The sequence below is a fragment of the Limoniibacter endophyticus genome (assembly GCF_014652835.1).
Lineage (GTDB): Bacteria > Pseudomonadota > Alphaproteobacteria > Rhizobiales > Rhizobiaceae > Limoniibacter > Limoniibacter endophyticus.
The window spans coordinates 1-56,261 of record NZ_BMZO01000004.1; the positions used below are offsets into that span (position 1 = coordinate 1).

General features: G+C 56.6%; 58 protein-coding genes (1 of these 58 running past the window's edge). 23 read left to right on the plus strand and 35 right to left on the minus strand.

What is annotated here, in order from left to right; genetic code table 11:
- Positions 1-197: 197 nt before the first annotated feature.
- The 8 genes from nusB to ldtR all read right to left on the minus strand — a co-directional run bounded on the left by nusB (position 198) and on the right by ldtR (position 7,200).
- Positions 198-701, minus strand: coding sequence for a transcription antitermination factor NusB (gene nusB, locus IE151_RS06475; RefSeq protein ID WP_189489090.1), 504 nt, complete (start codon positions 699-701; stop codon positions 198-200).
- A gap of 2 nt (positions 702-703) precedes the next feature.
- The gene (gene ribH / locus IE151_RS06480; protein WP_189489092.1) at positions 704-1,159 is read right to left on the minus strand and encodes a 6,7-dimethyl-8-ribityllumazine synthase; all 456 of its coding nucleotides are present in this window, start codon (positions 1,157-1,159) and stop codon (positions 704-706) included.
- Between the two features lie 64 nt (positions 1,160-1,223).
- A complete protein-coding gene (locus IE151_RS06485) occupies positions 1,224-1,835 on the minus strand; it encodes a riboflavin synthase (protein ID WP_189489094.1) in 612 nt (203 codons plus the stop codon).
- A complete protein-coding gene (gene ribD / locus IE151_RS06490) occupies positions 1,835-2,947 on the minus strand; it encodes a bifunctional diaminohydroxyphosphoribosylaminopyrimidine deaminase/5-amino-6-(5-phosphoribosylamino)uracil reductase RibD (RefSeq protein WP_189489096.1) in 1,113 nt (370 codons plus the stop codon). Before ribD ends, IE151_RS06485 begins: the two co-directional genes overlap by 1 nt.
- A gap of 78 nt (positions 2,948-3,025) precedes the next feature.
- A complete protein-coding gene (gene nrdR / locus IE151_RS06495; RefSeq protein ID WP_189489098.1) occupies positions 3,026-3,490 on the minus strand; it encodes a transcriptional regulator NrdR in 465 nt (154 codons plus the stop codon).
- Positions 3,490-4,800, minus strand: a complete 1,311-nt coding sequence (gene glyA / locus IE151_RS06500; RefSeq protein WP_189489100.1) for a serine hydroxymethyltransferase — start codon at positions 4,798-4,800, stop codon at positions 3,490-3,492. Before glyA ends, nrdR begins: the two co-directional genes overlap by 1 nt.
- A 280-nt stretch (positions 4,801-5,080) precedes the next feature.
- On the minus strand, positions 5,081-6,340 hold the full coding sequence (locus tag IE151_RS06505; protein ID WP_189489102.1) for a L,D-transpeptidase family protein: 1,260 nt from the start codon (positions 6,338-6,340) through the stop codon (positions 5,081-5,083).
- A gap of 344 nt (positions 6,341-6,684) precedes the next feature.
- Positions 6,685-7,200 carry a transcriptional regulator LdtR gene (ldtR, locus tag IE151_RS06510; protein WP_189489104.1) on the minus strand — a complete coding sequence of 172 codons (516 nt, stop codon included), beginning with the start codon at positions 7,198-7,200 and terminating at the stop codon, positions 6,685-6,687.
- 270 nt (positions 7,201-7,470) lie between these two features.
- Between ldtR and IE151_RS06515 the strand changes: the two genes are divergently transcribed.
- From IE151_RS06515 to phnE (IE151_RS06540), 6 genes are all read left to right on the plus strand, one after another.
- Complete coding sequence (locus IE151_RS06515; protein WP_189489106.1) at positions 7,471-8,931, plus strand: alkaline phosphatase; 1,461 nt, start codon at positions 7,471-7,473, stop codon at positions 8,929-8,931.
- 381 nt (positions 8,932-9,312) lie between these two features.
- A complete protein-coding gene (locus IE151_RS06520; protein ID WP_189489108.1) occupies positions 9,313-10,875 on the plus strand; it encodes a TerC family protein in 1,563 nt (520 codons plus the stop codon).
- A 189-nt stretch (positions 10,876-11,064) separates the two neighbouring features.
- Positions 11,065-12,018, plus strand: coding sequence for a phosphate/phosphite/phosphonate ABC transporter substrate-binding protein (gene phnD / locus IE151_RS06525; protein ID WP_189489110.1), 954 nt, complete (start codon positions 11,065-11,067; stop codon positions 12,016-12,018).
- 82 nt (positions 12,019-12,100) lie between these two features.
- Entirely contained in the window at positions 12,101-12,934 is an 834-nt protein-coding gene (phnC, locus tag IE151_RS06530; RefSeq protein ID WP_189489112.1) for a phosphonate ABC transporter ATP-binding protein, read from the plus strand.
- Positions 12,934-13,743 carry a phosphonate ABC transporter, permease protein PhnE gene (gene phnE, locus IE151_RS06535; RefSeq protein WP_210310868.1) on the plus strand — a complete coding sequence of 270 codons (810 nt, stop codon included), beginning with the start codon at positions 12,934-12,936 and terminating at the stop codon, positions 13,741-13,743. The genes phnC and phnE (IE151_RS06535) overlap by 1 nt, the downstream gene beginning before the upstream one ends.
- A gap of 1 nt (position 13,744) precedes the next feature.
- Positions 13,745-14,563, plus strand: a complete 819-nt coding sequence (gene phnE / locus IE151_RS06540) for a phosphonate ABC transporter, permease protein PhnE (RefSeq protein WP_189489114.1) — start codon at positions 13,745-13,747, stop codon at positions 14,561-14,563.
- Positions 14,564-14,602: 39 nt separating this feature from the next.
- Here phnE (IE151_RS06540) and IE151_RS06545 read toward each other — a convergent pair whose 3' ends face one another.
- Positions 14,603-14,980: a DUF6163 family protein gene (locus tag IE151_RS06545; protein ID WP_189489468.1), complete on the minus strand. Its 378-nt coding sequence runs from the start codon at positions 14,978-14,980 to the stop codon at positions 14,603-14,605.
- Between the two features lie 47 nt (positions 14,981-15,027).
- On the minus strand, positions 15,028-16,068 hold the full coding sequence (locus tag IE151_RS06550; RefSeq protein ID WP_189489116.1) for an enoyl-CoA hydratase/isomerase family protein: 1,041 nt from the start codon (positions 16,066-16,068) through the stop codon (positions 15,028-15,030).
- A gap of 228 nt (positions 16,069-16,296) precedes the next feature.
- Between IE151_RS06550 and hemB the strand changes: the two genes are divergently transcribed.
- The 3 genes from hemB to IE151_RS06565 all read left to right on the plus strand — a co-directional run bounded on the left by hemB (position 16,297) and on the right by IE151_RS06565 (position 18,768).
- Entirely contained in the window at positions 16,297-17,322 is a 1,026-nt protein-coding gene (hemB, locus tag IE151_RS06555) for a porphobilinogen synthase (RefSeq protein ID WP_189489118.1), read from the plus strand.
- A gap of 102 nt (positions 17,323-17,424) precedes the next feature.
- Positions 17,425-17,907: an RDD family protein gene (locus tag IE151_RS06560; protein ID WP_189489119.1), complete on the plus strand. Its 483-nt coding sequence runs from the start codon at positions 17,425-17,427 to the stop codon at positions 17,905-17,907.
- Positions 17,908-18,018: 111 nt separating this feature from the next.
- Positions 18,019-18,768, plus strand: a complete 750-nt coding sequence (locus IE151_RS06565; protein ID WP_189489120.1) for an arginyltransferase — start codon at positions 18,019-18,021, stop codon at positions 18,766-18,768.
- Between the two features lie 107 nt (positions 18,769-18,875).
- Here IE151_RS06565 and IE151_RS06570 read toward each other — a convergent pair whose 3' ends face one another.
- From IE151_RS06570 to parC, 3 genes are all read right to left on the minus strand, one after another.
- The gene (locus IE151_RS06570; RefSeq protein ID WP_382344681.1) at positions 18,876-19,034 is read right to left on the minus strand and encodes an entericidin domain-containing protein; all 159 of its coding nucleotides are present in this window, start codon (positions 19,032-19,034) and stop codon (positions 18,876-18,878) included.
- Between the two features lie 113 nt (positions 19,035-19,147).
- Positions 19,148-19,684, minus strand: coding sequence for a putative adhesin (locus IE151_RS06575; RefSeq protein ID WP_189489122.1), 537 nt, complete (start codon positions 19,682-19,684; stop codon positions 19,148-19,150).
- A gap of 176 nt (positions 19,685-19,860) precedes the next feature.
- Entirely contained in the window at positions 19,861-22,143 is a 2,283-nt protein-coding gene (gene parC / locus IE151_RS06580; protein ID WP_189489123.1) for a DNA topoisomerase IV subunit A, read from the minus strand.
- Positions 22,144-22,374: 231 nt separating this feature from the next.
- On the opposite strand from parC, the gene IE151_RS06585 reads away from it, so the two are divergent.
- On the plus strand, positions 22,375-23,556 hold the full coding sequence (locus tag IE151_RS06585; protein ID WP_189489124.1) for a hypothetical protein: 1,182 nt from the start codon (positions 22,375-22,377) through the stop codon (positions 23,554-23,556).
- Positions 23,557-23,621: 65 nt separating this feature from the next.
- Here IE151_RS06585 and aspS read toward each other — a convergent pair whose 3' ends face one another.
- Entirely contained in the window at positions 23,622-25,412 is a 1,791-nt protein-coding gene (gene aspS / locus IE151_RS06590) for an aspartate--tRNA ligase (protein WP_189489125.1), read from the minus strand.
- A gap of 187 nt (positions 25,413-25,599) precedes the next feature.
- On the opposite strand from aspS, the gene rnd reads away from it, so the two are divergent.
- Together rnd and IE151_RS06600 are read left to right on the plus strand one after the other, a co-directional pair.
- Positions 25,600-26,754 (plus strand): ribonuclease D, encoded by a 1,155-nt coding sequence (rnd, locus tag IE151_RS06595; RefSeq protein ID WP_189489127.1) that lies wholly within the window; start codon positions 25,600-25,602, stop codon positions 26,752-26,754.
- 191 nt (positions 26,755-26,945) lie between these two features.
- Positions 26,946-28,244 carry an Nramp family divalent metal transporter gene (locus IE151_RS06600; protein WP_189489129.1) on the plus strand — a complete coding sequence of 433 codons (1,299 nt, stop codon included), beginning with the start codon at positions 26,946-26,948 and terminating at the stop codon, positions 28,242-28,244.
- A gap of 75 nt (positions 28,245-28,319) precedes the next feature.
- On the opposite strand, the gene IE151_RS06605 is transcribed toward IE151_RS06600, so the two are convergent.
- The 5 genes from IE151_RS06605 to IE151_RS06625 form a co-directional block, all read right to left on the minus strand.
- Positions 28,320-28,958, minus strand: a complete 639-nt coding sequence (locus IE151_RS06605) for an outer membrane protein (protein WP_189489131.1) — start codon at positions 28,956-28,958, stop codon at positions 28,320-28,322.
- Positions 28,959-29,547: 589 nt separating this feature from the next.
- Positions 29,548-30,051: a hypothetical protein gene (locus tag IE151_RS06610; protein ID WP_189489133.1), complete on the minus strand. Its 504-nt coding sequence runs from the start codon at positions 30,049-30,051 to the stop codon at positions 29,548-29,550.
- Positions 30,052-30,111: 60 nt separating this feature from the next.
- Positions 30,112-30,387, minus strand: coding sequence for a LysM peptidoglycan-binding domain-containing protein (locus IE151_RS06615; RefSeq protein ID WP_189489135.1), 276 nt, complete (start codon positions 30,385-30,387; stop codon positions 30,112-30,114).
- A gap of 98 nt (positions 30,388-30,485) precedes the next feature.
- A complete protein-coding gene (locus tag IE151_RS06620; RefSeq protein ID WP_189489137.1) occupies positions 30,486-31,997 on the minus strand; it encodes a Ppx/GppA family phosphatase in 1,512 nt (503 codons plus the stop codon).
- The gene (locus tag IE151_RS06625) at positions 31,994-34,207 is read right to left on the minus strand and encodes an RNA degradosome polyphosphate kinase (RefSeq protein ID WP_189489139.1); all 2,214 of its coding nucleotides are present in this window, start codon (positions 34,205-34,207) and stop codon (positions 31,994-31,996) included. The genes IE151_RS06620 and IE151_RS06625 overlap by 4 nt, the downstream gene beginning before the upstream one ends.
- Positions 34,208-34,397: 190 nt before the next feature.
- Here IE151_RS06625 and IE151_RS06630 point away from each other — a divergent pair, with 190 nt between their 5' ends.
- Positions 34,398-34,643, plus strand: a complete 246-nt coding sequence (locus IE151_RS06630; RefSeq protein WP_189489141.1) for a zinc-finger domain-containing protein — start codon at positions 34,398-34,400, stop codon at positions 34,641-34,643.
- An 11-nt stretch (positions 34,644-34,654) separates the two neighbouring features.
- Positions 34,655-35,854: an FAD-dependent monooxygenase gene (locus IE151_RS06635; RefSeq protein ID WP_189489143.1), complete on the plus strand. Its 1,200-nt coding sequence runs from the start codon at positions 34,655-34,657 to the stop codon at positions 35,852-35,854.
- Positions 35,855-35,918: 64 nt separating this feature from the next.
- On the opposite strand, the gene IE151_RS06640 is transcribed toward IE151_RS06635, so the two are convergent.
- The 4 genes from IE151_RS06640 to IE151_RS06655 form a co-directional block, all read right to left on the minus strand.
- Positions 35,919-36,722 (minus strand): amino acid ABC transporter ATP-binding protein, encoded by an 804-nt coding sequence (locus IE151_RS06640; protein WP_280517239.1) that lies wholly within the window; start codon positions 36,720-36,722, stop codon positions 35,919-35,921.
- Positions 36,723-36,738: 16 nt separating this feature from the next.
- Entirely contained in the window at positions 36,739-37,896 is a 1,158-nt protein-coding gene (locus IE151_RS06645; RefSeq protein ID WP_189489145.1) for an amino acid ABC transporter permease, read from the minus strand.
- 1 nt (position 37,897) lies between these two features.
- The gene (locus IE151_RS06650) at positions 37,898-39,088 is read right to left on the minus strand and encodes an amino acid ABC transporter permease (RefSeq protein WP_189489147.1); all 1,191 of its coding nucleotides are present in this window, start codon (positions 39,086-39,088) and stop codon (positions 37,898-37,900) included.
- Between the two features lie 96 nt (positions 39,089-39,184).
- Complete coding sequence (locus IE151_RS06655; RefSeq protein ID WP_189489470.1) at positions 39,185-40,210, minus strand: amino acid ABC transporter substrate-binding protein; 1,026 nt, start codon at positions 40,208-40,210, stop codon at positions 39,185-39,187.
- 423 nt (positions 40,211-40,633) lie between these two features.
- On the opposite strand from IE151_RS06655, the gene IE151_RS06660 reads away from it, so the two are divergent.
- Positions 40,634-41,827, plus strand: a complete 1,194-nt coding sequence (locus tag IE151_RS06660; RefSeq protein ID WP_244636641.1) for a cystathionine beta-lyase — start codon at positions 40,634-40,636, stop codon at positions 41,825-41,827.
- Positions 41,828-41,872: 45 nt separating this feature from the next.
- On the opposite strand, the gene IE151_RS06665 is transcribed toward IE151_RS06660, so the two are convergent.
- The 3 genes from IE151_RS06665 to IE151_RS06675 all read right to left on the minus strand — a co-directional run bounded on the left by IE151_RS06665 (position 41,873) and on the right by IE151_RS06675 (position 42,986).
- Positions 41,873-42,181: a DUF982 domain-containing protein gene (locus IE151_RS06665; protein ID WP_189489149.1), complete on the minus strand. Its 309-nt coding sequence runs from the start codon at positions 42,179-42,181 to the stop codon at positions 41,873-41,875.
- 130 nt (positions 42,182-42,311) lie between these two features.
- Entirely contained in the window at positions 42,312-42,662 is a 351-nt protein-coding gene (locus IE151_RS06670) for a VOC family protein (RefSeq protein WP_189489151.1), read from the minus strand.
- Between the two features lie 72 nt (positions 42,663-42,734).
- Positions 42,735-42,986: a GlsB/YeaQ/YmgE family stress response membrane protein gene (locus IE151_RS06675; protein ID WP_189489153.1), complete on the minus strand. Its 252-nt coding sequence runs from the start codon at positions 42,984-42,986 to the stop codon at positions 42,735-42,737.
- Positions 42,987-43,224: 238 nt separating this feature from the next.
- Here IE151_RS06675 and IE151_RS06680 point away from each other — a divergent pair, with 238 nt between their 5' ends.
- The 3 genes from IE151_RS06680 to IE151_RS06690 all read left to right on the plus strand — a co-directional run bounded on the left by IE151_RS06680 (position 43,225) and on the right by IE151_RS06690 (position 44,551).
- Positions 43,225-43,428: a YMGG-like glycine zipper-containing protein gene (locus IE151_RS06680; protein WP_189489155.1), complete on the plus strand. Its 204-nt coding sequence runs from the start codon at positions 43,225-43,227 to the stop codon at positions 43,426-43,428.
- Positions 43,429-43,539: 111 nt separating this feature from the next.
- Positions 43,540-44,085: a GAF domain-containing protein gene (locus IE151_RS06685; RefSeq protein ID WP_189489157.1), complete on the plus strand. Its 546-nt coding sequence runs from the start codon at positions 43,540-43,542 to the stop codon at positions 44,083-44,085.
- Positions 44,042-44,551: a GGDEF domain-containing protein gene (locus IE151_RS06690; protein WP_189489160.1), complete on the plus strand. Its 510-nt coding sequence runs from the start codon at positions 44,042-44,044 to the stop codon at positions 44,549-44,551. The genes IE151_RS06685 and IE151_RS06690 overlap by 44 nt, the downstream gene beginning before the upstream one ends.
- A gap of 69 nt (positions 44,552-44,620) precedes the next feature.
- Here IE151_RS06690 and IE151_RS06695 read toward each other — a convergent pair whose 3' ends face one another.
- The 5 genes from IE151_RS06695 to IE151_RS06715 form a co-directional block, all read right to left on the minus strand.
- Positions 44,621-44,782 (minus strand): Thivi_2564 family membrane protein, encoded by a 162-nt coding sequence (locus IE151_RS06695; RefSeq protein WP_189489162.1) that lies wholly within the window; start codon positions 44,780-44,782, stop codon positions 44,621-44,623.
- A gap of 66 nt (positions 44,783-44,848) precedes the next feature.
- Positions 44,849-45,169, minus strand: a complete 321-nt coding sequence (locus IE151_RS06700; protein ID WP_189489163.1) for a DMT family transporter — start codon at positions 45,167-45,169, stop codon at positions 44,849-44,851.
- A 12-nt stretch (positions 45,170-45,181) separates the two neighbouring features.
- Positions 45,182-45,355 (minus strand): hypothetical protein, encoded by a 174-nt coding sequence (locus tag IE151_RS06705; protein ID WP_189489164.1) that lies wholly within the window; start codon positions 45,353-45,355, stop codon positions 45,182-45,184.
- 252 nt (positions 45,356-45,607) lie between these two features.
- Positions 45,608-46,018, minus strand: coding sequence for a nucleoside diphosphate kinase regulator (gene rnk, locus IE151_RS06710; RefSeq protein ID WP_189489165.1), 411 nt, complete (start codon positions 46,016-46,018; stop codon positions 45,608-45,610).
- A 217-nt stretch (positions 46,019-46,235) separates the two neighbouring features.
- Positions 46,236-46,616, minus strand: coding sequence for a YkvA family protein (locus tag IE151_RS06715; protein ID WP_189489166.1), 381 nt, complete (start codon positions 46,614-46,616; stop codon positions 46,236-46,238).
- A 363-nt stretch (positions 46,617-46,979) separates the two neighbouring features.
- On the opposite strand from IE151_RS06715, the gene IE151_RS06720 reads away from it, so the two are divergent.
- The 3 genes from IE151_RS06720 (at position 46,980) to IE151_RS06730 (ending at position 48,036) form a co-directional block, all read left to right on the plus strand.
- On the plus strand, positions 46,980-47,285 hold the full coding sequence (locus IE151_RS06720) for a hypothetical protein (protein WP_189489167.1): 306 nt from the start codon (positions 46,980-46,982) through the stop codon (positions 47,283-47,285).
- Positions 47,286-47,300: 15 nt separating this feature from the next.
- Positions 47,301-47,474, plus strand: a complete 174-nt coding sequence (locus IE151_RS06725; RefSeq protein ID WP_189489168.1) for a hypothetical protein — start codon at positions 47,301-47,303, stop codon at positions 47,472-47,474.
- Between the two features lie 142 nt (positions 47,475-47,616).
- The gene (locus IE151_RS06730; protein WP_189489170.1) at positions 47,617-48,036 is read left to right on the plus strand and encodes a hypothetical protein; all 420 of its coding nucleotides are present in this window, start codon (positions 47,617-47,619) and stop codon (positions 48,034-48,036) included.
- A gap of 43 nt (positions 48,037-48,079) precedes the next feature.
- Here the strand turns inward: IE151_RS06730 and IE151_RS06735 are convergent, their stop codons facing one another.
- Both IE151_RS06735 and IE151_RS06740 read right to left on the minus strand, forming a co-directional pair.
- On the minus strand, positions 48,080-48,604 hold the full coding sequence (locus IE151_RS06735; RefSeq protein ID WP_189489172.1) for a GNAT family N-acetyltransferase: 525 nt from the start codon (positions 48,602-48,604) through the stop codon (positions 48,080-48,082).
- 12 nt (positions 48,605-48,616) lie between these two features.
- Positions 48,617-49,174, minus strand: coding sequence for a helix-turn-helix domain-containing protein (locus IE151_RS06740; RefSeq protein ID WP_189489174.1), 558 nt, complete (start codon positions 49,172-49,174; stop codon positions 48,617-48,619).
- Between the two features lie 177 nt (positions 49,175-49,351).
- Here IE151_RS06740 and IE151_RS06745 point away from each other — a divergent pair, with 177 nt between their 5' ends.
- Together IE151_RS06745 and IE151_RS06750 are read left to right on the plus strand one after the other, a co-directional pair.
- Positions 49,352-50,596, plus strand: a complete 1,245-nt coding sequence (locus IE151_RS06745) for a glycosyltransferase (protein ID WP_189489176.1) — start codon at positions 49,352-49,354, stop codon at positions 50,594-50,596.
- A 365-nt stretch (positions 50,597-50,961) separates the two neighbouring features.
- Positions 50,962-51,177, plus strand: coding sequence for a hypothetical protein (locus IE151_RS06750; protein ID WP_189489178.1), 216 nt, complete (start codon positions 50,962-50,964; stop codon positions 51,175-51,177).
- A 115-nt stretch (positions 51,178-51,292) separates the two neighbouring features.
- Here the strand turns inward: IE151_RS06750 and IE151_RS06755 are convergent, their stop codons facing one another.
- On the minus strand, positions 51,293-54,802 hold the full coding sequence (locus tag IE151_RS06755; protein WP_189489183.1) for an autotransporter domain-containing protein: 3,510 nt from the start codon (positions 54,800-54,802) through the stop codon (positions 51,293-51,295).
- A 912-nt stretch (positions 54,803-55,714) separates the two neighbouring features.
- On the minus strand, positions 55,715-56,261 hold the final stretch of the coding sequence (locus tag IE151_RS06760; RefSeq protein WP_189489184.1) for a glycosyltransferase family 39 protein. Its footprint extends 692 nt past the window's final position; 547 of the gene's 1,239 nt are visible here — the last part of the coding sequence; the start codon falls outside the window, past its right edge — the gene reads right to left on this strand; its stop codon occupies positions 55,715-55,717.

Below are 56,261 nucleotides of genomic sequence, written 5' to 3' on the forward strand. Positions count from 1 at the left end.
AATAAGCCAGGCTGCGGGGTGTGGGATAAATCGGCGCATGAACGACGGGATGAAGGCAGGATCTTCCGCCTTTTCCATTGAAACTATTGCGAAATATTTTCGCCCGCTCCGGCAAGGGCGAGAAATCCATCCACGGTTTTGCCAAAGAAAAACCCGGTCGCAAACCGGGTTCGGATTTACAGGGAGCACCACGAAACCTAGCGCTTCGCTGGTCCCTTCTTGTCTTCGCGCACACGACGCGCGACGCGATCGAGCACGGCATTGACCAGCTTGGGCTCGTCCTCCGTGTAGAAAGCCTTGGCAATATCGACATATTCCGAGACGATTACGGCGACTGGTACGTCCTGTCGCTTCGTCAACTCATAAGTTCCCGCACGCAAGATGGCGCGCAAGGTGGAATCCAGTCGCGACAGCGGCCAATCATCCGTCAGCGAAGTGTGAATGACGGGATCAATGGACTTCTGGTTTTCGACCACCCCCGAAAGAATCGCGCGAAACCACTGCGGATCGGCCTCCCGATAGGTGAAACCGTCGATCTCCTTGCCCAGACGGAAAGCTTCGTATTCAGCAGCCGTTTCCAACAGGCCGGCACCGCCAATATCCATCTGGTAGAGCGCCTGAACCGCGGCCAGACGCGCAGTCCCGCGCTTGTTGGCGGGGCGGATTTCAGGGTTAGGAACGCCGTTGTTCTGATCGGACATGTTCAGGCTCCCAACTTGTCGCGCAGGGCAAGCATCGTCAGGGCCGCACGCGCAGCAAAGCCGCCTTTGTCGCCTTCGGATTTCCTGGCACGCGCCCATGCCTGCGCGTCGTTTTCAGTAGTGATGATGCCGTTGCCGATCACCAGCGCTTCATTGACGGACAGATCCATCAGAGCCCGCGCGCTTTCGTTGGCAACAATATCGAAATGATAGGTCTCGCCACGAATAACGCAGCCGAGAGCTACATAGCCGTCGAAAGCCTTCTCGCGATTTGCCGCACCATCGAGCGCAAAGGAGATCGCTGCCGGAATTTCGAGCGCGCCCATCACCGTCACGACCTCATAAGTCGCGCCCGCCTCGTCGAGTGCGGCAGTCGCGCCTTCGAGAAGGGCATCGGCGAGATCGTCATAGAAGCGGGCTTCCACGATCAGAAAGTGGGGCTTGGTCGTCTCAGGCATTATTTTCTCCGGGAAAGAAGCGCTCAATTACGCACAATCTCGCCTTATCGCAAGCGATTGATGGCTACCCGCGCGGAAATTCCGCCAGACGTGCCGCGTAACGCGCCATTGTATCGATTTCCAGATTGACCTGGTCGCCGGCCTGGCGTTCGCCCCAGGTGGTGACTTGCAGCGAATGATGGATCAAAAGCACGTCGAAAATTTCGCCATCCACCTCGTTCACGGTAAGCGATGTACCATCCAGCGCGACCGAACCTTTCGGCGCGATGAAACGGGCGAATTCAACGGGCGCACGCAACCGGAAGCGCACGGCTTCGCCCTCTTCCTTGCGTTCGATGATCTGCGCCTGGCCATCGACATGGCCGGAGACAATGTGACCACCCAGTTCATCGCCGATCTTCAAGGCGCGCTCCAGATTGAGGCGTGTGCCCTTTTGCCAGGTAGACGCGGTGGTGAGACGCAACGCCTCTTCCCACGCCTCGACCTCGAACCAGCGCGCATTGGAGCCATCTTCAGGAAGCGCCGTCACCGTGAGGCAGACGCCGGCATGCGAAATCGATGCGCCTATGGCGATGGTAGCGGGATCATAGGCGGTTTCGACACGCAAACGCACCCCCTGATCCAGCGGCGTGACGCTTTCGACGCGCCCAATGTCGGTTACAATACCGGTAAACATCAGATTTTTCTCGACCATTCCAGATAGCTGTCAGGACCCAATGTCTGGTCCCTGCGAAGGATGAACCCGTCAGGAATCGTATCGGCCCGAACGGGCGCTGCAACGCCGCCCTCGCCTATAACGACCTGACCGCGATAAAGCATGATGCGGTCAACCAGCCCTTCATCGAGAAAGTGCCTGGCAGTGGCCGCACCGCCTTCGACCATGACGCGCATGAAGCCGCGCTGGCCGAGATCTTCCAGAAGTTCGGGCAAGGCGATAGAGCCTTCGAAGATTTCCGCGCCGAGGATTTCCACCCCCGCCTCCGTGAAGGTTGCACGTTTCTCGGCAGGGAGCGTATTGCCCACTGCCAGAAGAACAGGCGCCCGCTTTACGCTGCCGACGAGCTTCGAAGTGAGTGGCAGACGTCCATCCTTGTCCAGAACGATGCGGGTCGGGGAACGGCTCTCCATGCCGGGGATGCGCACAGTCAGCTCAGGATCATCGGCGAGCGCAGTGCCTATGCCCACCAGAATGCCATCGCAGCGAGCGCGGTCAAGATGCACCTGATGACGTGCCCGATCTCCGGTGATGGCAATTTGTCCAGCGCCCGACCTGCCAATCATACCATCGGCAGAAAGCGCAAGTTTCAGAATGACTTCCGGACGCTTCTTGATAGAACGAATCAGATAGCTAGCCAATTGGTCAGACGCTTCCTCGGCCATCACGCCTTCGGTGACCTCGACGCCAGCGGTGCGCAGGATTGCGTAGCCTTTTCCCGACACGCGCGGGTCCGGGTCGTGCGCGGCCCCGACCACGCGAGCGATGCCTGCCTCTACGAGTTTCTCAGCGCAGGGCGGGGTTTTTCCATGATGAGCGCAGGGTTCCAGCGTCACATAGGCGGTTGCTCCGCGCGCGCCTTCACCGGCCTCCGCCAGCGCCTGCGTTTCCGCGTGCGGGCGTCCGCCGATAGCAGTAACACCGCGCCCGATTATGCGCGGCCCCTCACCATCATCCCTGACGATGACCGTCCCGACGGAAGGATTGGTACCGGTCAGACCATCATGCTGCCTGGAGAAAGCAAGGGCCTCGGCCATGAAACGACGATCGAGTTCGTCCGCATCCCTCGTCATGCCCTGCTCTGTCCTTCACTCACTCCGACCGGCGATTCCAAACGCGAAAGCGGCATCCACTTCGCTGGCATTGCCTGATTACTGCTCGGAATCCTCGCCGCGCAATTCGCCGAGAACATCCTGGAAATCCTTCGCCTCGCGGAAATTGCGATAAACGGAAGCGAAGCGTACATAGGCAACGTCATCAATGGCCTTCAAGGCCTCCATTATCAACTTGCCGATTTCATCCGAAGAAACTTCCGACTCGCCCGAGCTTTCAAGCTGGCGAACGATGCCGGAAACGGCGCGATCCAGCCGTTCCGGCTCCACATCGCGCTTGCGCACTGCGACCTGCATGGAGCGCAGCAGTTTGTCGCGATCAAACGGCACCTTCCGTCCCGAGCGTTTTACGACAGTCAGATCACGCAATTGCACCCGCTCAAAAGTCGTGAAACGTCCGCCACAGCTTGGGCAGACGCGCCTGCGACGGATGGAGGTGCCGTCCTCCGCAGGACGCGAATCCTTCACCTGGCTGTCTTCGGACTGACAATAAGGGCAGCGCATCAGCCGAGATATTCATACATCGGGAAGCGGCTTGTCAGTTCGATTACCTTCTTCTGCACGGCAGCCTCCACGGAGGCATTGCCTTCATCGGAGTTTGCCGTTTTCAGGCCGTCCAGCACCTCGGCAATGAGATTACCGATCTCGCGGAACTCAGCCTTGCCGAAACCGCGCGTTGTGCCCGCCGGAGTGCCGAGGCGAACGCCGGACGTAACGAACGGCTTTTCCGGGTCGAACGGAATGCCGTTCTTGTTGCAGGTGATATTGGCGCGGCCGAGTGCAGCTTCCGCACGCTTGCCCGTGGCATTCTTGGGGCGCAGGTCCACCAGCATCAGATGGTTATCGGTGCCGCCTGAAACGATATCGAGACCGCTTGCCTTCAGCGTATCGGCAAGCTCGCGGGCATTGTCGACGACGTTTTTCGCATAGGTCTTGAATTCCGGCTGCAAAGCCTCTCCGAGTGCGACAGCCTTCGCCGCGATGACATGCATCAGCGGGCCGCCCTGGAGGCCGGGAAACACGGCCGAATTAATCTTCTTGGCGATCGCCTCGTCATTGGTCAGGATGATACCGCCGCGCGGACCACGCAGCGATTTGTGGGTCGTGGAGGTAACGACATGTGCATGCGGGATTGGCGACGGGTGCTGCCCTCCGGCAACCAGGCCGGCAATATGCGCCATGTCGACCATGAGATAGGCGCCGACCTCATCAGCGATCTCGCGGAAGCGCTTCCAGTCCCAGACACGGCTATAGGCGGTACCGCCAGCCAGAATGAGCTTCGGCTTGTTTTCCCTGGCGAGACGCTCGATCTCTTCCATGTCGAGGAGATGATCGTCTTCACGCACACCGTAGGATACGACGTTGAACCACTTGCCCGACATGTTGACGGGTGAACCGTGCGTCAGGTGACCGCCCGAGTTGAGATCGAGCCCCATGAAGGTGTCGCCCGGCTGCAGAAGCGCCAGGAACACGGCCTGGTTCATCTGGCTGCCGGAATTTGGCTGCACATTGACGAACGCGGCACCGAAAAGCTTCTTCGCGCGCTCGATGGCCAGTTCCTCGACGATATCGACATATTCGCAGCCACCGTAATAGCGCTTGCCCGGATAGCCTTCGGCATATTTATTGGTAAGCACCGTACCCTGCGCCTCCATGACGGCGCGCGAGACGATATTTTCAGAAGCAATCAGCTCGATCTCGTGGCGCTGGCGACCAAGCTCCTTGCGAATGGCGGAGAAAATCTCGCCATCGCGCTCTTCCAGAGCGGTTTCAAAGAAAGTCTGACGAGACTTGGCGTCGGCTGCATTCAACATGGGTTTATGGACCTCGCATGGCACGCTTGGGGCTGGAACCGCGCCTTGATGCGGCCAGTCCTTAATCGATATCCGCGCGCATTATCATATCCGGCTCCGGATTGCCATGCCGACGCACAGATTTGCACCTTGAAATGCATCGCTGGCGTCTCTCTCAGGAAGAATTATCCGAAGATAAAGTCTAGAGGGCCCGCATCCACTCAGTTTCCGCTTCAGCAAACAAAACCCGCCGTTTCCAGCGGGTTTTCTTATAAGATCCAACTCTAGTCCAGACGTTGCTTCACAGCGTCGAGATTTGTAACTCGGCTGCGCCGTCCATCGCGTAGATGTCGTCGCGGAAGTGTGTAACGCCGTTGCCGGTAGACCATGCCGAGATATACTTGAAATGCACCGGCACCGGATTGCTGACCGGGATCGGCTTGTTCTCGCCCGAATGCATCTGGCGCTCGATGTTGGCACGTTCCCAACCGGGGGTATCGCGCAGGATCCAGGTGACGAGGTCGCGCACATTCTGCACGCGTACGCACCCGGAGGAATCGAAGCGCATCAGGTTCCAGAACAGGCTTTGCTGTGGCGTGTCGTGCATATAGACCGCGTGCGAGTTCGGGAAATTGATCTTGACGGAGGCCATTGCATTAATGTCGCCCGGCTCCTGACGGAACAGGTAGCGCGCTGCTTCTTCTGTATTCCAGTCAATGGTGGACGGGTCGATTTCCTGCTGGTTCGGGCCAAACACCTTGATCTTGGAGCGCTCCAGATAGGTCGGATCCTTACGCATCAGCGGGATGATATCCTTGCGCACGATGGAGACCGGCGCGTGCCAGTAGGGATTGATGATGATCTCATTGATCTTGGAATCCAGGATCGGAGTCTGGCGATCGATCTTGCCTACAATGCCAGTGTGGCGCGAGACGACGCGCGGGCCCTCGACCGCTTCGATATTGGCAGCCGGGATATTCACCAGAACATAACGCCCGCCATAATCCTTGTTGCTTTCCTCGCGCAGCCGCTGAAGGTTGCGCTGCAGCTGCATGAGGCGCGTCTGAACGGGAATGTTCATCGCCTTGTAGCTGAACTCGCCCATGACGCCATCCTCCGGCAGTCCGTGACGGGCCTGAAAGCGTTTCACCGCGGCGTCCACATAAGTATCGAAGGCAGGGGAAATACCGGCCGACTGCGGCAGATCGCCCGAGATCATGAGGCGCTGGCGCAGCGGAACGACGTCCGGATCGGACACGCCGATCTCCAGTTTCTTCGTCGCCGGAACCAGATTCCACCCACCCTGCGCCGCCAGATCATTATGCTGGGCTATCGCCTGCTCGGTGTACATGATGGTTTCCATGCTCATGATCGGCAGCGTGGAGGCCACGCGCGCCACCTGCTGGCTGCCCCGCGCATCGAACTGATCATCCCAATTGCCGCGACGCGGCGAATTCAAGATGTTCTGCAACACGTCCTGCGCATGGGCAGATGCGGCAGTGATGGCGGTGGCTGCGACGGCACCTGTCCCGGCGATGAAGAAACGGCGATTGATCGACATTGTCGGTAAGTCCTCATTGGCATGCAAACTAGCATGATCCATTAGCTAAACCAGCCAATCTTAATATTTCGGAAACCATGCGGTTCCGGACAGATGGCGAAACACTCCTTCGCAATCCCGGAGGCAAAACCGGTTCCCACTTTTGCTGGAATTGCTATGTGAGGCTTTACTCATGGGAATATGGCTTCACCATGGCTCAATTGGGCCGGCAAGAAGCCGTTACTGGCCCGTCGCACAAATGTCACAGAAATACTCACGCGAAAAGCCGGTTGCACAGCGATCATTCCCTCGCCCATGTGCAACCGGTGAATTCGTTGCGACGTCTTACGTTGCAATCTTGCGATTTACATCCGGTAGGCGATCGTGTCGTTCCAGAAGCGGTCCAGACGCTGGAGGGCGCGGTTCATCTGCGTGAACTCATCGACATTGATGCCGCCGACCTGCTCGATCGAACCAATGTGGCGCTCATAGAGCTTGCCAACGACCTGCGCAACCTCATTGCCCTTGTCGGTCAGGCTGACACGCACCGAGCGACGATCGATGCGCGAGCGCTGATGATTGATGAAGCCTAGATCCACCAGCTTCTTGAGATTGTAGGAGACGTTGGAGCCGAGATAGTAACCGCGCGAACGCAGTTCACCTGCCGTCAACTCCGCATTACCGATATTGAAGAGCAGCAGCGCCTGGATCGCATTGATGTCGGAGCGGCCGTTCCGGTCGAACTCGTCCTTGACGACGTCGAGCAAGCGGCGATGCAGACGTTCTACGAGCTGGAGCGATTCCATGTAGAGCGTGCGAATTGCTTCGTGACCATCTGCCTGCCTGGGCGCGGTGGAAACCGCTTTGTTGGTGTTGATCATCGTATTGCCTCGTGTTTAACGCCGTGGTGCATGTTTTTATCTGGCACCTTGGACCCGAGATTAGACGCAACACCTAAAATTCGAATTAAACGCCAAGCTTAACAGGAGCTTACACTGCGTCGCTTCGAAACAGCCTTAATTTTTGGTCACCCATCTGCCGCAGTTCCCTTTGTCGAAGGCACCACGTTATTCAATTACAGCCGCAATAAAACTGTCGCGGACACAGACTAGGCTGGGTCAGGTTTCAACCGTTCACTTTTGAGAGGGATCATGACACTGACCAAGACCTTGCTCGCCGGCCTAGCCCTGAGCACCGCTTTGACCGGAGCCGCATTCGCGCAGGAAGGCAGTAATGCCAAGAATGTCATCCTGCTCATCACCGATGGCGCAGGCATCAACACGTGGCGCGCAGCCAGCTACTATCGGCGCGGCGCGCTTGGCCACGAGGTCTATGACGATTTCGACGTCAAGCTCTTCTCCTCGACCCACCCGCTGAACATGTCGAACACACCGACCAAATCCGACGAGGACAAGGTCACGTTCAACCCCGCCGAACTCTGGAAGGCCGACAAGGTGGATACCACTTTCGAGGGCAGCCTCGGAAAGTACGACGGCTTCTTCAACGGTTACGATTACAGCCGCGCCTTCTATACCGACAGTGCCGCCGCCGCGACCGCCCTCGCTTCCGGTGAAAAGACCTATAACAATGCGATCAACTGGAGCAATGACGATAAGAAGCTGAAGCATCTGGGCGAATATGTCGTTGAGAGCGGGCGTGCGCTGGGTGTCGTTTCTTCCGTTCAATGGTCACATGCTACCCCTGCCGGCTTCCTCGGCCACAACCCCAGCCGCAATGATTACGTGGGTCTTGGCAAGGAGATCATCGAGAGCGGGCTTGCCACGGTTATCATGGGCGCCGGCCACCCTCTATTTGACCAGAACGGAAAACCGGTCCAGCCGAAAGACGACAAGGCCTATCGCTATGTCGGCGGCAAGGAAGTCTGGGACAAGCTGGTTGCAGGCCAGACGGATTACCAGCTGATCGAGACACGCGCCGATTTCGAGGCGCTCGCAGCCGGAAAGCTGGCCCTAGGCGAAAGCGGCAAGGTTCTTGGCACCTTCCAGAACAGCGCAACCTCGCAGTTCAACCGCGACGGCGTCGGCTTCGGAGACAAGCTCGAAAACTCGCCGACACTCGCGACCATGACCAGGGGGGCCCTCAACGTCATCTCCAAGGAGGAGGACGGCTTCTTCCTTATGGTCGAAGGTGGTGCAGTGGACTGGGCGGCGCACGCCAACAACCTGCCACGTATCATCGAAGAGCAGATCGAGTTCAACGAAGCGGTTGAAGCGGCCGTCGAGTGGATTGAGGAAAACAGCTCCTTCGACGATACGATGATCGTCGTCACCACCGATCACGGCAACGGCCTGCTGCAGGGTCCGAATTCCGACGAGAAAGCCTATGCCGGTATCGTCAATCAGGGTGCCGGCGCGCTGCCGCTGGTTCGCTGGCACAGCGATACGCATACGCGCGAACTGGTTCCGGTCTATGCCAAAGGCAAGGGTTCTGCTTTCTTCGGAACCGTTGCAAAACAGGATGCAGGTCTTGCGGCCTACAAGGTGCCTGCCGAACAGCAATTCTACATCGACAATACCGATATCTTCCGCGCATCGATGAATGCCATGGGCATCAAGGAAGACGAAACGCTGCAGAAACAGGCGTCAAACTGATTTCGTCCAGCCCTCAAGATCGAGGGCGCGGTGAAAACCGCGCCTTCTCCCTCGTCGAGTTTCAGAAATTAATCAACTGAATCAAATCACTGGCGCATCCATTAAAGAAAAAAGAAAAAGGCTCTTTCGCGAGAGGCCCTCGATGGATTAAAAACGCCATCGGTTTCGTATAGACAAGATCATGGACCCAGACAGTAGTAGTACCAGCTCTGAACCCTCGTCTAGCTCGCCCTCCAATGAGGGCCGAGCGCGTATCTTCATGTATGAAACCGTAGCCGCAAGGCAGCTTCCGCACGTGGACGCTGCCTTTTTTCATGGCTTTTTTTCAATTTCACCATCGAAAGGAAGTCGATCCTTGCCGGGACCGACTCATGACCGACAATGATCTTTGAATGGATGTCCGACCCCGCCGCCTGGGCTGGGCTGGCGACCCTGGTGGTTCTCGAAATCGTCCTGGGTATCGACAATCTCGTTTTCATTGCCATTCTTGCCGACAAGCTGCCCCCCCATCAGCGTGAAAAGGCGCGTGTGATCGGCCTCTCGCTAGCATTGATCATGCGCCTGGGCCTGCTTGCTTCCGTGGCCTGGATCGTGACGCTGACGCAGCCGCTGTTCACCGTGTTCGGCTGGGCTTTTTCAGGCCGCGATCTCATTCTCATCTTCGGCGGCCTCTTTCTGCTTGCGAAGGGCACGATGGAGCTGCATGAGCGCCTCGAAGGCCATCAGGGGCAAGAGAACAAATCGTTGCAGCATGCGGTGTTTTGGCAGGTTCTGATTCAGATCGTCGTCCTTGACGCTGTGTTCTCGCTCGACAGCGTCATTACCGCCGTTGGCATGGTGCAACATCTGTCGATCATGATGATCGCCGTTATCATCGCCGTCGCCGTCATGCTCCTGGCCTCAAAGCCACTCATGGCCTTCGTTTCGAAGCACCCGACGGTGGTCATTCTCTGTCTTGGCTTCCTCCTGATGATCGGCTTCTCGCTTATCGTCGAAGGCCTCGGCTTCCACATTCCGAAGGGTTATCTCTACGCTGCCATCGGCTTCTCCGTTTTGATCGAAGCCTGCAACCAGGTCATGCGCCGCAACAAGGAACGCGTCGTGACCACGGGCGACCTGCGCGAACGCACCGCAGATGCGGTGCTCTCGCTGCTCGGCGGCAAGCGAAAGAGTCAGCAGCCGAATATATTGGGCGAGACGGCAGACCTTATCGCTGAAAGTGCAGAGGGCGAGCTATTTACGCCCGTCGAACACGATATGATCGAGGGCGTGCTAACGCTCGCAGACCGCCCCGCCCGCTCGATCATGACTCCACGTCTGGATATTGATTGGCTCGATCTCGATGACAGCAAGGACGAATTGCGCACCAAGCTTCTCGAGATGGGCCACTCGCGCTTCCCGATCGCCCGCGGTGGTCTCGACAACTTCCTTGGCGTGGCACTTGCGAAGGATCTGTTACGCGATCTCCTGGAAAAGGGCGAAATCGACGTGCAGCGTTCATTGCGCCAACCGCTCGTCGTCCATGAAAGCGTGAGCGCGCTACGGCTGCTGGAACAGTTGCGCCAATCGCCCTTGCAGGTCGCCATCGTCCTCGACGAGCACGGCTCGATGGAAGGTCTTGTGACGCCGACCGATATTCTCGAGGCCATTGCTGGCGAATTCGCCGATGATGATGAAGAGCAACTAACCGTCGATCGCGGCGATGACGGTTCGCTGCTCGTCGACGGCTGGATCAATATTCGCCAGATTTCCAAGCTCGTGGACGAGGATCTGGTCGACGATACCGACCGCTACTCCACCCTGGCGGGCTTCATGCTCTGGCGTCTGGGCCATCTCCCAACGATCGGCGAGATGGTCTCGTTCGGCAATCTCGTCTTCGAGGTCGAAGAGCTGGATGGCCGCAATATCGGCAAGGTGCGTATCAAACAAGCTGCTTCGGCATAAGGAGAAGCATCCCCATCAATGAACTGGTGGGGATGCTCATCCCGGTCGCGGGATGACATTTAATTTACCTTGCTTACCGGCCGGATTTCAGCATCTTCCGGCGATATATTGCAATCTGTCATAAAATTGTGATGCGCCAGCCAAATAAGTCCCCCTGTTCTTTACGTATCCACTCTGGGGGCAAAATCCATGAAAAAACTCATAGCTGCGCTGGCACTTTCTGTAGCGTTCACGCTGCCGGCAATGGCCGAATTCAAGCTGGACAGCCGTTACACCGACGCCGATGGCGATCTGGTGGCAGATATTCCGACCGATGTTTCTCAACAGGTCGATCCTGATACGCTGGTCTTCGCCTACACGCCGGTTGAAGACCCGGCAGTCTATGCCGAAGTGTGGCAAGGTTTCCTTGACCATCTGGCCGAAAAAACCGGCAAGAAGGTACAGTTCTTCCCGGTTCAGTCGAACGCGGCCCAGATCGAAGCCATGCGCGCCGGCCGTCTGCATGTTGCAGGCTTCAACACGGGCGGCAACCCGATCGCCGTTGCCTGTGCGGGCTTCCGTCCCTTCGCCATGATGGCATCGAAGGAAGGAGCGTTTGGCTATGAAATGGAAATCGTCACCTACCCGGATTCTGGCATCGAAAAGGTCGAAGATCTGAAGGGCAAGCAGCTCGCTTTCACCTCTGAGACTTCCAATTCGGGTTTCAAGGCCCCTTCGGCCATTCTGGAATCGGAATATAATCTCGTTGCCAACACCGACTTCACGCCGGTTTTCTCCGGTAAGCACGACAATTCCATCCTTGGCGTTGCCAACAAGGATTATCCGGCAGCAGCCGTCGCGAACTCCGTTCTGAATCGCATGGTCGCACGCGATGTCGTGAAGAAGGACCAGTTGGTATCGATCTACAAGTCGCAGACCTTCCCTACCACCGGCTACGGCGTTGCCCACAATCTGGCTCCTGAGCTTCAGGAAAAGATCAAGGACGCCTTCTTCACCTTCAACTGGGAAGGCTCCAAGCTGCTCGAAGAGTTCAAGACTTCCGAACCGCCGCAGGAAGCCTTCATCCCGATCACCTTCAAGGAAAACTGGGCCGTCATCCGCCAGATCGACGAGGCAACGGGCGTTTCCTACGCCTGCCAATAAGCCGTTCCAGCATATTGAACTGATTGCAGGCGGCGCCGCGTGTATCGCCTGCAATCTTCATTGAGACGAGAAGGGGAATGGAATGCTGCGCATTTCGGGACTAATCAAGACTTACCGGACAGGCGACAAAGCGCTCAAGGACGTTACATTCGAGGTGAAGGCTGGACAGGTAGTCGGGCTGATTGGCCCATCTGGCGCCGGAAAATCCAGCCTTATTCGTTGCATCAACCGACTGGTCGAACCCGACGGCGGCAAGATTCTTCTCAATGATCTCGATGTGACGGGGCTTTCGCGCGGCGAGTTACGCCAGGCGCGCCGTCGTATAGGCATGATCTTTCAGGAATACGCGCTGGTCGAGCGTCTAACGGTGATGGAAAATGTACTTTCCGGCCGCCTCGGCTACGTCTCCTTCTGGCGCAGCCTGTTCCGGCAATATCCGCCGGAATATGTCTCTAACGCCTTCGCCCTGCTAGATCGTGTCGGGCTGATGGCGCATGCGGACAAGCGTGCCGACGCGCTTTCCGGCGGACAACGCCAGCGGGTCGGCATTGCACGCGCACTCGGACAAAATCCCGAACTGCTTCTGATCGACGAGCCGACCGCATCGCTTGACCCCAAGACATCGCGGCAGATCATGCGCCTGATCGTGGAAATCTGCCGCGAACGCAATCTGCCAGCGATCATAAACATTCATGACGTTCTGCTTGCGCGGGCCTTTGTCGAACGCATCATCGGACTTCGCGCCGGGGAAGTCGTCTTTGACGGCCCTCCGCAGGCGCTCGACCATGAAGCACTTACGCGCATCTACGGCGAAGAGGACTGGGCAGCCATGCAGAAGCAGGCGGCCGACGATGCGCGCGAAGAAGATGCGGCTGTGCTGCATCATGATGACGAAAAGCTGGAGCGCGTCGTCTGATGAGCATGACTACACCCTATCCCACCAGCTGGCGCAGACCACCGCTATTCATCCAGAGTAGTCTTACCCGTTATCTCGTCTATGGGGGCCTGCTCGTCTATCTGATTGCCGCCGGATCCACGGTAGAGATCAACTGGCAGCGCGCCTATGAAGGACTAGAACGCGGCGGTCGCTTCGTGCAAGGGTTTCTCGTTCCCGATTTCACGTCCCGCTGGAAAGACATTCTGCAGGGCTTGCAGGAAAGCCTGACGATGACCTTTTGCGCCACCGTCGTCGGCATACTCATATCAATCCCGATCGGTATAGGCGCTGCGCGCAATCTCGCCCCCGCCCCGATCTATTTCGCATGTCGTTCGATCATAGCGCTGTCGCGCGCTTTTCAGGAAATCATTATCGCAATATTGCTGGTGGCAATGTTTGGTTTCGGACCGTTCGCCGGCTTCATCACGCTCGCCTTCGCTACTATCGGGTTCATCGCCAAGCTTCTCGCCGAAGACATCGAGGAAATCGACGAGGCTCAGGCGGAAGCCGTCCGCGCTACCGGCGCTTCATGGATGCAACTTGTGAATTATGCCGTACAACCGCAGGTAATGCCGCGTCTCATCGGCCTGTCACTCTATAGGTTCGATATAAACTTCCGCGAATCCGCCGTCATCGGTATCGTTGGCGCCGGCGGTATCGGCGCGACGCTGAACACGGCGATCGATCGCTACGAATATGACAGCGCGGGCGCGATCCTGATCGTCATCATCCTCATCGTCATGGGTGCCGAATATGCGTCCGGTCTCATCCGTAAAAGGATCAAGTAATATGCCGGTTTCAACAAACTCCGTGGGCGAACCGGTCTGGCGTCATCGCACACCGAAACGAGAATTTGCCAACTTCGCCTTTTGGCTCTTCATCGTCGCCTTTTTCGTCTTCTGTTGGCAAATAATGACCAAGGACACGATCTGGGTCTTCGTTCAGGATGCGCCAAGACAGGGCGGCGATATAATTTCCCGTGCCTTCCCGCCGAACTGGAGCTATGTCGCGCTCCTGATCAGGCCATTATGGGACACGCTCAACATGGCCTCTCTTGGCACACTGGGCGGTGCGCTCATTGCTGTTCCGATCGCATTCCTGGCGGCACGTAACACGACGCCAAATTCCTATATCTTGAGACCAGTGGCGCTGTTCATTATCGTGGCATCGCGGTCGATCAACTCCCTGATTTGGGCTTTGTTGCTGGTTTCGATTCTGGGCCCCGGGATGCTGGCCGGCATTATTGCCATTGCGCTGCGCTCCATCGGGTTCATCGGCAAATTGCTTTACGAAGCTATCGAGGAAATCGACGAAAAGCAGGTCGAGGCCGTGTCGGCGACAGGCGCGAGCCCTCTTCAGATCATGGATTACGCCATCGTGCCACAAATCCTGCCATCACTGCTCGGCATCACGGTGTTTCGCTGGGATATCAACATCCGTGAATCTGCCATTCTGGGCCTGGTTGGCGCCGGCGGCCTGGGCCTGGCACTGGAATCGTCACTGAATGTCCTTGCCTGGCCGCAGGTGAGCACGATTTGCATCGTCATTCTTGGCACCGTTATCGTTTCCGAATGGATATCGGCCGTGGTGCGCAAAGCAATCACGTAAGCGGCAGAGATTGTCTCCCGTCAGGTGGCGAGGGTGAAATCAAAGCCTGTTCGTCAGTGATCTGGCGCTTTCCTCGCGCCAGATCAGCACCCGCAATATGATATAGAGCATCGCGATTATCAGATGGATGAAGAGCGGCAGCATACGCTCACCGAAATAGGCCGGGAAACCGAGATACATGATCGTCTCGATGGCGGCGCAAATGAACCAGATGACCGGTCCCCAGGCAGCAAGCATCCATAAGCCCACGCCGGCCAAAGGAAACAGAACAGCAAGTGATGCCGCCGTGATCTGCCAATAGGCAGGCATCAAGTCGAAACGCCACTGGGGTCCCGGATGAATGCCAACAAGGCGTATCCAGTAGAAGATGCCGAACATGAGACAAAGCGCAGCCCCGGTACGCATCAACCAGGTCATTGCTGTTTCGTTTGCAGTCGGTAGCGGGATGCGCGGGGCCGGAATGCTCAAAAGGTCAGATCTCCATCTGCTGGCGCCTTGAAATAGGCATCAATGTCTACCGGCTGGACCTCCTCCAGTGAAGCCGGTTTCCAGTTCGGGGCATTATCCTTATCAACCAGCAAAGCGCGCACGCCCTCATAGAAATCATTGCCCTTCAGCATCTGCGCAGCGATACGATATTCCATGATCATGCACTCTTCCATTGACTTGCCGTCGCCCTCCTTGACCTGACGCAAAGCGACTTCGAGGCTGGTCGGCGAACGCGACCGCAGCATTGTCAGAATTTCCTGTGCCATCTCGCTGTTTTCGGCCTCCAGGCTCGCAAGAATTTCCCGCACACCGAGCTTGGCGAAAGCGCGCTCGATCAGTGCAAGCCTCTCTTCATCGCTCTCGGGAGCAGGATGCTGAGTAATATCTGCCAAAGCCTCATCCGGTCTGCCGTCGCGACAGAGGCGTTCAGTCAGCATCTCGAGCCGCTCGGAAGAAACGGCATGTGTCGCGAGTCCCGCCCACAATGCATCGCCTTGCTTGATACGACCGCCTGTGAGCGCAAGATAGATGCCGAAATTCCGGGTCAGCCTAGAGAGAAAATGACTGCCTCCGACATCGGGAAAAAAGCCGATGCCAGTTTCGGGCATGGCAAACATCGTCTTTTCCGTCATCACACGATGCGAGCCGTGGCAGGAAATGCCTACGCCACCACCCATGACGATCCCGTCGATTAACGCGACATAAGGCTTGGGGTAGTTTGCTATCAGCGTGTTGAGACGATATTCGTCGCGGAAGAAGTCAACGGGAGGGTTGCCCTGCCTGCCGCCATGATAGACGGCAACGATATCTCCGCCGGCGCAAAAGGCGCGTCCTTCCCCGCGCACCACGATCAGCTCCACGGCCGGATCATTGCGCCATTCGACGAGCGCCTCCGTCATCACAGCGATCATCGCATGATTAAGCGCATTCAGCGCCTTGGGGCGGGTCAGCGTTATCAGGCCGGCGCGGCCCTTCCGTTCACAAACGACATCGGGCGTTTCTTCCGTATTGGTCATGCGGTCTCCTCACCAACTTCCTTCTGACGCAATCCCGAACGGGAAACGGCCTCCACTTTCGCCAGGACAGCGTTGCTCGAAAAAATACTCCTGCCACCGTGCTTACGAAGGCAGTCCGGCTGCGTCAATGCAGCACGTTTGAATAGTTGGGATATGCCGTGAAGCCATGCTAAGGGACGGCAGGCGACACAACGTCAACCCCAATAAGAACACAGCGGACACGCATTCATGCCAGCAAAAAGCGAGCCATCTTTCCGGACGATCGACGAAATCACCAGCGGACGGCGCCTGCGACGCATGCGCAAGGCGGACTGGTCGCGGCGCATGGTGCAGGAGAACGTGCTGACGCTGAACGACCTGATCTGGCCTATCTTCCTGATCGACGGCGAGAACCGTCGCGAACAAATTCCCGCCATGCCCGGCGTGGAGCGCGTAACGGTGGATATAGCATTGCGGGACGCGGAGAACGCGGCCCGCCTCGGTATCACGGCGATCGCTCCGTTCCCCAACATCGAGCATTCCATGCGCGACGATACAGGATCGCAGATTTCCAATCCTGACAATGTGGTCAATCGCTTCACTCGGCAGATCAAGAAGGAAGTGCCCAATATCGGCATCATCACCGATGCAGCGCTCGATCCCTTTACCAGCCATGGCCATGACGGAATTCTGGAAAACGGACTTATCGTCAACGACTTGTCCGTTGCGCGCATCGTCAGTGGCGCACTCGCTCAGGCAGAAGCCGGGGCCGATATAATCGCCCCCTCCGACATGATGGACGGTCGTGTAGGCGCGATCCGCGAGGCGCTCGATGCGCATGGGTTCCAGGACGTGGCAATCATGTCCTATGCGGCAAAATTCTCTTCGGCTTTCTATGGCCCGTACCGCGAGGCAATCGGCACGGCAGGCCTGCTGAAGGGCGACAAGAAGACTTACTATGTCGATCCGGCCAATTCCGAGGAAGCGGTACGCGAGGCCGCGCAGGACCTTGAGGAAGGCGCGGACATGCTCATGGTCAAGCCCGGGATGCCTTATCTCGACGTGATCCGCCGTATCAAGGATGCATTTGGCATTCCAACCTATGCCTATCAGGTATCCGGCGAGTATTCGATGATCAAGGCCGCCGGCGCGAACGGATGGATCGACGAGGAGCGGGCGATGATGGAAAGCCTCCTCGCCTTCAAGCGCGCAGGCTGCGACGGCATCCTAACCTACTTTGCCCCAAGGGTTGCTGAAATTCTGAGCGGCCGTTGATCCAGCCGCAGTGCAGATAGGGAGCGGGGCTTGATTTTGGCTTGAATCAACCCATCTTCCTGGGTGGACAAAACATCCGCGGACAATAATTCGGAGACTTGAATGGCAAACGGCACGGTTCTCAATGGCGACGTCATCCGCTCTACACTGGATGATCCAAGAACCTATCGTGGCGTACTGACGCGCCGCATCATGGCCTTTCTGGTGGATCTCTGCATCGTCTTTCTGCTCTGCATTCCAGCGGCGATTGTCATCTTCGTACTGGGCATACTAACACTCAGTCTGGGCTGGGTGCTCTACGGCATCCTGTTTCCGCTCGTTGCCATTCCCTATGTCTGGTGGACGGTCAGCAGCCCTCATCAGGCGACGATCGGGATGCGCATGATGGACATCCGTCTGGAGCGGATCGAGGGCGGCCGCATCGATGGTGCACTCGCCATCGCCCACTCGGTTCTATTCTGGGCGGGCAATGCACTCCTGACACCGCTGGTCTTGCTGATTGCTCTGTTCACGCGGCGCAAGCAGACGTTGCACGATCTGCTGCTGCGCACTGTCGTCGTTCGCGCCACGGAACCACGCATTTAGCGCCTGCTTTTGTTCCTGCATGAGATTTTCATCTGCCATGCAGGAACTGCCATTGATTTTTTACGCTAAAGCGCGAAGCTTGAGACTAGAGCGTCGTTCCGGGTCAGGTGCATGGAACATCCAAAGCAGACACCGCAGTTCTTTCTGACAGCCCCCTCTCCTTGCCCTTATTTGCCGGGGCAAATGGAACGCAAGGTCTTCACGCATATGGTGGGGGAGCGCGCGCCCGAACTCAACGATCTGCTGACGCAGGGGGGGTTCCGTCGTTCGCAGAACATTGCGTACAGGCCAGCCTGCGAGACCTGCCGCGCCTGCATTTCCGTTCGCATCCTGGCGCACGAATTCGAACCGACGCGCACCCTGCGCCGGGTGATGAAGCGCAACGCCGATCTGGTCGGCAATATGGTGGATGCACAACCCACCAGCGAGCAATACTCCCTCTTCCGCAGCTATCTGGACGCGCGCCACCAGCAAGGCGGAATGTCGGACATGACGGCGTTGGATTTTGCCATGATGGTGGAAGACAGCCACGTGGACACGAAGCTGATCGAATATCGGCGGCGTGGTCCAGACACGATGATCAATGGCAAAGGGCAAGGCGAACTCATCGCCGTCGCGCTGACGGACATAATGAGCGACGGCCTTTCGATGGTTTATTCCTTCTTCGATCCCGAGATGAGGGACCGCTCGCTTGGCTCATTCATGATCCTCGACCATATCCAGCGCGCACGCACGGCAGGTCTGCCCCATATCTACCTGGGATATTGGGTGAGCGGTTCAAAGAAAATGGCCTACAAAACACGCTTTCAACCGCAGGAACATCTGGAACCCCAAGGTTGGAAGAAATTCGAGGATGGGTGAGCATCAGCCTCGGCCCGTCGCCTGACGGGGTTTGCCGCGATACTGCTAAATGAAAAAACGCGCCATCCTGCAATGGCGCGTTTTTTGAAAAGCCGCTTGCTCTTTGTCTAGCGGGAAGCGCGTTCTACCGAACGACCAGCTGCCTGCGTGCCTTCCACCGTACCTGCTATATCCTGACCAGCCCCGCGGATCGTATTGCCGCAGCCTGACAGCATCGCAGCCGCGATGAGAACAGCGCCAAATGTCGCATAGATTTTTTTCGTCATATTCATCCCTCACCTTGGTAAAATCTGATGATTCCGGTGAGGGAACGCATGGGCGTAAAAAAGGTTCATAGTGGCGTGATTTGTTTGGAGGGGCTTGCTCCTTCGACGCACCGTCATATGTAAACCCGGCAGAAAAGGCAATAAATCTCGTTCCACTGGAACCCACCGCCCGCTTGCGCCGCGAACACATTACCCATGTCTGTTTCCCCGGTCACCATAATGACATCGGTAAAGTCGCTTGGCTCCGTTACGGTAGGATAAGGCTGGAGCAAGTAATTCCTCATAATGCCGCCCGAGGGAACATAGTCAGAAATATAGGCGGTTTGGTGTAAGGGTATATTCCCAAGCTCATGGGTTTTCTTGGGTTTTTTCATCACAGCGCTAATCTTCTTATGGATTCTCGAAAGCGGGCTGTGCTTGTTTTGTGAGGGTTGTATTATCCACTCCTCGTTCACGATTACCCGCTCTGTCACGGGGCCGGCATAGCAGGACTGGCCTATCTTGGCTCGAAACAGGACGTCTGTCCCCACAGGCACATGGATGCTCGGCATCGCTCGGTCGAAGGTCCCGCCGTGGCAGATGAGCACAGCCCTTCTCGCTCCCTTCGAGTGTGTCTGAATTCTTACACCACCCTGAGTAAATGCTTTCATGAAACAAGCCCCATCAGACGGGTCTTTGAGCACTTTTCCCCGCAGGCGTTCTGACGTGCGTCAGTAGTCTGGAAGATAAATTTCGCTCGTAGACAAACTAAAATCGAAATGCGTTATAGTTTGTCTCGCTGAAGACTTATGTAACAATTTCAGTAAAATTCGGGGATACTGGCAATTCAGGTTCCAAACTTACCGGAACGCGGGAAACCTTTCGGCGCCATGCGACCAGCTGTTGCGCGAACCGAGATCCACTCCATCAGTTCTTCCTGAGTGCGTTGGAACTTGCGATCGGCTGAGTCTTGCCACGTGAGGCCTTCCGTCATGGTGAAGGTCTTGATATCAAGCGTTCCACCATCCTTGTAGCGCTGCAGACGCACCCCCTTGCCGCGGGTCATCTCTGGTATTTCCGCCAGCTTGAAGACCAGAAGCTTGCGGTTTTCCCCAACCATGGCCACATGATCTCCCTTGATGAAGCGGCAGAACTTCGCCTCATCCGGTGACTTGACGTTCATCACCTGCTTGCCCTTGCGGGTATTGGCCACGACCTCCGCTTCCGGAACGATGAAGCCATTGCCGATGTGCGAGGCAAGCAGCAATTTGCGCTCGGGATCGTGGACGAAAGCCGAAACGATGTCCTGGTCGTTCTCCATGTCCACCATGATGCGGATCGGCTCGCCATGGCCGCGCCCACCGGGAAGCCGGTCTGCGCCAATGGTGAAGAACTTGCCGCCAGTGGTAAAGACAAGAATCTTGTCGGTTGTCTGCGCCGGAAACGCGGTCTTGAGACTATCTCCCTCCTTGAACGAAAGAGAAGGAAGATCGGCATAGTGGCCCTTGAGCGCTCTCACCCAGCCCTTTTCAGAAATGACAACGGTGATAGGCTCCTTTTCGATCATGGCGTGATGGATATCGGTCAGATCGTGCTCCGGTGCGTCGGCGAAATGAGTACGACGTGTGCCAAGCTCGGTGTGGGCGCTGAACTTGTCGCGCAGTTTCTCGATTTCCCACTTGATCGACTTCCACTGCCTGGATTCGGACGCCAGAAGCGCCTCGATCTGACGCTTTTCTTCGGTAAGCTCCTCATGTTCCTTGCGAATCTCGATTTCTTCGAGCTTGCGCAAAGCACGCAGACGCATGTTAAGTATGGATTCGGCCTGGAGATCGGTGAGATCCCAACGCGCCATCATCACCTTTTTCGGCTCATCATCCTCACGGATAATGCGGATGACCTCGTCAATATTGAGATAGGCGATCAGATAGCCTGCGAGAACCTCGAGGCGACGCTCGATTTCGGCAAGGCGATGATTGGAACGGCGAACAAGCACTTCCTTGCGATGTTCCAACCATTCCCAAAGCGCTTCCTTCAGCGACAGAACTTTGGGCACCTTGCCGCGCGAAAGAACGTTGAGGTTGAGCGGGAACCGACTCTCAAGGTCAGTAAGCTTGAAAAGCGATTCCATCATCAATGCCGGATCGACAGAGCGGCTCTTCGGCACCAGCACGATGCGGATGTCCTCTGCGCTCTCGTCACGAATGTCATCCAGCAGCGGCAGCTTGCGGGCAATCAGCAGCTCTGCGATCTTCTCGATCAGGCGCGACTTCTGCACGCCATAGGGAATCTGGTTGATGATAATGGTCCAGGTACCGCGCCCCTGATCCTCAGTCATCCACTTTGCACGAACGCGGAAAGAGCCACGCCCCGTCTTATAGGCCTCTACAATGGTGGACCAATTATCGACAATGATGCCGCCGGTCGGGAAATCCGGACCTCGCACCATGTTTTCATCAGGGTCTTCTGCAGGAACCTGGGTCAGCAACTCCTCGACGGGCGCCTGCGGATTATCCACAAGGTGCAGCGCCGCCTTGCAAAGTTCGGCAACATTGTGCGGTGGCACGGACGTCGCCATGCCGACCGCAATACCGGAGGAGCCGTTGGCAAGAAGATTCGGGAACGCGCCGGGAAGAACGCTCGGCTCCTCGTCTTCCTCATTATAGGTCGGGCGGAAATCGACCGCATTCTCGGTGATGCCTTCGAGAAGCGCCGCACTCACCTCGGTCATACGTGCTTCGGTATAACGCATGGCAGCGGCGTTATCGCCGTCGATATTGCCGAAATTGCCCTGCCCGTCGACCAGCGGGTAGCGAACGGAAAAGTCCTGCGCGAGACGCACCAGCGCGTCGTAGATCGACTGGTCGCCGTGAGGATGGAACTTACCCATCACCTCACCCACGATACGGGCGCATTTTGCAAAGCCCTGATCGGGATTGAGACGCAGGAGACGCATGGCATGGATGATACGACGATGTACCGGCTTCATGCCGTCACGCACATCGGGAAGCGCACGATGCATGATCGTCGACAGCGCATAAGCGAGATAACGCTCTTCGAGCGCCGCCTTCAGATCAACAGGTTCGATCGAGTCGGAGCCGGAACCGTCCGGTGGCAATGCTTTTCCCATGGATCAAGGGTTAAACGACCCTGGGAGTCGCGGCAAGTCTGCAACCTTCCGGCCCGTCAAGACATTCACAGTTAATCAGCCGCTTGAGATATCATCGGCATGTCCATCATGGAAATGCAACCATTATAACCCTATATTACATTAAGAGATGCAACGCTAAGTCGAGTTACTAGGCAAGCTGCGAGACTTCGCGTAGAAAGTTCAAAATTTGTTCTGGTAGAAAGGTTCTCCATGTCACCGTTGCGCAACCGCGCTTTCGCCCTCGCCTCCAGCACATTGTTCTTCTCTGCATTTTCGACGGGAGCAATGGCGCTGGATGCAGCTATCATTGGTGCTGACATGAAAGCCGCCATGGTTTCTCAGGGTATCACCTTCGACTATACAGATGTGCGCGAAGATGGAGAGAATATCATCTTCAGTGGCGCGAAAGCCTCGCTGGCAGACGTAGAAGGTGCCTGGGAGATCGGGGAGTTGACGCTGGATGGCGTAAGCGAACGCGAGGGCGGCGGCCATTTCATCGATAGGATCACGCTGCCGGAAGTGAAGCAGGAGAAGGACGGTTCCACATTCGAACTGACCTCAGCCGTTCTGGAAAACGTATCGCTGCCAGCAAACGCCAAGAGCGGCGATTTTTTTGAAGACATGTTCTATTACGAATCGATCAACATTGATCGTATCGCCGTTAACGGCGCTGGCACTTTCGTCGCGAACGATATCAAAGCCGTTTCCTCCCCACTTGCGCCAGGGAAAGTAATCACCAGCGAAGGTTCGATCGGTGAGTTCTCCGTCGAGTTGCCTCCGGCTGGGTCCGACAAGACGCTGCAAGTCGTTCATGCGCTCGGTTACGAGACTTTCGGCGGCAACGCAACGTTCAAGAGCAGCTGGAATCCGACCGACGGCGCAAGCACACTTTCGGAAGGCAAATTTACGCTTAATGACGCGGCCTCGATCAATCTCGTGGGCGATTTTGGCGGACTCACCGTTGACGTTCTCCAGGCAATGCAGGAACTGAGCGCGAATGCAGAAAAATCCGAGCAGAACCCGGAAGCCATGCAACTGGCCATGCTTGGACTGATGCAGCAGATGACCTTCGACAAGCTGACGATCCGTCTCGAAGACAACTCCCTTATGGACAAGGTGCTTGACTATCTCGCCCAGCAGCAGGGGACTACGAAGGAAGGGCTGATCGGTCAGGCGCAGTTCCTGTTGCCCGCATTTTTAGGCTATTTCCAGAACCCGCAATTCACGCAGACAGTTTCTGCCGAGGCCGTGAAATTCCTTCGGGACCCCAAAACGCTGACGATCTCGGCACAGCCGAACGAGCCATTGCCGGTTGCCCAGTTAATGACCCTGAGCCAGACGCCTCAGATCATTCCCACGACACTCAACCTGACGATAAAAGCAAACGATTAACATAGAAAAAACGGGGCTTTGAGGCCCCGTTTTCATCTACAGATTCATCGGTTTCAGAAAGTGAATCAAGCTTTTTTCGGATCGGCTGCAACACGCAGCGACAACTCCCGCAACTGCGCATTGGTAGCTGGCGACGGTGCGCCCATGAGAAGATCCTGCGCCTGCTGGTTCATTGGGAAGAGCGAGATTTCGCGTAGGTTCTTCGCCCCGACGAGCAGCATGACGATGCGATCAATACCGGCTGCCATACCACCATGCGGCGGTGCACCATACTGGAAGGCGCGGTACAGACCGCCAAAACGCTCCTCTACATCCTGCTGGCTCAGACCAACCTTCTCGAAGGCCTTGACCATCAACTCCGGCGACTGGTTACGGATCGAACCGGAAGCGATTTCAAAACCGTTACAAACCAGATCGTATTGATAGGCCTTCAAGGTCAGCGGATCTTGCGCATCAAAGGCTTCCAGACCGCCCTGTGGCATCGAGAAGGGATTGTGGGCAAAATCGATCTTCTTGTTATCTTCGTCCCATTCATAGAACGGGAAATCGATGATCCAGGCCAGTTCGAAGCGGTCGCGATCGACGAGGTTCAGCTCTTCGCCGGCACGGGTGCGGGCATCGCCGGCAAACTTGTAGAACTTGGCAGGATCGCCTGCCACGAAGAAGCAGGCATCGCCATCGCCAAGACCGAGCTGCTCAGCGATCGCTGCCGTGCGCTCGTCGCCGATATTCTTGGCAATCGGGCCGGCGCCTTCAAGCTTGTCGCCTTCCTTGCGCCAGAAAATATAACCCAGCCCCGGCTGGCCTTCGCCTTGCGCCCAGGAATTCATGCGATCACAGAATGCGCGGGAGCCACCGGTCTTGGCGGGAATTGCCCAGACTTCGGCCTTGGGATTATTTGCAATAATATTGGCGAATACCTTGAAACCCGAACCGGCGAAATGCTCGGTCACAGCCTGCATTTCGATCGGGTTGCGGAGGTCCGGCTTGTCTGAACCATAGGTGCGGATCGCGTCGTCATATGGGATACGACGGAATTTCTGCGTCACCGGCTTACCATCAGCGAATTCCTCGAAGATCGAACGCATGACGGGTTCCATCGTTGACCAGACATCCTCCTGCTCAACGAAGCTCATTTCCAGGTCGAGTTGGTAGAATTCGCCCGGCAGGCGGTCAGCGCGCGGGTCTTCGTCACGGAAGCAGGGCGCGATCTGGAAATAACGGTCGAAGCCAGCAACCATCAGAAGCTGCTTGTACTGCTGCGGAGCCTGCGGCAGCGCGTAGAACATTCCCTCATGGATACGGCTCGGGACGAGGAAGTCGCGCGCGCCTTCCGGCGAAGAGGCAGTCAGGATCGGCGTCGTGTATTCGGTAAAACCGATGGAACCCATCTCGCGACGCATCGCACTGATGATCTGGGTCCGCTTGACGATATTTTTGTGCAGCGTCTCACGGCGCAAATCGAGGAAACGATATTTCAGACGAACATCTTCCGGATAATCGGGCTCACCGAACACCGGCAGAGGGAGTTCCTTGGCGGAAGAGAGGATCTCCAGTTCCTGCGCATAGAGCTCTATTTCACCAGTCGGCATGTTGACGTTGACCGTGTCCGCCTCGCGCGCCTTGACTTCGCCGTCGACGCGGATCACCCACTCGCCGCGTACCGCTTCAGCCGCCTTGAAAGCTGGCGAATCGGGATCGATGACGATCTGCGTCAGGCCGTAATGGTCGCGCAGATCGATGAAAAGCACCCCGCCATGATCGCGAACGCGATGAACCCAGCCCGATATACGGACCTTTTCTCCAACATTCTCCTTGCGGAGGGCGGCGCAGGTGTGGCTGCGATAGCGATGCATAACGATTTTCCGGCTCAATAAGGGATAAAAATCACAGGAACTGCGCCTGTTTTCCGGCGCGAAAAGCGCATGTACGAGGCATTTTGTCAAGCAAGCTGCGGGAAACCGAGACGATAGCGGTGAACTGCTTGCCATTTAAGACTTTCGGTGCAGACATTGCGTGAACAATCCAGTAAGAAACACCTTCATGAAACTTATTACACGTCAGGCGGACCTCGAGTCTGCAATCGAAGCTCTTTCCAGCGCCGAATTCATCACGATCGACACCGAGTTCATGCGGGAGTCGACCTTCTGGCCGCAGCTTTGCCTCATCCAGATGGCAGCACCTGATGGCCCGGAAGTGCTTGTCGATCCCATCGGGGGCGAACTTGATCTGAAGCCGTTCTTCGGGCTCATGGCCAATGAGAAGGTTCTCAAGGTCTTTCATGCGGCCCGACAGGACATAGAGATCATCCATCATCTCGGCGGCCTGATCCCCTCGCCCGTCTTCGACACGCAGATCGCCGCGATGGTTTGCGGCTTTGGCGACAGCGTTTCCTATGATCAGCTGGTGAGCCGCACGACCGGTGGACAGATCGACAAGACGTCACGCTTCACCGACTGGGCGCGCCGTCCACTTTCAGAGCAGCAGCTCGAATACGCTTTGGCCGACGTCACCCATCTGATCGGCGTATATGAGTATCTGCGCAACCAGCTGGAACGGGAGAACCGGACGCACTGGATGGCGGAAGAGCTTGGCACGCTGACGGCGATTTCAACCTACGATCAGCCACCCGAAGAGGCCTGGAAGCGGCTGAAGCTGCGGCTGAAAAAACCTCAGGAACTGGCAATTGTACGCGAGGTGGCCGCGTGGCGCGAACGCGAAGCGCGAGCGCGAGATGTGCCCCGCAGCCGCGTCATCAAGGATGATGCGATTTTTGAGATCGGGCAGCAGCAGCCAAAGACGACGGAAGCGCTCGGTCGCCTGCGCACGACACCAAGAGGATGGGAGCGATCACAGGCAGGCCAGGACATTGTTGCGGCCGTTAACGCAGCCCTCGCTATCCCTAAAGACGAGATGCCACGCTTCGCACGTCCCACGGCAACACCGGAAGGTGCAGGCGCAGCGGTGGAACTGATGAAGGTTCTTCTACGCATTATTGCCGAACAGCACAGCGTTGCACCCAAGGTGCTCGCCTCAAGCGACGATATTGAGAAGATCGCCGTTGATGGCGCGGATGCCCAGGTTCCTGCTCTTGAAGGCTGGCGGCGCGAGGTCTTCGGCGATCGGGCACTCGATCTCATCCAGGGCAGAATCGGCATCAAGTTCGAAAAGAAGAAAATCCGGCTGTTCGATATCTAGCTGCCTCAATACCCTTTCATGCAAACCCGTTCTGGCTTACCGACCGGAACGGGTTGTGGCTATTTGGCGTTTAACGTCTGGTGCTGCCATGTCGGTCCACATTTGTACACGCCGTGGGAGAGACCACTGCATGAGCCAATGAAACGCCATGTCACAGTGCCTTAAGCTCTTTACAAGCCAAGGGTTATTGCATGGCAGACGTCAGACCATCGGAAAAAACCTATCAGAACACCTTAACGGACGACAGCATACCGCCGAAGACCGGTCGGTGGAAGCTCGTCGGGCCAGGCATCGTGGCAGCAGCAACCGGCGTAGGGGCTGGCGATCTTGTCGCCACTTTGATTGCCGGCTCCCGCTTCGGCTATGCCCTTCTCTGGGCCGCCGTCATCGGCTGCATCGTCAAGATCGCCCTGGCGGAAAGCACGGCGCGCTGGCATCTTGCCACGGGACAGACCATTCTGGACGGCTGGCGCTCGCTCGGTCCCTGGACCAGCTGGTATTTCGGCATCTATATCATCATCTGGGGCTTCGTCTATGGAGCAACCGGCATGAGCGCGACTGCCTTGCCACTGGCCGCCCTTTTTCCCTTCTTGCCTTTCTGGGTCTGGGCGATGATCGCTGGCATTCTGGGGGCAATATTTGTTGCTCTCAATCGCTATCAGGTCTTCGAAGATGCAATGAAGATCTTTATCGGCATCATGTTCGTCGTCGTGATTGTCATCGCCATTATGACCTTGCCCAATCTCGGAGAAGCCGTCACCGGGCTTGTGCCAACCATCCCTGAAGGATCGCTGATTTACACTCTTGGGCTGATAGGCGGGGTCGGCGGCACAATCACCATGGCTTCCTATGGTTACTGGGTGAACGCGAAAGGTTGGCGTACACCTAGATGGATGAGCATCATGCGTCTCGATAATCGCGTGGCCTATATCATGACCGGTGTATTCGTTATCGCAATGCTGGTGATTGGCGCGGAACTGCTCTATACGGCGCAAATCACCCTCTCGTCCGGCGATCGTGGATTGCTTGATCTGGACGAGGTGCTGCGTGAGCGTTTCGGCCCGGTCGTCTCCGTGATCTTCCTGATCGGCTTCGCCGCAGCCGCCTTCTCTTCGATTCTCGGCGTCTGGCATGGCGTGTCGATCCTGTTCGCGGACTTCGTACGCAATGTTCGCAACCAGCCGCTTTCCGGAACGCGTGACGATCTGTCGAAGACGCCAGCTTTCAAGTTCTATCTGTTCTGGTTAACCATTCCGCCAATGGCGCTGCTCTGGTTCGGGCGTCCATTCCAGCTCATCATCATCTATGGCGCGCTAGGCGCCTTCTTCATGCCCTTTCTGGCTTTGACGCTGATGTGGCTTCTCAATTCGAAACGCGTCCCAGCGGAGTGGCGCAATGGCTGGCTCTCCAATACATTGCTCGGCGCTTCTGCGGCGCTCTTCATCATTCTCTGCCTCAACGAAATCTGGGGCATGATCGTCGGCGAGTGAGATCCAAAGTTAAAAAGAAGAATGCCGCGCCTGCTTGGCAACACGCGGCATTCTCCATTCTGATACTGGAGGTTATCAGAACTTGTAACCGACGCCGACGCCGACAAAGTGCTGGTCGAGGTCCATCTTGCCAACTTTCTCTTTCGTCTCGACATTAACGAGGTTGCTGCGGAAATCGCGGTACTGATAATTCAGACGTGTGAAGACGTGATCGGTGAGGGCGTAGTCGACGCCAACGCCGTAGATCAAGCCATCCGACTTGCCCTTCGAGACGGTATCGGGAATGCGCAGGTTCAGATCCTGAACGCCATAACCGACGGAGCCATAGATCAGCGCGTTGTCGAAAGCATAGCCCAGGCGGACCGAGGCATCGTAATTCCAGCTGGTAGCAAATGTGTTTCCGCCGGCGCGTGCCTTGAACTCATTTCCTCCAATACCGGCTTCAACACCAGCAATGAAGCCGTGACCAAGGTCGAAATTGTAGCCTGCGAAGCCACCATAAGCGACACCGCTATCCTTATAGATCTGGCCAGGCACGATATTGGCCTCGCCCTTTGCGTACCCGACTGTCGCGCCGACATAGGCACCTTCCCAGGAGTATACGCGTGCAACGTCCTGCGCGATCGGTGCTTCCCGACCTGTATTATAAACGACGTCTGCGGCCTGAGCCGAACCGGACGCGGCGACGAGAGCCGCGATAAGGAGTTTCTTCATTGAAAATACCATTCTGTTTAAATTGAAGACGCCTTCGCGTCGGGCAATCTATTAACAACGACCGCTGATCAGCGACACAGGAAGTGCATTCAATCTGGATGCATCCGCCCGCTATATCCGCTCATTTTGAATACATCCACGAAGCGAGGTCGGCGATGCAGGCATCGCCCGAACGGCTTGCAACTTCGCTCGCTCCCGCAGTTGCGCGATGTTTCGCCCAACTCGCCGATGATGAGAGGTTGTCGATCTCCATTTTCGGTACAGCAGGCGAATAATTAGGCGGCCCCGCGATGATATTTAACGAGGGAACCGCTATCACTATACTTATTTCAGTCGACACATATTCAACGGAAACGCAGACCAGCGTCGCGCCTGCCACGATTATCGGGTTCGGCCAGATTTCAGCCGTCAAACAGAACACACGAGTTCTGCGTCATCGTACAGAGCGACCATCGGCAGGAACGGCCCGACGTCCATATTGTTCTTGAGCAAGGCGCCTGACGCGTCCTTACCCGCACATAAACATGTCCAGTGCGGCAAGAAACCCGCCCGTTGCGGGAATGGAGGCTGGGCTGGTTTCAGAACAAAACTATCGGGAAACGAGCTGCTCAATCAGCCGTCTGGCATCATCATCGGAAGGCGTCGCGCCAGCCTCAACCGGAGGGAAACTTGTTGTGGTACATCCGGTTTCATGCGGCCCGTACTTGCCTTGCTGCAGGGCAGTAATCGGATAGAGATTATCCGACATGCCGTCACTCCCCTTGAAATCAACTGTAAGATCGAGAAGCTTCCTGTCCTCCCCGTCCTTCAGCTCAAGTTTCGAACCTAGGCCCTTTCCAGCATTTGCCGATGTGTTAACGATGCGCGCATTCTTGGCAAATTCACGCTTCTCATGCGTTTCGGTCTTCTCGTCATAGGTATCAACGCCCGTGTAGAAGACATTTCCGGACGCTGCATCATACTCGAGCGCGAAAAATGGTTCGGTAAAGTTGCAGATGAGATTATCCTGCTGGACCAGAGCATCGGACTCCTGGTTGCAAGCGGTAAGCACGGGGAGCAGAAAAATCGTCAACAGCGGTGTCATCTTGTTCATTATCTCGACTCCCAGAATTCTGCTTTCTCACGCCTATCACTAGGATGAGTTTAGGTAAATTCACAAGGTCGGAATGATAAGACGCTGCCCGGGGCAAATGCGGCTCGTGTTGATGAGCTGGGGATTGGCTGCTTGCAATTCCGGATAAAAGCTACCTTTTCCGTAGTAGGTTTTGGCGATTCCCCAGAGCGTCTCGCCTGCCTCCACGACGTGGAACCGCGTTTGCTTCTCCTCGTGCCCCGCCTCGCACTCATAAAGGCATAAAAGCAGGGTGATCTCTTCAAGCTCAGCGTAAACTGCCTGAATGAAATCATCGAGTGGATATTCTTCAGTCATAACAGCTCTCCTATTATGGAGGGCCACGCCTACTCAAAATGCTGACGGAACGTAACACGTAGATCGACGGGCTTGCGTCCATCGATCTATGTCGCGGATCAATCCTTCACGACGAGCCGAAGCTTCTGCTTCACGAGTTTCGCAAGCTGGTTCATGCGCCCCTGAAGGCGCTCACCGTCCAGATCCCCGTACTTGGCAGGTACGACGAGTTGCACCTCATCCCCTTCCCTACGCCAGCACAGCTCTGGAATGATGCCAGCCATGGATGCCGTCAAAAGATAGATAACACGAAGCAGACCGCCTAGAATCTTGGCCCGTTCAATATAGCGATCCGGAGCAAGCGACAGCAGATCGGCGGCAGCGTCATCAGACGAAAGTCCGTCGTGACGATAGAGATTGGCCAGCGCCAGATAAGCTCGTCCCGGATGATCGATGCCAACGAAAGCCGCATGCGCGATCACGTTGAGGGATTGAACGCCTCGATATTCAGGGTGGGCCCTCCAGCCAATATCGGCAAGAAGACAGGCGGCGTGACGAAGGCGCGCCTCATTCTCCGTTTCCTCCACGCCGAGAGCCGCGAAAGAAACACGCGTCCAGTCGGTCAGCTCGCGGGCATGCGTGACAGATCGCGCGCGCAGGATTGCAAGCTCTTCGCTTGCTGAGATCAGAGGATCTTCCTTCTTCTGATCGTCATTCAGCAGATGATATAGATAGCCTTCGCGCACGCCGAGCGCCGAGGTGACTATGCGACTTGGTTGCATGACCTCGATGATCTCCCGCAGCGCGGCTGCACCGTAGGGCAGCAGAGCCCGACGGCTTTTGGAGATTTCTCCAATACCCTTGATCTTGTCGGCTTCGCCCTTCATCACGCGATTGAGAAACGGCAGGATCGCCTGCGGGTTCATCTCGTAATTATGCATGACATGCAGCGGATAATTTTCCGAGGTCATATGCAGATGCGCAAGGTTCCGCCAGGTGCCGCCAACGCAGTAGAACGCCCTGCCCTTGGCAGCTTTCAGGAAATCGACATTCTTTAGCTTGTCTCTGGCTATGTTGCCTGCGCTCTGAGGATCGGCTTTCGACGTCTCCTCCAGACGAAGCCCCCCGAGCGGCAAGGTAACGCCATCCCCGATCGTCTCGCCAACAACGTCTACCAGCTCGAGCGAACCGCCGCCCTGGTCGCCAACGACCCCGTCTGGTGCATGGAAGCCAGAGATGATGCCGAGCGCTGAATAATATGCCTCTTCCTTGCCCGTAAGCACATGGATTTTCGTGCCCAGTATCTCTTGAGCCTGCTGGATAAAATTGGGGCCGTTTCTGGCCTCGCGTGCCGCTGCGGTGGCAATGACATGCAATTGTTGCGCGCCCGCCTGCTCCGACAGAGCCCGGAACCGTTTGAATTCCAGAAGCGCGCGGCGTACGCCATCAGGATCAAGCTCGCCGGAGGTAACGATGCCGCGACCCAGCCCGGCGAGCATCTTCTCGTTGAAGAGCATGGTGGGCGCACGCGCGATACCCTCGTAGATCACGAGGCGGATCGAGTTTGAGCCGATGTCGATAATCGACAAGGGCCGACGATTTTTTAGTCGGCCCTGTGAAATTTCAATCATTGCGATGAAGCTGCCTTGGCTGTCCGCTGACGCTTGAATTGAGCGATGCGCTTCGGCGCATGTGATTTCAAAGCGTCACCGCGTCCGGAGAGGCTCGGATTCGTCATGAAATACTCCTGCGCATTGAAGAGCTCCTCCCCTTCGGCGGGGACGATACGCCGCGATGTACCATCAGGCAATAGTTCGAAACTCTGCTGGTTGTCCATAATATTACCGAGCATGATCTGATTGAGTACCTGTTCATGCACAGTTGGGTTAACAATCGGCACCAGTGTTTCGACGCGACGGTCCAGATTACGCGGCATCAGGTCGGCAGAACCTATGTAGACGAGTGCTGCTTCCGACGGCAGTCCCTGACCATTGCCGAAACAATATATGCGACTATGCTCCAGGAAGCGGCCGACGATTGACTTGACGCGAATCTTTTCCGAAAGACCGGGCACTTGCGGGCGCAGGCAGCAAATGCCGCGCACAACGAGATCGATCTCGACGCCGGCAGCGCTCGCGGCATAAAGCGCGTCGATGGTCAGAGGATCGACAAGCGAATTCATCTTCATCCAGATTGCGGCCGGCCGCCCGGCCTTGGCATGTGCGATCTCTTCGGCGATGTGATAGAGGATGCGCTGGCGCAAGGTGAACGGCGAAACCGCCAGCTTCATCTTGTCGGTCGGGTCGGCATACCCGGTGATAAAATTGAAGACCTGCGCAACGTCGCGTGCAATCAGCGGGTCGGTCGTGAAATAGGACAGGTCGGTGTAGATGCGCGCGGTGCTCGGGTGATAATTCCCAGTGCCCAGGTGCACATAATTGCGCAGCTTATTATCTTCCCGACGAATTACCATCGACATCTTTGCATGCGTCTTCAGCTCGATGAAGCCGAATACGACCTGCACGCCAGCGCGCTCCAGATCGCGCGCCCAACGGATATTGGCTTCCTCATCGAAACGCGCCTTGAGCTCAACGAGTGCTGTCACCGACTTTCCGGCTTCCGCCGCGTCGATCAGCGCACGCACGATCGGGCTGTCGTTCGACGTGCGATAAAGCGTCTGCTTGATAGCGACGACATCTGGATCGGCAGCGGCCTGACGCAGAAACTGAACCACGACGTCAAAAGACTCATACGGGTGGTGGACGATGAAATCCTTCTCACGAATGGCAGCGAAACAATCGCCCGCATGCTCCCGGATACGTTCGGGAAAACGCGGATTGAACGGCTTAAACTTGAGATCATCACGCGGCAGGGACACGATTTCGGAAATCTGGTTCAAGGCCAACGGACGCTTGCGCAACGATACGCGGTTCGCCGATACACCGGTTTCGCCTGCAACGAAGGTGCGCAGCGCTTCCGGCGTCTCCTCATCGAACTCGATACGGATTACCGAGCCACGACGACGGCGCTTCAACGCGCTTTCGAACATGCGCACGAGATCTTCAGCCTCTTCCTCGACCTCGATATCGCTGTCACGGATGATGCGGAACGTGCCCCATCCTTTCAACTCATAACCGGGGAAAAGCGTGTCGATAAACATGTGCACAGCGTCTTCCAAAGGGACGAAGCGTGCAGTTTCCGTTGATTCGACCAGGCGGATATAGCGTGGCAGCGCCGTGGGCAGGCGCAGAAGCGCGTTCATTTCCTCGCGGCGGCTACGCAGGCGGCGCAGTTGCAGCGCGATGGAGAAGCCGAGATTGGGGATGAATGGGAACGGGTGTGCCGGGTCGACCGACATCGGCGTCAGGACGGGGAAGATAGCCGCATTGAAATGTTCTTCGAGCCATAATTTCTCGGCTTCCGTCAGGTCGTCCTTGCGAACGATCTCGATGCCTTCCGCACGCATCAATTCGGCCAATATCCCGAAGCTTTCTTCCTGATTATCCTGCAGCTTCTCGACTTCTTCGAGAACCTGTTCGAGCTGCTGCTCCGGCGTGCGGCCGTCAGCGCTTGCGACCTTTATATTCTCGCGCACCTGTCCAGCGAGCCCGGCAACGCGCACCATGAAAAATTCGTCCAGGTTGGCGGCGGAAATAGAGAGGAAGCGAAGACGCTCCAGAAGCGGCTGGTTCGGATTCTGCGATTCTGCCAGAACACGATGGTTGAACTGCAGCCAGGAGAACTCGCGATTAACGAAACGCTCCGGGCTATCCGTCAGCACGCCAGCGGTAGCAGCTTTTTCATTTACGAATTCGCTTTTTACCGGCTTTATCTCGTTCATAGTCATACCATCCCCAAATCAGCGCCCGAACCCTAACCCAGCACAGTGGGCGAGAATAGCTCCTGACATTGTTTTGCGACAAATTCATATCAAGATGACTTGCATTACCCTCTTTTCTGCTCCAAACGCTGTTGGCATGCGAAGCGCCGCGGTAAAGCGGAGTGAGAAACGAGACGGACGGAAAGTTTTCATGGCTGGCCATCACATTCCCCACTTTCAGAACAGTGCCGGACATTCGGCAATTGAAGTAGGCGTGAAGGAATTCATGTGCGTGGGGGCGAACGCACCCTTCGATCATCCGCACGTCTTCCTCGATATGGGCGACGACTCGGAAAAAGTCTGCCCATACTGTTCGACACTCTACCGCTACAATGCGTCCCTGCATGGCGATGAAACCAAGCCCGAGGGTTGCGCCTATCACGAAGCGGCGGCCTGACCGGCCTCACGATGGACAAGCCGACAATTCTTGTGAGCGGCGCCGGCATTGCCGGTGCCGCTTTTGCGCTTTGTCTTGCGCGGCGCGGCTTTCGCGTGCGGTTGTTCGAGCGCGCTCCCATCATCCATGAGTTCGGCGCCGGCCTCCAGCTTTCACCTAATGCCACAGCTATACTGAAGCGCGTCGGCGTGCTGGATGCGGTCGAGAAAAACGCGGTTCAGCCACAAAGTGTCGTTCTCAAAACCGCTTCTAATCTGCAACAGGTGGCCGAGGTTCCCTTAGGCAAGGCAGCCGAGCAACGATACGGCTCTCCCTACCTAGTGGCGCATCGCGGCGATCTCCAGACGGCGCTGGTCAATGCTGCCAAAGCCGATGAACGCATCGAAATCACCACAGGGTGGAGGACAACAGGCTTCGAAGTCACGCCTCGCGGCATATCGCTAGTCGGGGAATGCGGCGAAGAAAAGCGGGACGTGCAGGGCGACTTTCTTATAGCCGCAGATGGCATATGGTCTCCTCTCGCCCGCGATCTTTGCGGCGAGCGGCATCAGTGCTTCATGGGTTTTGTTGCATGGCGGCGTTCGATAGCCGAGGATGATCCTGCATGGACCGAACTGCATTCGCTGGTCGGAAACGATCGCGTCAACGCCTTCCTGCATCCGAAGGCGCATCTGATCTGCTATCCGATCCGGAGCGGTAGAGCCTTCAACCTGGTGGCTTTCGGTCCCGGTCACGCCGTACCGCCGCAATGGGACAACCCGGCGACGGCGACGGAAATGAAGGATGCGTTTGCCGGCGCACATGCCCGCCTCCTCGCCCTTTTTGAAGAGGCGGCGGCCTGGACGGCCTGGCCCGTATGGGGGGCCGTTGGCTACGAATGGCTGCACCGGGATCGCATCGCCCTGATTGGGGATGCCGCCCATGCTATGACGCCATTTGCAGCACAGGGCGCGGCGATGGGCATAGAGGACGCCTACACGCTGGCAGCAGCCCTGCAATTGCATTTCGAAGGAAATGAAGCGGCCCTTCCGCACTGGCAGGCCCAAAGGCGGAAGCGCATTATGCGGGTGAAAAAACGCGCCAAGCTCAACCGTCTTGCCTGGCATGCGACTGGCCCGATTGCCTTCGCGCGCGATCTTGTGCTGCGCATCAAAGGCCCTGACAAGCTGCTTGCCGACATGGATTGGCTTTACGGCTGGAAGCCCGACTGATTGCTGGCAAAAGAAAAACCCGGCATTGCCGGGTTTCCTTTTTGTTTTCAATATTTTGCGACAGTTAATGAAGAATCTGACTCAGGAAGAGCTTGGTGCGCTCATGCTGCGGATTGTCGAAGAACTCGGCCGGCGTGTTTTGCTCGACGATCTGGCCCTGGTCCATGAAGATCACACGATTGGCGACCTTGCGGGCAAAACCCATTTCATGGGTGACGCAGATCATCGTCATGCCTTCTTCGGCAAGGCTCACCATAGTTTCCAGCACTTCCTTGATCATTTCCGGATCAAGCGCCGAGGTCGGCTCATCGAAGAGCATGATACGCGGGTTCATGCACAGCGAGCGCGCAATCGCGACACGCTGCTGCTGACCGCCTGAGAGCTGTCCCGGATACTTATTGGCCTGGTCCGGGATCTTGACGCGCGTCAGATAGTGCATCGCGATCTCTTCGGCCTTTTTCTTCGGCATCTTGCGCACCCAGATGGGGGCGAGTGTACAATTCTCTAAAATCGTCAGATGCGGGAAGAGATTGAAGTGCTGGAAAACCATGCCTACTTCGCGGCGAACTTCATCGATCTTCTTGATATCATTGCCGAGTTCCTTTCCCTCGACAATTATCTTGCCTTTCTGATGCTCTTCCAGACGATTGATGCAGCGGATCATCGTTGACTTGCCAGATCCTGAAGGACCGCAGACGACAATGCGTTCGCCGGCCATGACCTTCAAATTAATATCCCGCAGCACGTGGAAATCACCGTACCACTTGTGCATGTTCTGAATTTCCACGGCAACCTGCGTGTCGGAGACGCGCATCTTCGAGGTGTCGGCTCGAACCTCTTCTGCCTGTATCAGATTTTCAGCGGCCATTTTTCGTTCCCTCGAATTATCGTTTGTGTCCGGTGTTCAAACGCTCTTCCATGAAGATAGAATAGCGCGACATGCCGAAGCAAAAGAGCCAGAAGATGATGCCTGCAAAGACCAGACCGCTCGTCGGCGTCTGGGGCGTTGCCCAATTGGCATCGGAGAAGTTTTGGCGCACGACGCCAAGCAGGTCGAACATCGCGATGATGTAGACGAGACTCGTGTCCTTGAACAGACCGATGAAGGAGTTAACGATTCCCGGGATCACGAGCTTGATGGCCTGCGGAAGAATGATGAGAATCATCTTTTGCCAATAGGTGAGTCCCAGCGAATCTGCACCTTCGAACTGCCCTTTCGGAATTGCCTGCAGGCCGCCGCGAATGACTTCCGCCATATAGGCGGAGGCAAATAGCGACACACCTATCAGCGCACGCAGGAACTTGTCGAAATTCGTGCCGGCGGGCAGAAAGAGCGGCAACATGATCGACGCCATGAAAAGCACCGTGACCAGAGGCACACCGCGCACGGTTTCAATGAAGATCACCGAAATCAGCTTTATGATCGGCATGTTGGACCGTCGGCCAAGGGCCAGAATGATACCCAGCGGCAAAGACACGCTCATCGCCACAAAAGACAGCACCAGGGTGACGAGCAGCCCGCCCCAGCTATCAGTGCGGACGTGCTGGAGACCGAAGGCGCCGCCGACCAACAGGTAGAACGACACGACGGGAAAGACGATGAAGAGCAGCAGGGCGTTGAGGCCCTTGCGCGGAACCCGCGGCATCATCAGGGGTACCAGCAATGCGACGAGCATGATGCCGACCAATATAGGCCGCCAACGTTCTTCCAGCGGGTAACGACCGAAGATGAACTGCCCGAATTTAGCTTCGACGAAGGCCCAGCACGCGCCTGACCAACCGTCCGGCTGCATGCCACCTTGCGCCGCCGTCAGACAGGCGGTCCGGTCAGGCCCCGTCCAGACGGCATTGATCAAGGCCCAGCTGATGATCTGGGGCACAAAATAGGCAACAAAGGCCAGGCCCAGGAATGTGAAGAGCGCATCGGCTGGCGTCGCGAACAGATTGGTGCGCAGCCAATAAACCGGCCCCGATTGACCCGCCGGTGGCTTTTGCGGATCGGCAAAACTGGTGCGCACGTACGAGATATTGTTTTCTTGCATTTTAGCGCTCCACCAGGGCCATCTTGGCGTTGAACCAGTTCATCAGCATCGAGGTCAGGAATGACAGCCCAACAAAGATCAGCATCCAGATGGCGACGACTTCGATCGCCTGTCCGCTCTGGTTGAGGATCGTACCGCCAACCGAAACGATGTCGGGGTAGCCGATGGCGATAGCCAGCGAAGAATTCTTCGTCAGATTGAGGAATTGGCTGGAAAGTGGTGGAATGACGATCCGCATCGCCTGAGGAACCACGACAAGACGCAATGCCTGACGCGGACGCAGCCCCAGCGCGTAGGAAGCTTCCGACTGTCCCTTCGGCACACCCAGAATACCTCCGCGAACGATCTCCGCGATGAAAGAGGCCGTATAGAAGGACAGAGCAAGATAGAGCGCCAGGAACTCAGGCAGGAGCTGCATGCCGCCGGTGAGATTGAACCTGCCCTGCTCCGGGTAGTTGAAGCTGATCGGCTGGCCCGACAGAAAATAAGCCAGGATCGGCAAACCGAAGATCAAAGCCAGATTGAAGCGGATGAGCGGGAAGGTCTGGCCCGTACGAGCCTGGCGGGCTCTCGACCAACGAGACAGCAGAAACGCGGCAATGAGCGCGGCAATGAAAGCTGCCCCGATAAGCCATGCACCTTCGGCGAAGATGGGCTTGGGCATGAACATGCCGCGGCTGTTGATATAGCTGGAGAACGGCAGCTCAAGACTTTCGCGCGCCGAAGGCAGAACGGCCAGCACGCCAAAATACCAGAAAAAAATGACGAGAAGCGGCGGGATATTCCGAAACACCTCGACATAAACCATCGCGATCTTGCGGATCAGCCAATTCTTCGAAAGACGAGCGATGCCAACGATGAAGCCAAGTATCGTCGCTGTGACAATGCCCATAATCGCGACGAGCAATGTGTTCAGGAATCCGACTTTCAACGCATCCCAGTAGGTCGAATTGGAACTGTATGGAACAAAAGACTGGCTGACATCGAAGCCGGCACGGCCGTTCAAGAAGGCGAAGCCGGAGGCAATATTGGCACGACGGAGGTTATCCATCGTGTTGCCCACGACCCAATAGATGAACAGGATCAAAGCGATAAGCACGACTGCTTGCACGATAACGCTACGCACTCGCGGATCGTAAAACGAAAATGAACGTTGCGGAGAGGCTCCCAACGCTACGCTTGTTGCAGACATTCGGTTCCCCCTTGGATGCCGGAGGCGCAAAAGCCTCCGGCACAAGCCATTTTCATTGAGTCCGTCATTACGAGACGGTTTCCTCGGCCGTCCGCCTTAGCGGATCGGCATTCCGTATTGCAGGCCGCCCTTGTTCCAGAGCTTGTTCAGGCCGCGATCGATCTTGAGCGGGCTACCCTGACCGACATTGCGCTCGAAGATTTCACCGTAATTACCGACGCCCTTGACGATCTTGACGACCCAATCGTTTTCGAGGCCAAGGTCGGTACCGATCTTGGAGCCTTCCTCGGTGCCAAGCACACGCTTGATTTCCGGGCTTGCGTCGGCCTTTGCAGCGATTTCCTCGACATTTGCCTGGGTGATACCGAGATCTTCAGCATTCAGCAGAGCGAAATAGGTCCATTTGACGACCGAGAACCACTGTTCGTCGCCCTTGCGAACGGCAGGGCCAAGCGGCTCCTTGGAGATCAGGTCGGGAAGAACGACGTGATCGTCGGGATTGGCGAGCTGGAGACGGGTTGAGTACAGACCCGACGCGTCGGTGGTGTAGGCGTCGCAGCGACCATCCTCATAAGCCTTGGTGGTTTCGGCAAGCGCTTCGAAAACGACCGGATTGTATTCGAGGTTATTGGCTCGGAAATAGTCGGCCATGTTCAGCTCGGTCGTGGTACCAGCCTGTACGCAAACTGTTGCCCCGCCGAGTTCAAGGGCCGAATTGACGTCGAGATCCTTGCGGACCATGAAGCCCTGACCATCATAATAAGTCACGCCTACGAAGTTGAGGCCAAGCGCCGTATCGCGGTTGATCGTCCACGTCGTGTTACGCGACAGAAGATCGACGTTGCCCGATTGCAGGGCGGTAAACCGATCCTTCGCGCTCAACGGCACGAAACGAACCTTTGCTGGATCGCCAAAGATCGCCGCAGCGACAGCGCGGCAGAAGTCGACGTCCAGACCAGTCCAGTTACCCGCATTGTCCGGTGCTGCAAAGCCTGCAAGGCCGGTATTGGTACCGCAAACCAGCTCTCCGCGTGCCTTGACGTCGTCGAGCGTTGCAGCCGATGCTCCCGAAGCAGCGACAGCCAGAACGGCCGCACCTGCCAATGTCGCGATGGATTTCATCATTCCCTCATTCCTCTTATCTGAGGATGCCCCTACCAGCACCCGCTTTTCGGCCGTGAACCGACGATTCACTAAACGAACCAATCCCGACGGAAGCTTCGCCCCGCCTCCCATTCACGTGCCGTCATCGAAATTCATTCTTCGTGTTGGGTCAAGGGCGAATGAGCAATGGGCCAGAGGCAAACAGGGATTTTCAGTTGGTTTGAGACTAAATGCTTATTCGCCGTGCAGAAAGATGATGAAAACGGCACGGAATTGCTCGTTAAAAGCGCATGGACGCAATAGTTTTTCGATTCGCGGCGCGTTCACTTTCGCGTCAAGGGATCTCACTGCTAGCGCGTTGTTATAGGCTGTATTTTGCGCTTGCGCAGACGAGTCTGGGGGGCGCATTAACATAAGGATTGAAACAACCGGGAAAGCGACATGTCACAGGTGAAGAGCAAGCCGTTAGATGCGAAGATGGAGAAGATGGGCAGGGACACGCGTCTTGGCCACATAGGCAGCGATCCATTTGACTGCCATGGCTTCGTCAATCCACCGATCGTTCGCGGTTCGACCGTCCTCTTCCCGAACGCGCAGACGATGGCGACGCAGAATCAGGCCTATACCTACGGAACCCACGGAACACCGACGACGACAGCCCTTGGCAACGCAGTGAACGCGATGGAAGGTTCGGCGGGAACGATTCTTGTGCCTTCAGGGCTGGCAGCCGTCACCATCCCGTTACTCGCCTTCGCCTCAGCCGGCGATCACGTGCTGATTGTTGATTCACTTTACGGGCCGACGCGCCGCTTTGCCGACCAGATGCTGAAGCGACTGGGAGTCGAGGTTACGTATTACGCTCCCGATATCGGTGCGGCCATCGAAGGTCTCATGCGCGAGAATACGAGCATTGTGTTCACCGAATCGCCAGGGTCCAATACATTTGAGCTGCAGGACATAGATGCCATAGCCCAAATTGCTCATAGCCGCGATGCCGTCGTGATGATGGACAATACCTGGGCAACGCCGCTTTTCTACAGACCGCTCGATCATGGCGTCGACATCAGCATCCATGCAGCAACGAAATATCCGGCTGGTCATTCGGATGTCCTCATGGGCTTTGTTTCCGCGAATGCCGCAACCTGGGAACGGCTCGATGAGGCGCAAACCTTGCTTGGCACATGCGTGACTTCGGATGATGCCTATCAGGTCCTTCGCAGCCTGCGTTCTATGGGAATTCGACTGGATCATCATCAGAAGAGCGCCCTCGACATTGCACACTGGCTCGAAACTCAACCGGCCGTCGCACAGGTGCTGCATCCGGGTCTGGAGAGTCATCCGCAACACGCGCTCTTCAAACGCGATTTCAAGGGATCTTCCGGGCTGTTTTCCATAGTTCTGAAGGGCGGCGGGCTTGCTGAAGCTCACGCGTTCCTCGACGCTTTGCAGATTTTTGGCCTGGGCTATTCCTGGGGCGGCTATGAAAGCCTCGCCGTACACGTCTCATTGGCCGATCGCACAGTAACGAAAGGCAATTATGCAGGCCCGTTAATACGGCTTCAGGTCGGCCTTGAAAATGTCGAGGACCTGAAAGACGACCTCTCGTGCGCCCTCACCGCTACGAAGCTTGGATAAAAGTACAGGAAGGCTCCCAAATTGCTGTGAGCCTTCCTTGCCAAGTCAATGTGCCATCGGCAAGTGCGGCGTACGCATCGTGCCCTGTGCCGCGACCGTATCATCGCCACCATCGATCAGGATGTTCGTGATGCGCGCAAAGCTCACGAATGAACGGCGTGCATCTTCAACCGATATGTGACCGGACATCGATCCCTGACAGCAATTCATTGCGCAATTGAAGACCGGGCCCCGCCGTTCGGCAGGCCACGCGTCCAAGAACGCCTTCATGCTGCTGATATCGTCGATTGTTCTTACGTTATTATCGACAGCACAGCGGACTTTTATGGGATGCAGAAAGTCTGCAGTCATCATTTCAGCCTCCTGTCCAGCGATTCCGGCCGTTATTGCCGGCTGGCGCTAGCCATTGGCGTCAATCGTTCTTGTCGATCGGAATCCTATGTTAACCATGAAATCGCGAATGTGTTCCCGCGCATGTAAAAATTCATAATGACCAGACCTGGCGCGGCTGTGTCAAAGCAATGAGATTTCCATCCAGATCCTCTATCTCGATCAAACGCGAGATCGTTCCTTCGGTAATTTCCGAGGCGGCGACGTTCTTCAATGCAAGTCCGGCAATTTCTACGTCGAGATCATCGACGAAGATCGTGGCTCGCCCGGTTCCAGCTCTTTGCGGCTCATCCACCAACTGAAAGAGGGCAGCAGAAAATTCCCACTCCGCCACTCCGGGCATCGGCATCGCATCAGGTGCCCGCTCAAAAAGCGCCTCGAACCAGCCAATTGCCTCTTCGAACCGCGCGGAGCAAAGTACCGCGCCGATGGTTTTGATCTTCATTGTCCTTTTCCTCCCTCAAAGCACAGCAGGCGGCTTATCGCCGCCTGTGAGTTTCTTGGATTGGGAGCTGGTTCACCGTCGTAACATTCGTCCGACGGCAATCAGGATACACGCGCCGATGAACCCGGCAATGAGATAACCAAGCCACCCGCCCAGAGCGACCCCGAATATGCCCAGGATAGCGTTGGCGATGATAGCACCAACAATACCCAGGATAATATTCATGAAGACGCCCATATTGCTCTTCATGAATTGCTCGGCGAGCCAGCCAGCGACACCGCCGATGATGATTGCTGCGATCCAGCCAATACCTGCTTCGTCCATGATCTTCTCCTTTATCGGGCAAGTGCGCCCGCCCTCTCCCGCCATCTGAAATATAGTGGCATGGTAGCAACGCGGCAGACCGTGAGCGGTTCCCGAACCTCCCCCGCCAAGTCAACGTCTTATTAACTGTAAAGGTTTTAGGGTCCCCGCAATTCAGCAGCTTCGAAGATGCAGAGCTGCACACTCCGGTCGCCCGGCTGCGGCCTTTCGAGTTGCCCAGAGTTCAGGAGACGCTCCCGTGAAAAACATCATCATCATATCCGCGTTGGCTTTTTCGGTCGCAGGTTGCGGTTCGTCGCAGGCCATGCGCACGGCATCCGGTGCCGCGATCGGTGCCGGCGGCGGTGCATTGGCAGGTGCCGCGATCGCCGGCTCAGGCGGCGCCATCGTGGGCGGTCTCGGCGGCGCCGCAACAGGCGCACTCATCGGGGCCTCGCGCTAACACCAAACGTCGCTGTCGCTTAAAAATTAATCACGCACCCGCCTTGTGATTGTCATCCAATCACGGTACCCGCGTCTGAACTTGGGTCGGTCGGCAGGAAAGGATAACGGCGTGCGTCATCAGGCAAAACTGAACGATCCCCAGGGTCGCCTCGCCGCCGTCAATCGTATCGCTGTCTGGGGAAAGACCCGAAACCCGGAATTCGGCCCTCTTTCCGATCTTATCGCTTCAGTGTTTCACGCGCCAATCGCGATCGTGTCCCTGATCGACGACAAACGGCAATGGTATGTTTCCTCCATTGGCATGGAGCAATCCGAACTGCCTAGCGAGCTGACCTTCTGCCAATACACGATCCGTCAGCAACAGGTGCTCGCGATCGAAGACACGACGCGCGACGAGCGGGTGAGGAATCATCCCCTCGTTATCGGCCATCCCCACATTCGCAGCTATCTCGGCGTACCATTGACGACAGCCGATGGTTATAATGTCGGCACCGTATGCATTTGCGATTTCGCGCCACGGCGCTTCTCGGCCCGGGATTTCAGCATATTGAGCGATATTGCGAAGGTCGCGATGGGCTATTTCGATCTGCGCCAGATAGCCATGCGATCCCTTGACCGGCGCGTGGTCGCGGCGAGCTTTTCTGGAGCAGGCTGAAAACGAGGTCGCCCGCCATAAGCGTTCCGGTAAACCGCTATCGCTTGCGCTTTACGATCTCGATCATTTCAAGAGCATCAACGATCGTCATGGGCACCCGCAGGGGGATATTGTGCTCAAGCGGACGGCAGCGACTGTGACCAGTGCAATGCGTTCCGGCGAAATTCTGGGACGCATAGGCGGCGAAGAATTTGCGATACTGCTCCCCGAAACGGACGAAGCGGCGGCGGTCGTTGCTGTTGAGCGGTACCGTCAGGCGATCGCGGCAATCGAAATGGAAAACCTGACAGGATGTCGAATTTCCGCAAGTTTCGGCATCGCAGCCTGGGATGCCAGCCATGAAACGGTTGAGGCCTGGATGGGGCGGACGGATGCTGCGCTTTACCGCGCCAAGGAGATGGGCCGGAATCGCTATGATGTCGCCCGGCAGGATAATGATAATAATGTCGGTGCTTCGCAGAGATAGGTCTTAAGCGCGAAGAAGCGGCGCAATGAAACCATCGCGCCGCTTCCTCCATATTATCTTGCTGCGTTGTCAGAAGACTGCGAGATATCGCAGCAGCGCAATGACGCCAATGATGATGACGATGACGCGTGCGATCTGCTTCACGCCGCTGTCGAGCGGCAACATGTTGATCAGATAAAGCACGAGGAAGATGACGAGAAACGTCACCAGAACGCCGATCAGCAAACTCATGAAAAGTCCCCTCTATTGAATTGCTTGAATAAACTCTTCATGAGGGAATTAAGTTCCGCAACACGATCAATGCGGACTAGACAACTTCATCAGCACGATCCCGCTAACGATCAGCGCACCCGCCAGCAGGCGCATTGGAGTGACCGCCTCGCCGAGCGCTGCGATGCCTATGGCAAAAGCCCCGACCGCTCCGATCCCCGTCCAGATAGTATAGGCAGTGCCGAGCGGCAGGGTCTTCATCGAAACGGACAGCAGCCCGAAGCTGGCAATCATGCCGATCAGTGTCAGCACCGTTGGCGCAAGCAACGTAAACCCTTCCGAACGTTTCATTTGATAGGCCCAAAAGATTTCGAGAAGCCCGGCTGCAAATAGATAAGTCCAAGCCATGACCGGCCTCCGTTACAGCCAAGGGGCGTCACGATCTTTAAGAATAAACGGAATTCGTCCCCTGCTCTCGCCCGTAACGGTCAGCACCATATAAAAGGCGGAAGTGGTAAAGGCGATCTTGTGACAGCGTAACTCGCGCGCATCAAAATCAAACTGATGGAAAAATTGTTCTACCGGACCAGCCACGCCGATCTCCTTCTGGTGGATCGGGTCGTCCCGGATAGTGGTCAAAGACGCAGGTCGTCCCGCGCGAAGTTCCTTCTAACGTCCGGGCGTATGGTGTCAAGATCAAGGGCGGCGACTGGCGCAGTAGGTTGTGCCGTGCATGGTGCAGGCAAAGATTCGTGCGCCGGAGATCATTTGAAGCATTTTCACTGCCCGCCACCTTTCCAGAAGTGGCGGGCAGTAACCAGGTTGAAATAATGCGCAACCAACCCGCTACGTCGGAGAACGTTCGGCTGGAAGTACCTTCAACGCGGTTATTTTCTTGGTGCGCCCACTCCAATCAATGACATCGATGCTCTTTCCCTCGGGGAGTCCTATAAGAGCGGCACCGATTGGCGTCATGATCGACACCCTCCCTTTGGAAATGTCGGCGTCACGCGGATAAACGAGGGTAACCGTCTGCTCGGCACCATCTGACATGGAATAGGTGACAACCGAACCCATCCTGACGATTCCCGGCTTCAATTTGCTGCTCTTCACGATCTTTGCGCGGTTAAGCTCTGAAATTATCTCCTCGGCTACTGCCAATGATTTCTCGGCTGCAGCGAGCGCGATGCGCATGATTGCGTCGAAGTCTTCTTCGCAAACGGTAATTGCCGGGCGTGCGCCCACTTTTTTGGACATAGCTATGTTCGCTGTAATCGCCGCTCTCAGCCAACAGCGAGAGCGGTCCAATTGAAAGGAAAGAAAGCGGATAACCCCGATACCTACGGCGCCTTGCGCGAACTAGGTTCGGGGCATCCATGGTTTGGCGCGCGTCACGCGGCCAGTAAGGGCGCTTCTTTCAAATCTCAACATATTCCGACGATGGTTGGCTGGTGACCTAAAGTCAAGGAGGAGATCAGCTAGGCTGATATAAGAGAAAATAGATGATTGCAGCCGATGCGAGAAGCCAGATGAGGATGACAATCGCCGCGCCAACCGTGCTGGTCGGTCTAATTTCCTGTTTCAGCGCAAGCTGTCGGAACTCGGTCATCAGAGATGGGGGAATCATTCGGACGGCGACCATGATGCCGAAGGGCACGATCAACAGGTCGTCAACATATCCCAGTACCGGGATGAAATCGGGAATAAGATCGACCGGGCTGAGCGCGTAAGCCGCCACCGCAGCTGCAAGGATTTTTGCACGGACAGGTGTGCGCGGATCGCGTGCCGCAATCCAGAGCGCCACGATATCGCGCCTCAACGCGTGTGCCCAGTTCGTAGCTTTTTCCCACGCCATCCGCTTCTCGATATTTTCGTCTGAAAAAGCATACTTTCCTTCACCAAACGCCCCACACTGCGCCATCTGTCAATTCCCCTGCGCGATTTATCGGACAAAGCGATGGTAACGTGCGATGATAATTCTGCCGCAGCGATCATGCTGGAGTGCAACAGGACAAATCACCATGGCCAAAGGTCAAAAAAAGAGTAATCGCGAAGTCAGGAAACCGAAGCAGGAGAAGCCGAAAGCCTCCGCAGCCAGCCCAAATGCCGCACCTCTGCTCGGCGAAAAGAAGACCAAGAAATAATTCCAATTCGGACATACCGGATCGATTGACCGCTGAGATTGTTGACCTTCATCTCAATGATGGAGGGACCAGCCATGAACACAGCCAATCTGCAACTTGAAGGCCTTTGTCTTGCCATCGCGTCGGTCAACAAAGCACTCGTCGAAAAAGGTCTCTTGACGACCGAAGACGTGGACACGGCCTTGCGCAAGGCTGAGGCCGCCGCACGCGGCGATGAAAGGTTTGTGGATCAGCTGTCGCCAGCGCACCGCGATGCCGTTTGCTTCCCTATCAGACTGCTTCAGATCGCCAATGAAACAAGCGATCAACGCGCGTTCGACTTCTCGCATCTCGCAAAGCGCGTAGGCGAGACAAAGGACCAGTACAATGATCAGCTCTAATGGAGGGAGAAACCGATGAAAGCGAAAATGGCAAACAGTCCTGGCGATCTGACCAGGACTGCGCCGCTCGATTCGGACAAATCGCCTCACGCTGAGCCAATCGAAGCAAACGAAGCACTGCATCGGCATAAGCAGGAGGAAGATGAACCGGCGCTTCCAGACACAAACATGCCCGGTCTGCGGGATTGACGTCGGTGGGAACGGTAAGCACTGCTCCTGGTGAGAAGGTTGCGCGGCAACCTCCCCTTTTTCAGCATTATGCGTTCCATCTCCGCGCTTGCCGGCAATGGGCGCTATTGCTACTTTCCCCGTCATTGAAGGAGTTCAAGCCTTGTATCGACTGTTCCTCTCTTCTGGACTATGCCTCGCGGCGATTTCCCCTGCCCTAAGCGATCCCGGCACATCCCTTACACCACCGCAACGAGAGATAATCTCGCGCAACATCGATCTGCTTCCCTCGCAAGAAGAGCGTAAGCTGGCTTCGGAATGGAACAATGCAAAGAAAGTTGCGGAGTTTATCTGCCGTCCGGCTGCTATTGCCGCGCTTCAAAAGTGGGATCAGCAAGCCGACCGCGTATTCCTCGGCACTGACGATCCAAAAACGCTGACGCTCGAGAATGACCGGCTACTGAAAGGTTCAGGGCAGGTACGTGCGGGCAATGACTGGACCACGTTTGCCTTCAGCTGCGAGCTTGACCCGAACTCTGGACGAGCCCTTACGTTCGAGACTGATCTTGCTCCAAGAACCTGATACATTTTCAGGATTGATCGGCCCCCAAGGGGCAATAGGCTCCTTAGAGGCGTCTGAACATATAGGTGGTGGCATGCCGGGCTTTGCCGTCCGGGTTCCAGGCAAAATCGGGAATCACGCCTGCAACTTCGAAACCCAGCGAAAAATATAGCGGCTCCGCGACATCGCCGGTTCTGGTATCGAGGGTTACAAGGGTTTTTCCGAGCTCCCGCGCGCATTTGAGCGCATGGTTCATCAGCGCTCGGCCGATACCGAGCCTTCGTGCCCGCGGATGGACGATCATCTTGGCAATCTCACAGCGATGATGCTGGTTTGGTGGCATGCCGGTGATGAGCTGGACGGTTCCAAGCAGCTCCCCGTCGCGCTCCGCGCCAAAAACTCTCCGGCGCCCGACGGCCATCTCCGGCTGAACCTGGGTTACCCAAAACAGTGCCGCATCTTCATAGGAGAACGGCATCATGAAACTGACAGCTGCGCCATCGGCGACGCTATCAGCGAGGATCTTGGAGAGTGCCAGAAGCCTCTTTTCGATGGCGGGAGCGTCGAGTTCAACGATTTGCACATTCATAAGGCCGACTCCTCAAGCCATGGCGATGATATAATGAGCGGACTGTTCGCCAGTTTCGAAAGACGAAGCGCCATACAGCCTGTATCGCAGACAGTCGCCCGGATGCAGTTGGTATTGGACACCATCGACGGTAAGAAGGAGGGCGCCAGCCAACAGCAAGAGATGGTGCTCATGCCCGGGAAATGCCGGGTGATCATAGGTAATGCGCTGATTAGGAGCAATTTCGCACGCAATCATCTCGAGCTTCAAACTGCGGCTCGGAGGTGAAACGGCACGGCGAGCAAAACCGTTTTCCCGGTCAGTCCATACACTCTGATCACCTTGGCGTACGAGCGCCGGAAACTCCTGCTCAAGGGGCGCCAGAAGCTGAGAAAGGGGCAGTGCGAAAGCCGAGGCCAGCCGCCCCAGCGTCTCTGCCGTTGGGCTGACCTCACCGTTTTCGACACGCGACAAGGTCGCCCGGCTCACGCCGCTTTGGTCGGCAAGATCCTGAAGAGTCAACCCACGCTCCTTTCGGAGCAGATGGAGATGGTTCGCTAGACGCTGATCATGCTGCGCAGGTGTTTCCATATTTGATAATTAATCTCATATATGATATTCGCCAAGAGCTAAATTCCGTACTGGGAGGGAAAAGCATGGCGGCTCATTGCTGAAACCTGCGTCTCCAGCATATTTTGCGAGTAGCCCGTTGAAGGATCTCTTCGGGGATTCTTATCGACCCGCGAATCTCAAGAGTGAGCTTAGAAAATGCGGATCATCATCCACACGCTCGGCACGCGTGGCGACACGCAACCTTACCTTGCTTTGTCGCGCCGACTGAAGGCAGAAGGTCATGAGGTGATGCTCGTGGCCCCAGCGCAGTTTGCGAACATGGCCGAAGCAGAAGGAATAGATTTTTCGCCCCTGCCCGCGGAGTTTCTGGCCATGCTCGATTCGCCGGAAACGAAAGCACTGATAGGCAAATCGGGCGCCGGCTTTAGCGTCGGTTTCAAACTTATCAAGCACTACCGCCTTCTTGCCCGCCATGTACTCGACGCGGAATGGGAAGCCGCCCGAGCATTCCAGCCCGATGCCATCGTCTTCCATCCGAAGGCACTCGGCGCTCCTCATATCGCAATGAAGCTCGGTGTTCCCCTCTTTCTCGCCTCCCCGTTGCCAGGCTTTACACCGACATCCGCCTTCCCGACACCCCTTCTGCCCTTTTCCACGCTAGGACCGTTAAATCGCATCAGTCACGCGCTGATGATCCATGGCGGCAAGGTCATATTCTCGAAAACAATCCAAGCATGGCGGGACGAAGCGCTCGACCTCCCCGCACGAGGTAAGCCCGCACGGCTCACCGGAACGCTTTACGGCTACAGCCCGCACATGGTCCCGAAGCCCTCTGATTGGGGGCCTGACGTTGCCGTGACAGGCTACTGGTTTCTCGACACGCCTGACTGGCATCCCGATGCCGAACTGGCTGCTTTCCTCGCTGCCGGTGAACCGCCAATCTATGTAGGCTTCGGCAGCATGCCGGGCGTCGATCCAGATTTGACAGGACTGGTGATAGAGGGCCTGCGCCGCGCCGGCAAACGCGGCCTGCTCGCGACGGGTGGAGGGGCGCTGGAGCAAGCCCGCGCGTCCCACTCCCTCCATGTGATTGCCGGCGCGCCACACGATCACCTGTTTCCACTCATGCACGCGACATTGCATCACGGAGGTGCCGGCACCACGGGAGCGGCGCTGCGGGCAGGCAAGCCAACCGTCATCTGCCCCTTCTTCGGTGATCAGGCGTTCTGGGCACGCCGTGTGCAGGAGCTCGGCGTCGGACCGAAACCGCTCGACAGACGAAAGATGACAGCCGATGATCTGGCGACTGCTTTTCTCGCTTGCGACGAGCCGGCCATGCGTGCGCAAGCTTCCGCATTAGGAGACGCCCTGCAGGCAGAAAACGGCGCCGGAACGGCTGCTGCATTCATCACGTCTCGAATCCGATCATCTCGAGCTTGATCGTTTCGCCGGGCATGAATCGGATATCCCAGCTAATCCTTCTGCTATCTCCCTAGCGAATTTCGATCGGGGTCGTGAAACCCTTATGCCCCACCTTTGTTTCTCTTGGAACGAAGGAAGAAACGATGAAGAAGCATTCGAAACCTGAAATTTTGGGGAAGTGGAACTGACCGACGACCTCGCACTAAATCCAGGCATCGCCCCCAAGGGTGCACAGGGCGCGGCCCGGAGGATCGATGGCGAAAACAGTTTTCCAAGGCGACGTCGGTAACGATTTACGCGGACCGGCGCCCTAATCCCCAATCAGAGCGGACGCACAAAATAGCTAATCTGAACCGGCGTCTGCATGTCATGAGGAGGACAAGATGACTGGCAAGAAAACGCATGAAAAGCAGGTGCGGACGTTTGAACGACGGGACGATTACCACCGTCGCGACGATCAAATCGACAGCGCACCTGGAACCAATCTGAAAAATCAGGAGGCTCGACAGAGCGAGTTCCCGGTCAGCCGTGGCGGCATGAACCAGGAAAGCCGTCAGCACAACAAACACAATGATTCAGCCAAGGGCGGATCAAAGTAAACACCGAGCGTCTAAGCTACCGCCAGGCAGCCGGCGGCTTGGCCGGGATCTGTCGGAGCGATAAGGAACAGGAGCGCCGGACCAGAAGGATCAGGCACTCCTGCGTCCTCACAGCTTAAAATCGGCTTCCCAACTTGATAGCAAAACTATGGCTCCGACTGTCGCCGTCAGTGCCGAAGGCGGTCGAGTAATTGACGCCGAGATTCCAGCCTGCGCTGGTCTGCGCATCAAGACCAATTCCCAAAGCGAGATTGTCGCGCGAGAAAGCTTCAATATCGAGCGCGTATGGCAAGGTATCGAGATCGGCATAACCCAGGCTCGCACGGCTCGACCCCTCGAAGTCATGAGTATACTCCACCCTCCCGCGCGGCGTAAGCACTCCCCACGCAGTGGGAATCGCTTGTTCGAAGCGCATACCGAGGGTGCCCGACAGCGCGTCGAGTGACTGCCTTCCATAGGCGAGGTTCCACATACCGGCGCCCGTCTCGGTGGTGCCATCAAGCACTGAGCGCGACGCGGACAAGCGGGCATATGGCGAGACAAGACGGCCGTCCCGGCGGTGCTCATAGCCCGTAGAAATAGAGGCGAACCATTGGTCGCCACTGCGTTTTCCCCTGGCTATATCTTCAGTCGCCGTCACGAACCGGCGACTATCGAACTGGAGTGTACTGTAACCCGCCAAGCCGTCAAAAAAGATGCCAGGTGCGGGCCGATAGCTGCCATAGGCGGCAAGTGAGAAGGCTTCCGCACGGCTCTCGGTGCCATGGGAGCCGACATCGGTTTTCTCGTGGCCGTAGCCTGCGCCGAAGCCGGCAGTAAACGTTCTGCTGAAGCGATAATCGGCGCCGCCGCTTACCCCGACGAGCGTGTGTTCCAGATTGAAATCATTATTGTCGTTTGTACCAAAATTGACATAGCCCCCGGTCCAGAAGGCCCAGTTGCTGTCGCGTCCTTCAGGCACTGGAGCAAACAGCGGCTCGACGGAAGCCTTCTCACTTGTCGTCGGCATTGCCCGCTCGAGCGCTTCGCGGGCGGCGACATCACCGCGGTCTTCCTCCTCGACAAATGCGTTGGCACGCTGTGACATCTGCGCATTTATATTTACCCCGACCGAGTTCTTGCGCCGATCACCCTCGTCGTGAAGCTGTTCCAGCCTGCGGCTGAAATTGGTAATCTGCGTATTGGCGAAGCGCTTCGCACTCTGTGTCTGCGCACGTAAAAGACCGGCCACCTCGGGATCGAGCGAGGGATCGGGCCGCGCGACTACCGTAAGGGCTATTGTCGCCGGATCCGATGTGCCGTCGGCATTGGAGAGCGTATAGGTCATGCGCACCGTGCCGGCGAACGCGCCTGCGGCAGTAAAATGCAGCAAATAAGCCGCAGCCTCTCGCTTTACATGAACCTCTCCCGCTTCCTTGTCAGGTGGCGTGACGATAGCCGCAGACACGAAGGGCCCGTTCTGCGCACCCTGCGTCAGGTCGAGAGTCCCGCTCGTGCCAGCCAAAACGGTGAGCGTGTGATCCCGGGCAACCGGCAATACGAGACTTTCCACGTTTAGCGCATAATCCCGCGTGCCGCTGAAGCCCTCCGCATTGGTCGCAGCAACCGTGAAATTGAAGCTGCCGCCTTCAGTCGGAACGCCAGAAAGCACTCCGTCCGTCCCGAGCACCAAGCCGTCGGGAAGCCTGCCGCTTGTTATCTTGAAGCTATGAGTTGACGTGCCACCGGAAGCGGTGATCGACACTGGACCGAAAGCTGCACCGATCCTGCCGGCAGGAAGACTTGGCGGGCTCACCAATATAGCCGGAGCATCAACTCCGAGCGTGTAGCTGCCCATGCCTGCGTCCCCATTGGCATCAGTGGCGGTTACAGTGAATGTGAAGCTGCCGGCCTCGGAGGGTATTCCCTTGAGAGAGCCATCGGTCCCAAGAGTGAGCCCAGCCGGGAGGTTCCCCGCGGTCAAGGAGAAGGCATAAGGTGCAGTTCCGCCGGTTGCGCCAAAATATTGTGCGTATGTGCTACCGCCGGTGATCGCGGGCAAAACACCCGATACTGGCGACAGGGTGATTGTCGCGGGCGCCACCACCCAAGGCGATCCGCTTGCAAAAGCGGCATTGCGATTTCCAGCCCTGTCTTGCGCTGCACCCGATACGACGTCCAGGCGCAGCGTCCCGGATCCCGACACCAGATTGATCTGCACCAGATAGCTGATATTATCTGCCGTCTGCAGCGCTGACACCGTTCCCACGGCTGTACCAGTCATTGTGAGTATCAGGTCGCTCATGGTAAAGTCGGTAACGACTTCGGAGAAAACCACCTGAAAGGTCAAGCTTTTGGTATCCGGAGCCGGGCTTCCGACGACGCCGGTCGAGAGAACTGCGGGAGCGACACCGTCAATCAGGACGCCACTGGTCGACGAAACATTATTCAGCGTAGAAACTGCCTCTGTCCCTGCTGCGTTCCGGATGGCACCACCATTACGCTCGATCGCCGATCCGAGTTGTATGCCATTAGTGTCCAGGTCTCCCGCCATTACCGTCAAGCTGAAATTTATTGCGGTCGAACCGCTGCCCGCCAGATAAGTCGCCCGGCGGGTTGTACTGCCCACGGTCACCGGAATGTATGGCATTCCTCCACCAGTATTGACGATGACGGGAGAATCAAAATTGGCTGTGAAAACTAGATCCGCGCCCACGCCATAGGCATCACTTGCAGGCACAAGAACGGAGGTAATGACGGGCGGCGGTGCGGCCACCTGTATGGTCGCCGTGGCCGGTGCAGACGTGCCCGCAGCGTTTGTCGCGGTATAGGTGAAGCTGTCGGTACCGTGGAACCCCGGGGCAGGAGTATAGACAATCTCCATCCCTGAAGCGGACACGCTCACTGCGCCGTTGGAAGGAGCAGACGCAACTGCGACAGACACAACATCCACACCCTCAATGTCGAGATTCACAGGGTTACTCACGCTCCCTGCGTTCACCAGTGTAGTGGTTGCGCTCGCTGTTGGAGGACCATAATTGGTCAGCGTGAAACCGACCGCTGCCAAACCGGGGGCGATAGCGAAGACAGAATAAGAACCCGCTTCTCCATTTGCCTGCGCCGTAACGCTCGCAATTCCGTCCGCGCCGGTCACCGCCGTTTGAGACGACAATCGGGCGGAAGGTCCCGGATAGGGTTCATTGAAAGTCACGGTGACTCCCTGCACCGGATTGCCACTGGCATCGATGACTTTTGCTTTCAGAGGCGCCGCGAAGGCAGTATGGACGGGCACCGACTGTCCGGTTCCCCCGTCGACAACAATTGCGGCGGGCGGTGCCGCCTGAATGACGAAATTGGGCGAGCAGTTGTAGCCGGGTTGTACTGCTGCGCCACCCCCGTCTATCGTCAAATTGAAAGCGCCAGCTATCCCGTTGGCGGTGGGCGTAAAATTGATCTGGCCGTTTGAGTCCGTAATCTCCGTGATTTGCGCCGGATCAGTTCCAGCCCCCTCCGCCGGACTTGTGAATGTGACTGCAACTCCGGAGGCGCCAGCTCCATTCGACATACTGTAGATGAAAACGTGCAGGTTGCCGAAGTTCTCGCCTACCCCCGCCACCTGTGGCGAACCGGCGACGCATTGCATCATCAGGGATTGCGCGTTCGCGGGCTGAGTGGCCGTCGCGCATATGGCGACAAGGAGAATAGTCGCTATCCCCGCACTGAAGCACCCCGCAATAGCTCGCGCTAAACATCGTGCGCCCAGTGCGCCAAATCCACCCTGACTTTTCATAAGGCCCCCGCCCCTTTTGATGAGCACCTTATGGTTTAACTACCCCGCTCATCTTGATGACAAGGTAGGCAGGTGTTTCCGGACAAAGTCAATCGTTTCAGCGAATAATCCGCCTTCGGGGCCTGAACCGGCCGCGTCTTGCTATCGAAACACGGACCGTCCGCACATCCCGCAAATAGCACTAGTCTCTGGTCGCCGCATTGGACGTAGCTCGACCTTATCGATACCCATCGCCCCGCAGATCATCAGGACAGCCATGATTGGCGCTCGATTCGAAGCGTTGGATAAATCCACCAAATCTCGATTCTGTTTGTCTTCCCCCGTACGGCCGCGCTCCCTTCCTTGCTCGAGATCATCTAACGGTCTAGAGTGCAGTTCTAATGTTGGAGATATAATTGCAAATACATTTGAGAGGCATTGAGCTGGTCACCCAGTTATCGGATGCGGCAGACCATCCAGACCACTTTTCGGAAGATGAGCTTTCAAAGCTCGTGAAAGAAGCTTCCGAAGTCATCGCAGTACTTTTGGAGCGGGATATCGTTAAAATACGTGCATCCAGCGACGCACCAGTTCCTTGAAATGTCATTTTCGACGTGAACCGTCGCCGGCTCGATCACCGTTTCCTCCCAATGTGATCAAGCAGAATCTCCCTGGCGCAATGGTTCCCCAAAGCGCGCCACCGGCTACGGTTGCGTTCATGTGATCTTCCTTTGCTCAAAGAAAACCCGCCTCTCAAGGCGGGTGATGACGTGCGAATGGTAGAGTGACTTACTGCGATCGTGATTTCATGAAAGCAGGCATCATGTAACGCTTACCGTCATGATCGAAGAAGGCGAACATACACAAGATCGCCAGCCCCACGCGAATGTTGGAACTCATCCGCAGACTAAGGATCGCCGACACGGAAAAAGCCAACATCAACTGGACGACAGGCAGATAGTACCTAAACTGAATGCCACCGCGATAACCCGTTGCACTGTGATTTCGGTACATAATGAAGATGTGCATGAGGCCAAACACAACCAACGCTCCAAGCAAGCCTAAGGCTACGCAACGAAGACGAGCGCTTGTGATCGCGACTAAGCAACTAGCAACTGAAACAAGGTACGCCAGCGACCAGAAATTCACATAACCTTGCGTGTAACGATAGACCGTATGTGAGTATATACCGGACATTTGCGTCAGCATGTCACGGGCATACTTATCGAGGTAGCGACCAATATCCATCGGCTCCGCCATGAAGGCCTGAGGCACTTGAGCTTTCGCCATCACGTAAAAGTTCACAGGTCGCGGGAACGGCTCTCCATAAATCCCA

What these genes read in the sequence shown, in the direction of transcription:
- IE151_RS06610 (WP_189489133.1), bottom strand. Translation starts at nt 30,051, where the DNA reads ATGAACAAGATGACACCGCTGTTGACGATTTTTCTGCTCCCCGTGCTT.
- IE151_RS06740 (WP_189489174.1), bottom strand. Translation starts at nt 49,174, where the DNA reads ATGGAAACACCTGCGCAGCATGATCAGCGTCTAGCGAACCATCTCCAT.
- ribD (WP_189489096.1), bottom strand. Translation starts at nt 2,947, where the DNA reads ATGACGAGGGATGCGGACGAACTCGATCGTCGTTTCATGGCCGAGGCC.
- IE151_RS06645 (WP_189489145.1), bottom strand. Translation starts at nt 37,896, where the DNA reads ATGCAAGAAAACAATATCTCGTACGTGCGCACCAGTTTTGCCGATCCG.
- IE151_RS06520 (WP_189489108.1), top strand. Translation starts at nt 9,313, where the DNA reads ATGATCTTTGAATGGATGTCCGACCCCGCCGCCTGGGCTGGGCTGGCG.
- rnd (WP_189489127.1), top strand. Translation starts at nt 25,600, where the DNA reads ATGAAACTTATTACACGTCAGGCGGACCTCGAGTCTGCAATCGAAGCT.
- IE151_RS06635 (WP_189489143.1), top strand. Translation starts at nt 34,655, where the DNA reads ATGGACAAGCCGACAATTCTTGTGAGCGGCGCCGGCATTGCCGGTGCC.
- IE151_RS06665 (WP_189489149.1), bottom strand. Translation starts at nt 42,181, where the DNA reads ATGATGACTGCAGACTTTCTGCATCCCATAAAAGTCCGCTGTGCTGTC.
- IE151_RS06725 (WP_189489168.1), top strand. Translation starts at nt 47,301, where the DNA reads ATGAAAGCGAAAATGGCAAACAGTCCTGGCGATCTGACCAGGACTGCG.
- phnC (WP_189489112.1), top strand. Translation starts at nt 12,101, where the DNA reads ATGCTGCGCATTTCGGGACTAATCAAGACTTACCGGACAGGCGACAAA.
- IE151_RS06660 (WP_244636641.1), top strand. Translation starts at nt 40,634, where the DNA reads ATGTCACAGGTGAAGAGCAAGCCGTTAGATGCGAAGATGGAGAAGATG.
- IE151_RS06735 (WP_189489172.1), bottom strand. Translation starts at nt 48,604, where the DNA reads ATGAATGTGCAAATCGTTGAACTCGACGCTCCCGCCATCGAAAAGAGG.
- phnD (WP_189489110.1), top strand. Translation starts at nt 11,065, where the DNA reads ATGAAAAAACTCATAGCTGCGCTGGCACTTTCTGTAGCGTTCACGCTG.
- IE151_RS06485 (WP_189489094.1), bottom strand. Translation starts at nt 1,835, where the DNA reads ATGTTTACCGGTATTGTAACCGACATTGGGCGCGTCGAAAGCGTCACG.
- IE151_RS06650 (WP_189489147.1), bottom strand. Translation starts at nt 39,088, where the DNA reads ATGTCTGCAACAAGCGTAGCGTTGGGAGCCTCTCCGCAACGTTCATTT.
- IE151_RS06670 (WP_189489151.1), bottom strand. Translation starts at nt 42,662, where the DNA reads ATGAAGATCAAAACCATCGGCGCGGTACTTTGCTCCGCGCGGTTCGAA.
- IE151_RS06675 (WP_189489153.1), bottom strand. Translation starts at nt 42,986, where the DNA reads ATGGACGAAGCAGGTATTGGCTGGATCGCAGCAATCATCATCGGCGGT.
- IE151_RS06600 (WP_189489129.1), top strand. Translation starts at nt 26,946, where the DNA reads ATGGCAGACGTCAGACCATCGGAAAAAACCTATCAGAACACCTTAACG.
- IE151_RS06715 (WP_189489166.1), bottom strand. Translation starts at nt 46,616, where the DNA reads ATGGCGTGGGAAAAAGCTACGAACTGGGCACACGCGTTGAGGCGCGAT.
- IE151_RS06550 (WP_189489116.1), bottom strand. Translation starts at nt 16,068, where the DNA reads ATGACCAATACGGAAGAAACGCCCGATGTCGTTTGTGAACGGAAGGGC.
- IE151_RS06620 (WP_189489137.1), bottom strand. Translation starts at nt 31,997, where the DNA reads ATGATTGAAATTTCACAGGGCCGACTAAAAAATCGTCGGCCCTTGTCG.
- phnE (WP_189489114.1), top strand. Translation starts at nt 13,745, where the DNA reads ATGCCGGTTTCAACAAACTCCGTGGGCGAACCGGTCTGGCGTCATCGC.
- ribH (WP_189489092.1), bottom strand. Translation starts at nt 1,159, where the DNA reads ATGCCTGAGACGACCAAGCCCCACTTTCTGATCGTGGAAGCCCGCTTC.
- rnk (WP_189489165.1), bottom strand. Translation starts at nt 46,018, where the DNA reads ATGTCCAAAAAAGTGGGCGCACGCCCGGCAATTACCGTTTGCGAAGAA.
- IE151_RS06575 (WP_189489122.1), bottom strand. Translation starts at nt 19,684, where the DNA reads ATGAAAGCATTTACTCAGGGTGGTGTAAGAATTCAGACACACTCGAAG.
- IE151_RS06640 (WP_280517239.1), bottom strand. Translation starts at nt 36,722, where the DNA reads ATGGCCGCTGAAAATCTGATACAGGCAGAAGAGGTTCGAGCCGACACC.
- IE151_RS06545 (WP_189489468.1), bottom strand. Translation starts at nt 14,980, where the DNA reads ATGACCTGGTTGATGCGTACCGGGGCTGCGCTTTGTCTCATGTTCGGC.
- ldtR (WP_189489104.1), bottom strand. Translation starts at nt 7,200, where the DNA reads ATGATCAACACCAACAAAGCGGTTTCCACCGCGCCCAGGCAGGCAGAT.
- IE151_RS06515 (WP_189489106.1), top strand. Translation starts at nt 7,471, where the DNA reads ATGACACTGACCAAGACCTTGCTCGCCGGCCTAGCCCTGAGCACCGCT.
- nrdR (WP_189489098.1), bottom strand. Translation starts at nt 3,490, where the DNA reads ATGCGCTGCCCTTATTGTCAGTCCGAAGACAGCCAGGTGAAGGATTCG.
- IE151_RS06505 (WP_189489102.1), bottom strand. Translation starts at nt 6,340, where the DNA reads ATGTCGATCAATCGCCGTTTCTTCATCGCCGGGACAGGTGCCGTCGCA.
- IE151_RS06560 (WP_189489119.1), top strand. Translation starts at nt 17,425, where the DNA reads ATGGCAAACGGCACGGTTCTCAATGGCGACGTCATCCGCTCTACACTG.
- IE151_RS06695 (WP_189489162.1), bottom strand. Translation starts at nt 44,782, where the DNA reads ATGAGTTTGCTGATCGGCGTTCTGGTGACGTTTCTCGTCATCTTCCTC.
- IE151_RS06720 (WP_189489167.1), top strand. Translation starts at nt 46,980, where the DNA reads ATGAACACAGCCAATCTGCAACTTGAAGGCCTTTGTCTTGCCATCGCG.
- IE151_RS06700 (WP_189489163.1), bottom strand. Translation starts at nt 45,169, where the DNA reads ATGGCTTGGACTTATCTATTTGCAGCCGGGCTTCTCGAAATCTTTTGG.
- IE151_RS06630 (WP_189489141.1), top strand. Translation starts at nt 34,398, where the DNA reads ATGGCTGGCCATCACATTCCCCACTTTCAGAACAGTGCCGGACATTCG.
- IE151_RS06605 (WP_189489131.1), bottom strand. Translation starts at nt 28,958, where the DNA reads ATGAAGAAACTCCTTATCGCGGCTCTCGTCGCCGCGTCCGGTTCGGCT.
- IE151_RS06615 (WP_189489135.1), bottom strand. Translation starts at nt 30,387, where the DNA reads ATGACTGAAGAATATCCACTCGATGATTTCATTCAGGCAGTTTACGCT.
- IE151_RS06570 (WP_382344681.1), bottom strand. Translation starts at nt 19,034, where the DNA reads ATGACGAAAAAAATCTATGCGACATTTGGCGCTGTTCTCATCGCGGCT.
- IE151_RS06585 (WP_189489124.1), top strand. Translation starts at nt 22,375, where the DNA reads ATGTCACCGTTGCGCAACCGCGCTTTCGCCCTCGCCTCCAGCACATTG.
- parC (WP_189489123.1), bottom strand. Translation starts at nt 22,143, where the DNA reads ATGGGAAAAGCATTGCCACCGGACGGTTCCGGCTCCGACTCGATCGAA.
- IE151_RS06565 (WP_189489120.1), top strand. Translation starts at nt 18,019, where the DNA reads ATGGAACATCCAAAGCAGACACCGCAGTTCTTTCTGACAGCCCCCTCT.
- IE151_RS06655 (WP_189489470.1), bottom strand. Translation starts at nt 40,210, where the DNA reads ATGAAATCCATCGCGACATTGGCAGGTGCGGCCGTTCTGGCTGTCGCT.
- aspS (WP_189489125.1), bottom strand. Translation starts at nt 25,412, where the DNA reads ATGCATCGCTATCGCAGCCACACCTGCGCCGCCCTCCGCAAGGAGAAT.
- glyA (WP_189489100.1), bottom strand. Translation starts at nt 4,800, where the DNA reads ATGTTGAATGCAGCCGACGCCAAGTCTCGTCAGACTTTCTTTGAAACC.
- IE151_RS06755 (WP_189489183.1), bottom strand. Translation starts at nt 54,802, where the DNA reads ATGATGCAATGCGTCGCCGGTTCGCCACAGGTGGCGGGGGTAGGCGAG.
- IE151_RS06750 (WP_189489178.1), top strand. Translation starts at nt 50,962, where the DNA reads ATGACTGGCAAGAAAACGCATGAAAAGCAGGTGCGGACGTTTGAACGA.
- IE151_RS06625 (WP_189489139.1), bottom strand. Translation starts at nt 34,207, where the DNA reads ATGAACGAGATAAAGCCGGTAAAAAGCGAATTCGTAAATGAAAAAGCT.
- IE151_RS06745 (WP_189489176.1), top strand. Translation starts at nt 49,352, where the DNA reads ATGCGGATCATCATCCACACGCTCGGCACGCGTGGCGACACGCAACCT.
- phnE (WP_210310868.1), top strand. Translation starts at nt 12,934, where the DNA reads ATGAGCATGACTACACCCTATCCCACCAGCTGGCGCAGACCACCGCTA.
- nusB (WP_189489090.1), bottom strand. Translation starts at nt 701, where the DNA reads ATGTCCGATCAGAACAACGGCGTTCCTAACCCTGAAATCCGCCCCGCC.
- hemB (WP_189489118.1), top strand. Translation starts at nt 16,297, where the DNA reads ATGCCAGCAAAAAGCGAGCCATCTTTCCGGACGATCGACGAAATCACC.